This window comes from Chroococcidiopsis sp., assembly GCF_051657925.1.
In the GTDB taxonomy this organism is placed as follows: Bacteria; Cyanobacteriota; Cyanobacteriia; order Cyanobacteriales; family Chroococcidiopsidaceae; genus Chroococcidiopsis.
Map to the genome: position 1 here is coordinate 1 of NZ_JBOFLP010000251.1, position 41,748 is coordinate 41,748.

35 protein-coding genes, 1 tRNA gene and 1 pseudogene are annotated in these 41,748 nt (G+C 45.4%); 22 read left to right on the forward strand and 15 right to left on the reverse strand.

What is annotated here, in order from left to right; translation table 11 throughout:
- From ACRC32_RS20510 to ACRC32_RS20525, 4 genes are all read left to right on the forward strand, one after another.
- Window positions 1–524: YsnF/AvaK domain-containing protein (locus tag ACRC32_RS20510; RefSeq protein WP_438555707.1), on the forward strand; the 524-nt coding region annotated here is incomplete at its 5' end.
- A gap of 71 nt (window positions 525–595) precedes the next feature.
- The gene (locus ACRC32_RS20515) at window positions 596–1,609 is read left to right on the forward strand and encodes a hypothetical protein (protein ID WP_438555708.1); all 1,014 of its coding nucleotides are present in this window, start codon (window positions 596–598) and stop codon (window positions 1,607–1,609) included.
- A gap of 462 nt (window positions 1,610–2,071) precedes the next feature.
- Window positions 2,072–2,551 carry a hypothetical protein gene (locus ACRC32_RS20520; RefSeq protein WP_438555709.1) on the forward strand — a complete coding sequence of 160 codons (480 nt, stop codon included), beginning with the start codon at window positions 2,072–2,074 and terminating at the stop codon, window positions 2,549–2,551.
- A gap of 316 nt (window positions 2,552–2,867) precedes the next feature.
- Window positions 2,868–3,263, forward strand: a complete 396-nt coding sequence (locus ACRC32_RS20525) for a CAAD domain-containing protein (RefSeq protein ID WP_438555710.1) — start codon at window positions 2,868–2,870, stop codon at window positions 3,261–3,263.
- Window positions 3,264–3,940: 677 nt separating this feature from the next.
- Here the strand turns inward: ACRC32_RS20525 and ACRC32_RS20530 are convergent.
- Window positions 3,941–4,014 (reverse strand) — tRNA-Arg (locus tag ACRC32_RS20530).
- A 132-nt stretch (window positions 4,015–4,146) separates the two neighbouring features.
- Window positions 4,147–5,250, reverse strand: coding sequence for a tocopherol cyclase family protein (locus ACRC32_RS20535; RefSeq protein WP_438555711.1), 1,104 nt, complete (start codon window positions 5,248–5,250; stop codon window positions 4,147–4,149).
- Between the two features lie 76 nt (window positions 5,251–5,326).
- Here ACRC32_RS20535 and ACRC32_RS20540 point away from each other — a divergent pair, with 76 nt between their 5' ends.
- Window positions 5,327–6,694 (forward strand): DnaJ domain-containing protein, encoded by a 1,368-nt coding sequence (locus tag ACRC32_RS20540; protein WP_438555712.1) that lies wholly within the window; start codon window positions 5,327–5,329, stop codon window positions 6,692–6,694.
- On the opposite strand, the pseudogene ACRC32_RS20545 reads toward ACRC32_RS20540, so the two are convergent.
- The 4 genes and pseudogenes from ACRC32_RS20545 to ACRC32_RS20560 form a co-directional block, all read right to left on the reverse strand.
- A pseudogene (locus tag ACRC32_RS20545) lies at window positions 6,672–6,899 on the reverse strand (type II toxin-antitoxin system HicB family antitoxin). The gene ACRC32_RS20540 and the pseudogene ACRC32_RS20545 sit on opposite strands and share 23 nt — an antisense overlap.
- A gap of 9 nt (window positions 6,900–6,908) precedes the next feature.
- The gene (locus tag ACRC32_RS20550; protein ID WP_438555713.1) at window positions 6,909–7,427 is read right to left on the reverse strand and encodes a GNAT family N-acetyltransferase; all 519 of its coding nucleotides are present in this window, start codon (window positions 7,425–7,427) and stop codon (window positions 6,909–6,911) included.
- A 91-nt stretch (window positions 7,428–7,518) separates the two neighbouring features.
- The gene (locus ACRC32_RS20555; RefSeq protein ID WP_438555714.1) at window positions 7,519–7,818 is read right to left on the reverse strand and encodes a Uma2 family endonuclease; all 300 of its coding nucleotides are present in this window, start codon (window positions 7,816–7,818) and stop codon (window positions 7,519–7,521) included.
- 80 nt (window positions 7,819–7,898) lie between these two features.
- Window positions 7,899–11,885 carry a magnesium chelatase subunit H gene (locus ACRC32_RS20560; protein WP_438555715.1) on the reverse strand — a complete coding sequence of 1,329 codons (3,987 nt, stop codon included), beginning with the start codon at window positions 11,883–11,885 and terminating at the stop codon, window positions 7,899–7,901.
- A 455-nt stretch (window positions 11,886–12,340) separates the two neighbouring features.
- Between ACRC32_RS20560 and ACRC32_RS20565 the strand changes: the two genes are divergently transcribed.
- Complete coding sequence (locus ACRC32_RS20565; protein ID WP_438555716.1) at window positions 12,341–13,780, forward strand: lipid-A-disaccharide synthase; 1,440 nt, start codon at window positions 12,341–12,343, stop codon at window positions 13,778–13,780.
- 76 nt (window positions 13,781–13,856) lie between these two features.
- Here ACRC32_RS20565 and ACRC32_RS20570 read toward each other — a convergent pair whose 3' ends face one another.
- Entirely contained in the window at window positions 13,857–14,240 is a 384-nt protein-coding gene (locus tag ACRC32_RS20570; protein WP_317105853.1) for a hypothetical protein, read from the reverse strand.
- Between the two features lie 271 nt (window positions 14,241–14,511).
- Between ACRC32_RS20570 and ACRC32_RS20575 the strand changes: the two genes are divergently transcribed.
- The 3 genes from ACRC32_RS20575 to rpsF all read left to right on the forward strand — a co-directional run bounded on the left by ACRC32_RS20575 (window position 14,512) and on the right by rpsF (window position 15,794).
- A complete protein-coding gene (locus ACRC32_RS20575; protein WP_438555717.1) occupies window positions 14,512–14,688 on the forward strand; it encodes a hypothetical protein in 177 nt (58 codons plus the stop codon).
- Window positions 14,685–15,329, forward strand: coding sequence for a M23 family metallopeptidase (locus ACRC32_RS20580; protein WP_438555718.1), 645 nt, complete (start codon window positions 14,685–14,687; stop codon window positions 15,327–15,329). Before ACRC32_RS20575 ends, ACRC32_RS20580 begins: the two co-directional genes overlap by 4 nt.
- A 141-nt stretch (window positions 15,330–15,470) precedes the next feature.
- Window positions 15,471–15,794 (forward strand): 30S ribosomal protein S6, encoded by a 324-nt coding sequence (gene rpsF / locus ACRC32_RS20585; protein ID WP_015153705.1) that lies wholly within the window; start codon window positions 15,471–15,473, stop codon window positions 15,792–15,794.
- Window positions 15,795–15,873: 79 nt separating this feature from the next.
- Here rpsF and ACRC32_RS20590 read toward each other — a convergent pair whose 3' ends face one another.
- Window positions 15,874–16,221 carry an STAS domain-containing protein gene (locus ACRC32_RS20590; RefSeq protein ID WP_192156991.1) on the reverse strand — a complete coding sequence of 116 codons (348 nt, stop codon included), beginning with the start codon at window positions 16,219–16,221 and terminating at the stop codon, window positions 15,874–15,876.
- Window positions 16,222–16,909: 688 nt separating this feature from the next.
- Here ACRC32_RS20590 and ACRC32_RS20595 point away from each other — a divergent pair.
- The 12 genes from ACRC32_RS20595 to ACRC32_RS20650 all read left to right on the forward strand — a co-directional run bounded on the left by ACRC32_RS20595 (window position 16,910) and on the right by ACRC32_RS20650 (window position 31,493).
- Window positions 16,910–17,542: a DedA family protein gene (locus tag ACRC32_RS20595; protein WP_438555736.1), complete on the forward strand. Its 633-nt coding sequence runs from the start codon at window positions 16,910–16,912 to the stop codon at window positions 17,540–17,542.
- Window positions 17,543–17,685: 143 nt separating this feature from the next.
- Entirely contained in the window at window positions 17,686–18,627 is a 942-nt protein-coding gene (locus ACRC32_RS20600; RefSeq protein WP_438555737.1) for a glycosyltransferase family 2 protein, read from the forward strand.
- A 179-nt stretch (window positions 18,628–18,806) separates the two neighbouring features.
- Entirely contained in the window at window positions 18,807–19,610 is an 804-nt protein-coding gene (gene rpsB, locus ACRC32_RS20605) for a 30S ribosomal protein S2 (RefSeq protein WP_438555719.1), read from the forward strand.
- A 92-nt stretch (window positions 19,611–19,702) separates the two neighbouring features.
- Window positions 19,703–20,326 carry a translation elongation factor Ts gene (gene tsf, locus ACRC32_RS20610; protein WP_192156997.1) on the forward strand — a complete coding sequence of 208 codons (624 nt, stop codon included), beginning with the start codon at window positions 19,703–19,705 and terminating at the stop codon, window positions 20,324–20,326.
- A gap of 250 nt (window positions 20,327–20,576) precedes the next feature.
- Complete coding sequence (locus ACRC32_RS20615; protein WP_438555720.1) at window positions 20,577–21,482, forward strand: hypothetical protein; 906 nt, start codon at window positions 20,577–20,579, stop codon at window positions 21,480–21,482.
- A gap of 130 nt (window positions 21,483–21,612) precedes the next feature.
- The gene (gene recG / locus ACRC32_RS20620; protein WP_438555721.1) at window positions 21,613–24,198 is read left to right on the forward strand and encodes an ATP-dependent DNA helicase RecG; all 2,586 of its coding nucleotides are present in this window, start codon (window positions 21,613–21,615) and stop codon (window positions 24,196–24,198) included.
- Window positions 24,195–24,311: a DUF4351 domain-containing protein gene (locus ACRC32_RS20625; protein WP_438555722.1), complete on the forward strand. Its 117-nt coding sequence runs from the start codon at window positions 24,195–24,197 to the stop codon at window positions 24,309–24,311. Before recG ends, ACRC32_RS20625 begins: the two co-directional genes overlap by 4 nt.
- Window positions 24,312–24,637: 326 nt before the next feature.
- On the forward strand, window positions 24,638–27,091 hold the full coding sequence (gene ppsA / locus ACRC32_RS20630) for a phosphoenolpyruvate synthase (protein ID WP_438555723.1): 2,454 nt from the start codon (window positions 24,638–24,640) through the stop codon (window positions 27,089–27,091).
- A 536-nt stretch (window positions 27,092–27,627) separates the two neighbouring features.
- Complete coding sequence (locus tag ACRC32_RS20635) at window positions 27,628–28,794, forward strand: hypothetical protein (protein ID WP_438555724.1); 1,167 nt, start codon at window positions 27,628–27,630, stop codon at window positions 28,792–28,794.
- Between the two features lie 401 nt (window positions 28,795–29,195).
- Complete coding sequence (locus tag ACRC32_RS20640; protein WP_438555725.1) at window positions 29,196–29,651, forward strand: MarR family winged helix-turn-helix transcriptional regulator; 456 nt, start codon at window positions 29,196–29,198, stop codon at window positions 29,649–29,651.
- A gap of 174 nt (window positions 29,652–29,825) precedes the next feature.
- Window positions 29,826–31,049: an SCP2 sterol-binding domain-containing protein gene (locus ACRC32_RS20645; protein WP_438555726.1), complete on the forward strand. Its 1,224-nt coding sequence runs from the start codon at window positions 29,826–29,828 to the stop codon at window positions 31,047–31,049.
- Window positions 31,050–31,106: 57 nt separating this feature from the next.
- A complete protein-coding gene (locus tag ACRC32_RS20650) occupies window positions 31,107–31,493 on the forward strand; it encodes a hypothetical protein (RefSeq protein WP_438555727.1) in 387 nt (128 codons plus the stop codon).
- A gap of 361 nt (window positions 31,494–31,854) precedes the next feature.
- Here the strand turns inward: ACRC32_RS20650 and trxB are convergent, their stop codons facing one another.
- The 5 genes from trxB to zds all read right to left on the reverse strand — a co-directional run bounded on the left by trxB (window position 31,855) and on the right by zds (window position 37,144).
- On the reverse strand, window positions 31,855–33,222 hold the full coding sequence (gene trxB / locus ACRC32_RS20655; RefSeq protein WP_438555728.1) for a thioredoxin-disulfide reductase: 1,368 nt from the start codon (window positions 33,220–33,222) through the stop codon (window positions 31,855–31,857).
- Between the two features lie 186 nt (window positions 33,223–33,408).
- Window positions 33,409–34,326, reverse strand: a complete 918-nt coding sequence (locus ACRC32_RS20660) for an alpha/beta fold hydrolase (protein WP_438555729.1) — start codon at window positions 34,324–34,326, stop codon at window positions 33,409–33,411.
- Window positions 34,327–34,345: 19 nt separating this feature from the next.
- Window positions 34,346–34,846, reverse strand: a complete 501-nt coding sequence (locus tag ACRC32_RS20665; protein ID WP_438555730.1) for a DUF4112 domain-containing protein — start codon at window positions 34,844–34,846, stop codon at window positions 34,346–34,348.
- 300 nt (window positions 34,847–35,146) lie between these two features.
- Entirely contained in the window at window positions 35,147–35,608 is a 462-nt protein-coding gene (locus ACRC32_RS20670) for an SRPBCC family protein (protein WP_438555731.1), read from the reverse strand.
- 69 nt (window positions 35,609–35,677) lie between these two features.
- Window positions 35,678–37,144, reverse strand: a complete 1,467-nt coding sequence (gene zds, locus ACRC32_RS20675; protein WP_438555732.1) for a 9,9'-di-cis-zeta-carotene desaturase — start codon at window positions 37,142–37,144, stop codon at window positions 35,678–35,680.
- A gap of 397 nt (window positions 37,145–37,541) precedes the next feature.
- Here zds and ACRC32_RS20680 point away from each other — a divergent pair, with 397 nt between their 5' ends.
- Window positions 37,542–38,897, forward strand: a complete 1,356-nt coding sequence (locus tag ACRC32_RS20680; protein ID WP_438555733.1) for an NAD(P)/FAD-dependent oxidoreductase — start codon at window positions 37,542–37,544, stop codon at window positions 38,895–38,897.
- 61 nt (window positions 38,898–38,958) lie between these two features.
- Here the strand turns inward: ACRC32_RS20680 and ACRC32_RS20685 are convergent, their stop codons facing one another.
- Complete coding sequence (locus tag ACRC32_RS20685) at window positions 38,959–39,267, reverse strand: hypothetical protein (RefSeq protein WP_438555734.1); 309 nt, start codon at window positions 39,265–39,267, stop codon at window positions 38,959–38,961.
- A 305-nt stretch (window positions 39,268–39,572) separates the two neighbouring features.
- A partial coding sequence (locus ACRC32_RS20690; RefSeq protein WP_438555735.1) for an EAL domain-containing protein occupies window positions 39,573–41,748 on the reverse strand: 2,176 nt, incomplete at its 5' end.

The window sequence follows — 41,748 nt, forward strand, 5'->3', positions numbered from 1 at the left end:
CTTCATCTGGTGCTGCTACAACAGGTGCAGCCGTCGCGCAAAGCGCTCCAACTTACAACCGCGATAGCTATCAATATAAGCAAGAGCCGTCTTTGTACGAAATGAACGATCGCGATCGTCAAGATGTCAAACTGTACCAAGAGCGTCTAATCGCCAGCAAAAAACGTGTCAAGACAGGGGAAGTATCTGTTGGTAAGCACGTTGAGACTGAAACTAAACAAGTTTCAGTACCAATTGACAGAGAGCGAGTTGTGGTTGAGCGAGTGACTCCAGCAGATGCTGGAAAGGCAGTCGCTCCTGGTAGTGTTAACTTCGGCTCAGGCGAAGTGGCACGCATGGAAATTTACGAGGAAACTGCTGACATTCACAAAGAAGCCTTTGTGCGTGAGGAAGTCAGAGTCAATAAAGTCGTAGATCGCGAAACAGTTGAAGCACAAGAAACGATTCGTCGTGAAGAGATCGATATTAATAGTGAAGGTCGGACGATCGACGACAGAACTGGAAAATTACCTTCCGACCGTTAAGCAGTCTTCTTAAAAAAGCTATTGCCCAGATCGACGCATTAAGTCAATTTAGTACGAAGGAGATAATTTTTATGACCGAGAACGAGCAACCTTTAGATAAGCATGAAAGTACTGATTCCGAACGGGAACAACCTGATGCTCAGTCAGGAGGCTCAGGTATAGGTGCTGGGATAGCTGGAGCAGCGATTGGCGGTATACTCGGCGGACGAGCTGGAGGAATCGTTGGTGCAGTAGCGGGCGCAGTAGCAGGTGCTTTAGCTGGTAAAGGTACATCTGAAGCGGTTGACCACACTGTAGAGGGTGTAGTGGACGCAGCAAAGAGTGTAGCTGAGACTGTTAACCACACTGTAGAAGATGTAGGGGACAATGTAAAACATATAGGTGAGGAGGTTAAGCCTTCTGTAATCGGTGTAGTAGATGCAGTCAAGGATACTGTCCAAGATACTAAGCCCTCTGTAGTCGCCGCAGTAGATGCAGTCAAGGATACTGTCCAAGATACTAAGCCCTCTGTAGTCGCCGCAGTAGATGCAGTCAAAGATACTGTCCAAGATACTAAGCCCTCTGTAGTAGAAGCAATTAAGAGTGCATCTGAGGAAGCTAAGCCAGCTGTAAGAAGCGTAGCGGACTCCGTAAAAGCTACAGTTGAGGGGATCGAGCCAGCCGTACAGAGTGCAACCAACTCAGCCAAGAGTGCGGTTGAAGAGGTCAAGCAATCTACAAAAGGTGTAGCGGACTCAGTAAAAAGTACTGTTGATGATACTAAGCCAGCTGTAGTAGATGCAGCAAAAAGTACATCACAGAGCATCAAAACAACTGCAACCAATGTAAAAGATTCCGTCAAGAGTAGTGCTAAAGATGCCAAGCCATCTAGTACTCAGGGCTTTAAGCCTGACGAAAAACTCCAGGTTGGAGAAAATAAGCAGTTCAAAACACAGGGGGTCAGCACTGGAAAGCCAGTTGAAGCGAAAGACAAAGTTACTCTTTTTCCTCTTCCAACTGAAACACCCACTTCTAGGGAAAAGTTAGACTTCGACACTCAAGACCCTAACGTCATCATTCAAGATAACAGAGACAACACACTGTAGTAAGTTTGCTCACCCGCTTACTGGCTATTTAGAGTTGGCGGATCGCTACCTTTGTAGGGGGAGGTCATTGTCGATCTCTCCTTTTTGCTATATTGCTCATACCGCTCTTAGCAAGCGATCGCGGACTTCTAAGACCGCGATCGTAAGAGAAACAAAACACTAAGATTAAAATACGAGTGTTTAGATTTTAGCGATCGCATTTAAATAGTTGATTCCGGTACTCAAAGTGTTGAGTGCCGGAACAATGCAGTAATTTTTCTGTAAACGTAACACAAATGCAGGTGCATAGTATTAAAACCGAAATCTGAATCATTTTTAGGCTCGGTATTAATTTAAGAAAATTTACTAGTTGTTTATATGTCTTCCTTAAGATGTTTGGTAATCCTTCTAAAGGAACTGAAAAATAAAATACTAAACTGATGAAATTAAGGAATGTTACTCGTTTGATTGCCAGGATAATAAATGAATAATCGCTTAGAACCCGATGCTGATAGTAAGGTACATCCAGAGACTATTCCTACTGTGAATCGTACTTCCCCTGGACAAAAGAGAGTTGGAGTTGTAGAAGAAGTTCCTCTGAGAAGGGAAACAGTTACAACCACAAATTCAACATCGCACTCACCTCCAGATAAATCCAAAAAATCTAAACAAGATTATGGTCCTAGTCTGCCAATTCTTGCAGCGATCGCTTGTTGTATCCCACTAGCTGGGATTTTAGGATACCTAGTTCGTGGGGAGCGAGTTGTTACTCGCACAGTAACTCAAACAGTGCCAGTCCTTACGGTTCCTGCAAGTCCTGTAGTGACTCCATATCCTGTTTCCCCTGCTCCAAGTGCTGCATCTCCTTCCCAAGTTGGTCCTGAAGTTGTTGGTCCTGAAGTTGTTGGTCCTGAAAAGGTCGGACCTGCTCGTGTAGGACCCGATCGCGTTGGTAATAAGTAGAGGCTCAATTAATTGGGAGTCTTGACATCAATACCGATTAAAGACTGACTCCAGCCCCTCTTCCTCGCCAGATTAGCAATATTCTATTGTTAGTATCGAGTTTGTTCCTACTGGCGAGCCTGTTGTTGCCTAATTTGTTTCTGTCGATTCCTCGGGGCTAAATATAAATAGGTAGATGGAAATATTTATCGTTAGGGAAAAGCAGAAAATAGAAGGCTTCAAGCACAGAACATTTTTTTGTTAACTGCTAACTGTAAAGAGATAGTAGCCAAGAAAACAGCAGAAAACTTTTTAATTTTCACATAAGGAGATCGAAATGCAACAAACAGAATACATCAACACTAATCCAGAAGCGAGAGAAACATCAGAATCTCTAGCTCAAACAACGCAATCGACTGCCGAACAAATTGAAATGCAAGGACGACAGATCGGTAACAATATTACTGGATTTTTTGCTGAACTGCCTGAAAACATCAGCAGATTCTTTCAACAATACAAGCAACCAATTACAAATACTCTGCTCGTATTAGCCGCATTTATTGCATTGAGAGTACTTTTTGCAGTATTGGCTGCTTTCAATAGCATTCCATTATTAGCACCAACCTTTCAACTCATCGGTATTTTCTACTCAGTGTGGTTTGTTAACCGATATCTATTGAAGAAGCCAAATCGAGAGGAGTTGATCGAAAAGCTCCGATCGCTCAGTCAATAGTCAATAAGTTATTAGCTGGAAATAACTTTCAAGAGGTTAAATTTAGAACTTTTAGCTTGGCTAGTACGAGTAGATTTGCAAATATCTACCTCGAAACCGAAATAAAGTTATAGACGAGCAGATGAGCGATCGCTCTAATTTATTAGTAGCATCGCTTATTTTATTTTGGGATTCTAAAGTTAATAAAGCTAAAACATATATATAGCAGCAATTCTTTGAATAAATATCCGATCTCAAATCCGTTGAATTGAGCATAATTAAACTGCTAGCTCTGACCGCTAGAAAAAATTCGTCAATCCACGCGAAAATTGGCTGGTTGATAGCAGCTTTCTAATTCTTCCAGACTCAGGTGTGATGTCACCTCTATTTTGGTTGATGAGTGGGTTGAGCTATCTCATGAAGCGCGCGATCGCTTGGAATGGTTTTAAGTACAAAATCTCTAGTCTCATTAGCGCAGCCTAGATTGTGGGCAGGCAGCCCCGCCAGATATCTCGAGAAGACGCGATACTGAAACCTCATGGTAGAGGGGCTACACTGAGGTCGCTTGTACTCAATAAGCTTTGCCCATTAATTCAGCTAGGGATGGAGTAGCTGTTGGGATAAGAACTGGAGTAATGGTACTGAGAGCAGATTGCGGTTTGTACCTCGCCAGGGTTAGATCGAACTTGAAAACTCGACGGGACTGGCGCGTCTCGAACGCGCGACCTAGCGCTTAGGAGGCGCTCGCTCTATCCAACTGAGCTACAGCCCCAATCCTTTGCGATCATAGCAGAGGTCAAGGTTTTTTGGACAAGGGGGACAAGGAGGACAAGGGAGACAAGGAGGATAAGGAGAATTACAATCCAAAATCTAAAATTCCCCCTCACTCCTCACTCCTCACTCCTCATTTCTGCCACGTACTATCCCACGGGTTGCCACCGATTTCTAAGCCACAGACTGAACTTTTAGCCTCCAATATCAGTTTCTTGCCACCACGACAAGAATAGAGTTGTAAACTCACTTGCCCGCGCATCGTATCCTTACAGCAGAAAACTAGCCCGTTCTGGGTGGGCGCACGTAGGGGAGTGCCAGGTAAATCTGTCGTCCCCGTTAAAATAACTTCGTAGTCAGCATTTCTTGCCTGCATTTGCCAGCAACCCCAGGGCTGGATGTTCCACGTTACCTCGGAGTTCCAAGGGACGAATTCGTAAAATTTACCCCGATAATGCAAGCCTACCATTGCTACAGATTCCATCCACCACAACACTCCACGCCTACCACCGCCAGCAGTTAAGGCTAAGTCGGGTTCGTCGTCAAAACTATTGCAATTCAGCCAAAACCATCTTTGGGGAAAAGCACCGCCCCAATTCTTTTCGCTATAGGCTGGGGCGTTGGTAAACTCGTAGCGCTTGCCGTGCCAATCGATCCAACCCGTAGCTAAACCGTGCGCCATCAAGATTTGCCAGCCAGGTTCAAATATTTGTAACGAAGACAGCCAACCAGCTGTAGATTGCTGTATTCTACCGCGATCGCCCCATCCATAAATCGGTTGAATCTCGTACTGCCAGCGGCAATAACCATTATTGGCGGGATCGCGGATGATACCTTGGTTCCAGGTCGCAGTCGCTTGATAACCCTGTTGGATGTGGCGATCGAATTCGTCAGGAGAAAGCCAATTTGCTTGAGTCTCTAAGTCTGTTTGTCCCCAATGTCCTAAAGCGAGTTGAGTTGGACTCGCCCAAAAGCGCTTGACATCGGGATAAGTCCGCCATAAATATTTATCGTCGGGACCGAGAATCTGGGCTGCGCCTCCACTATGGGTTTTACCACCGATAGGGTCTTCGATGGAGTACATGAAAGCAAAAGTGTCGCCAGCAGGTAACGTGACGCGGTAATACCAGCCTTCAAAAAAACGGCGATCGCTACCATCCCAGTGATAACCACTATGAGGAGTTTGTGTTGAGGGAGTTTGTGTTGAGAAAGAAAAATTTTTGGGAATACTAACCATGACCGGATTTGTAAGTCCTATTCCAGTATGAGCGATCGCCTCATGCTATTGATGCAAGAAAGTTATCGCCATTGAGATGAGTCAAGTCGAAACCTATTACCAAATACTAGGACTAAAACCTGGTGCAACTGCTGCTGAGGTGAAGCACGCCTATCGTACCTTGGCGAAAACTTGGCATCCCGATTTATTTCCCGATCGCTCCCAATTAAAGCAGCAAGCCGAAGAAGAAATCAAAAAAATTAACGAGGCGTACCAGCAACTCAAATGGCAACAGCCACACGCGAGTAGAGTAGCTACAGCTTCAGGAACTTACTCAACCTACAAATCTTGCGCCGAGACTTATTTTAAGCGAGGAATGGAGAACGCCAGACGAGGTAGATATATCGTGGCGATCGAGGATTTTACGCAAGCGATTCGCCTCCAACCTAACTTCGCGGCTGCTTACAAATATCGCGGACTCGCTTGTTCTCGATTGGGATACAAACATCGGGCAGACTCTGATTTTAAAATTGCTCTAGAACTGGAACCAAAACCCAAAATACCTAAGCCATCGCCTCACACTCGCTGGAAATGCGTCAACACTCTCATCGGACATACGAACTGGGTATTTGCCGTGGCGATTAGTCCTGGCGGACAAACTCTAGTTAGTGCTAGTGCGGATACAACAATTAAGATTTGGGATTTAGCAACAGGAAAATTATTAAAGACTCTGATCGGACATACAGCATGGGTACGATCTATTGCTATCAGTCCCGATGGCAAATGGTTAATTAGCGGTAGCGACGATCGCACGATTAAGATTTGGCGGCTAGATACGGGAGAATTACTGCATACATTAATCGGACATTCCGATCCAGTTTGGTCGATCGCGATCGCGCCTGATGGAACAAAGCTGGCTAGTCATGGTAAAAATAAGACGATCCAGTTTTGGGATTTAACTACGGGGCAAAGGTTAGATACCCGCATCGGTCAGGCAAACTCAGCCTATTCTGTTGTTTTTAGTCCTGACGGGCAAACTTTAGCAATTGGCAGTTGTAATAAAACCATTGAAATTTGGCATTTAGGCATGGAACAACTGCTGCACGTCCTCAAAGGACATTCGAGTTGGGTTAATTCGATTTCCTACAGTCCTGACGGGCAGTTTTTAGCCAGTGCGAGTTATGACAAGACAATTAAATTATGGCGATTGGGTACGGCTAAACCTTTTTCTGCTGTGACGTGGCATCACAGCTATGTAGGATTTGTGGTATTTAGTCCCGACGGGCAGACTTTAGCTAGCAGGGGAGATAATACGATTAAGTTGTGGTATCCCAGTACGGGAAAACAGTTATGTTCGCTTCAGGGACATTCTGACTGGGTGAATGGAGTTGCTTTCAATCCACAAGGGAGCGTACTCGCTAGTTGCAGTCGGGATATGACAATTAAGATTTGGCATTTGAACTGAGTGACAATCGCGGCTCTGGTTCGGGAATAGTACGTCCTAATTCCTTCGCAGTCTCGATCCACTCTTGCATAATAATCTCTACATTCTATAATGCTGCTCGATTGCTTTTGCCATCAGCAGCACAACCTGGTAATTCTGGTACTTCAGCAATAAATGCTTTGTCTTCTTCACTCCAATAGAGAGTAATCTCATAGCGAAGTGTCATCTTGACCTCCTAACTCTTTACCCAATCTTCAACTGTTAAAGCCCAGCGTTCATGGTCACGCCATTCTCCATTAATTTTTAGGTATCGTCGAGAGAAGCCCTCTTTCGTGAAACCTAGCCGCTCTACCAAATGAATTGATGCTCTGTTTTCAGGCTGAATATTAGCTTCAACTCGATGTAAACCGAGTGTATCAAAAGCATAATCAATCGCTAAATGCACACCCTCTAACATCAATCCCTGACCTGCAAAATCTACATCAACGTAATAACCAAGACAAGCATTTTGAAACGCTCGATAGAAGATCTGACTGAAATTTGCTACTCCAATAATTTTATTATCAGTTAAATGACATATCAGCAAACCTTCAAAATTCTCATTTTGGCAACGATTGATATAGATTTTACACTCTTGCTCATTCAGTGGAGGAAAAGCCCAGGGGAAATGAAACTCCTTACTTCTTTTGTGAAGAAATAGCAATTCTTGCCAATCTTCTTTGTTTGGTTTTCTAATAAAAACACGAAGCGACACGAGGTTCCTGACTGTGTAGCTAGTAGAGTAGGAAATGCCAACCTTATTGTAGTCTCAGCAATGCAAGAGTTTATTATTTAAAAAATTAGAACTACTTTAGTGAAACGATTGATAGCTCCGCATTAGGCAACCGAACTGCACCATTAGGCAAAGTAAAACCAGTAGAAGAAGCAAAAGCAATTCCTAGAACCTCTTCATGATTCCAGTTGCCAAGTTGAGCTGTGAGATTAGCATTACGAATGCTAGTTAATCCACCTGCTAGAGACATTAGTAATAGAAACCCGTCAGCATTACGCTCAAATCTAATTAGTTCGTTGATTTGACATAGCTGAAAAAATTGCTCGTCTGTCAGTTGAACAACAGGATTGAGGTTGAGCGTGAGGGCATCCATTGGTAAAGTCTATATTTCGCGTCGTGTAGAAACGCTGCTTGCAACGTCTCTACACGGTTATAACCTAATGAACCTACGATCTATTCAATCCCTTCAATCCGGTCTTCCACCTCCTGATACAATTCCCGCAGCAGATCCAAATTGTTCTCGTCCGTATCCCAATAACCACGTCCATTTGCTTCTAACAAAGTAGAAACCATCTTGCGGAAGGAATGCGGATTTAAATTCAACAACCGCTGACGCATGGCTTCATCTTTAATGAAGGTGTCATTAGCATCTTCGTAGATCCAATTATCGACAGCCCCCGCAGTCGCACTCCAACCCATTGTATTGACTAATCGCTTGGAGAGTTCCCGCACGCCTTCATAGCCGTGAGACAACATTCCTTCATACCACTTGGGATTTAACAACTTGGTACGAGAATCTAAACGCACGGTTTCTGATAGAGTGCGGACTTGGGCGTTAGCTGTCGTTGTATCTGCCATGTAGGAAGCAGGAATCTTACCATCATTCCGCAAACTTGCCACAACTTTTGTCGGATCTGAGTCGTAGTAGTGCGATACGTCCGTCAAACTAATCTCGGAAGAATCGAGATTTTGGAATGTTACCTCAGCAGTTTTGAGGGTAGTTTCAAAAATCTGCCGCGACTGTTCCATCGTTCCAGGATTATCGGCACTGAAAGCAAAGGATTTGCGCTTGAGGTACATTTCCTGTAACTCGGCTTCGCTATCCCAGGTGCTATTTTCCACTGCCAAATTAATATTGGACGAGTAGGAACCGGAAGCATTGGAAAATACGCGGGTTGCAGCTTGACGCAAGTTAATTCCCATGTCCTCAGCTTGCTTCAAGGCGTGTTTGCGGACAAAATTCATTTCTACAGGTTCATCTGCTTCCGCCGCCATTTTCACCGCTTGATCTAGCAGGTTCATTTGGTTGATAAACAAGTCGCGGAAAACACCGGAACAGTTAATGACAACATCAATTCTGGGTCGTCCCAACTCTTCCAAGGGAATCAATTCCAACTTGTTCACCCGTCCCAAAGCATCGGGAACCGGACGCACGCCGACCATCCACATAATTTGAGCTAGGGATTCTCCGTAAGTTTTGATATTATCGGTTCCCCAGAGGACGCAGGCGATGGTTTCGGGGAATTTTCCGCCATTTTCTGCTCTGTTGCGGTCTAACAGGCGATCTACGACGATTTTTGCCGATCGCACCGCTGCCATTGTTGGGATTGCTTGCGGATCGAGGGCATGAATATTCTTGCCCGTAGGTAAAACATCGGGGTTGCGGATCGGGTCGCCACCAGGACCAGGTAAGATGTACTCTCCTTCTAATCCCCGTAATAAAGCCCCCAGTTCGTTATCAGCACAAACTTGTTGCAGGCAGAATTCCAAGTATTCAAATAAGGGTTTGAGGGCATTCGGATCGACCTTAGTGTAACCTGCTTGGTGCAAGGCTTCTACCCAAGGTTCCTTTTTACCCATATTGAAGAAATTGAGTTTGGAAACTAGGGAAACTCTACCTTCTGCGTCGGTTTGTGCTTGTACCAAGGCGCTGACTGCGGCGCGACTGGCAAGGGTGATGTCTTGTAATAATTGCACGTCTTCCAAGACACCGCGATCGCTATTGTGATAAATTTCGTCAATATCCCGCCCGACGCTAGTGGCAATAATCCGAGGTAAACTCTGGATCTCTTCTTCAGCCCGATCCAAACCAGCAATATTAACCAAAGTTGCGATCGCTTCCTCTGCTGAAGGCGGCTTCCCAATAACGTGCAACCCGCAAGGCAACAACCGCGACTCAATTTCCATCAACTTGCGATACACCAAGCCAACAATATTATCCCGCTCCTCGGCAGTCATGTCTTTGGCATCTTGCTCTGGCAAGTTAATATCTTGGTCTAAATTCACCATCCGGCACTTATCCATGATGGTGTTGACAATGGGAATACCGCGACCGGAATCTTTTAAAGTTTGATAAGAACCGATTAGTTCGCTTAATTCCTTCAAACCCTTATACAGTCCAGCATTTTCGGCTGGCGGTGTCAAGTAAGAAATCGTTTCGGCATAACTGCGGCGTTTGGCAATTGTGGCTTCACTGGGGTTATTTGCCGCGTAATAGTACAAGTTGGGAATCATGCCAATTAAATTATCTGGGTAGCAGTCACCCGACATCCCCATTTGCTTTCCTGGCATGAATTCTAAGGAACCGTGCGTCCCGAAGTGCAGCACCGCATCGGCTTGCCAAATTTGCTCTAAATAGGTGTAGTAAGCCGCAAAACCGTGGTGGGGGCTAGCAGAACGGGAGAATAACAACCGCATCGGGTCGCCTTCATAGCCGAATGTCGGCTGTACGCCAATAAAAACATTACCGAATTGCTTGCCGTATACCAAAAGGTTTTGCCCGTCACTATTGAGATGCCCTGGCGGTGGACCCCAGTTTTCCTCTAATTTTTGCGAATAGGGAGTAAGCGCTTCGTACTCCAGTACGGACATCTTGTAGGCAACGTTGAGTTCGGGGCTGCTATACTGCGCCTGGGCATCGTGGATCACCTGTTCCATCAACTCTTTGGGCGACTCTGGCAAATCCTGCACATCGTAGCCGTTATTTCGCAGGGCTTGCATCACCTCGTAAATGGAACCGAATACATCTAAGTAGGCGGCTGTCCCCACGTTACCCTTATCGGGTGGGAAGCTGAATACGGTAATGGCAACTTTTTTTGCGAGTTTTGGCTTGCGGCGCAGGTTAGCCCACTTCATCGCCCGTTGGGCGATGGCTTCAACGCGATCTTGCAGGGCGATCGCTTTACCTGTCGCACCGTCTCGACCTGATAGAATAATCGGTTCGATCGCCCCATCCAGTTCGGGAATGGCAATTTGTAGCGCCACTTGGATCGGGTGCAAGCCTAGATCGCTATCTTGCCACTCCTCCGTCGTCTGAAACACTAAAGGCAGGGCAACCATGTAAGGGCGGTTCAGCCGCTTCAGTGCTTCAATTGCTTTGGGATGATCCTGTCGTGCAGGTCCTCCTACCAAGGCAAAACCCGTGAGGGAGATCGCCGTATCTACGAGCGAATTTTTGCTAACAGGGTCGTAGAAATAAGCATCGACGGGCTTGGAAAAGTCCAAGCCGCCCGCAAATACAGGAACTACCCGCGCGCCCATCGCTTCGAGTTCCTGTACGATTGCTACGTAATGGGCATCATCCCCCGTTACTAGGTGGGTGCGTTGCAGTACGAGTCCCACGCAAGGCGCAAGCGGGTCTTTTAGGTCGCTAGAGATATCTTGGCGGCTGTTGTGCCAGTTGAGGTATTCCTTGATATCCTCAAACATAGTGGTTGACAAGGGATGCCAAATACCCATGTCGGGATAAACTACTGGTTCCTGGTATTGTAGGGGCGCACAGCTGTGCGCCCCTACAGATTTGATGACGTATTTGTCCGCCAACATCAGCAAGAAGTTTTCTAGGTTTTCTGGCGACCCCCCCAACCAATACTGAAAACTCAACATGAAGTTACGCGCATCTTGGGCTTTGTCGATGGGCAAATACTTCAGTACTTTGGGTAAGGTTTGGAGTAGCTTCAGCATTCCATCTTGGAAAGAAGCCCCAGATTTTTCTTTACGCTTGCGCATGAACTGGGCGATCGCGCTTTTGGATTGTCCCAACTGCGCCATCGAGAAGCTACCCATCTTGTTAAGGCGCATCACCTCTGGCATTGAGGGGAAGACAACAGCCACATCCAATTGCGATCGGTGCGGTTCTACTGCAGCTACCACCTTTTGCGCCAAGTCTTCAATAAAAATCAGTGAGGCGATGAAGATGTCGGCACTTTGGATATCGCGCTTAAACTCCTCGTAGTTTTCAGGGTCTCGGAGTTCTTCGATCAGATAGCCGCTAATTTCGATCGCCAAATTCGGATTTCTTTGGTTAATTTGGCGTACCGCTTGCGATAAGGCACTCTGATACTGGGACTCTAGCACGACATAGACCACCTTGATCAAAGCACGTTCTGCCAGGTTGTCGGGCGTAATGTGTCGGATGGTGGACTTGACGTGTGTGAACATTCGGTAAGGCTCCTTTGATGCGTGTTCTCTGTCTGTAGGGATCTCTGGCAATGAACGTAGGACACCAGATACACACTTTCCTAATGTCCCACTTGTACCTCTACGCAGTAAGTTCGGCGATCTCTACAGATTGTGAACTGGTCGCGTTACAGTTGAAAAACCAAACTGCGATCGGCGTAGAAAATACACGGCACATGAGTTTTTTTTATCAGAAAGTGCCTACCAAAAGTTAGATTCAGGCTGGAACTGACACAATTTGATAAAAATTTCGTAACTTTTCGTTACGTTTGTTAATTTTATCTGAAGTCGCTAATCATTAGGATTTTTACTAATATTTGCAAAAATTTAATAAATAAAATTTAAATTTCAAGGCATGAATTTAAATTTTATGATAAGCATGAAAGTCTAAAAAATTAAAAACAAGGATATGAAAAGGTACAAATGACAAATGACAAATGACAAGTAACATCGATATCTTGGTTTTGTCTAATGGTCCTGGGGAAGTCACCACCTGGGTGCGTCCCGTCGTGCAAGCTTTGCGCCAGAAACTAGGAGCCGATCGCTCTCACGTCAGAATTTCGGTCGTGCTTTCTCCTTGTCCGAATGCTAGTGGCAAAGAAGCCGCGATCGCCCAATCTTACCCAGAAGTCGATAGAGTGCAAGCAGCGGAGCATTTCTGGCAATTTTTGCTTTGGGGCAAAACCGCAGACAACTGGGATTGGAGAACTCGCGGTGTCGTCGTGTTCTTAGGAGGAGATCAATTATTTTCAGCGCTCGTCGGCAAGCGTCTCGGTTATCGTACCGTAATTTATGCCGAGTGGGAGACGCGCTGGCATAGTTGGATCGATCGCTTTGCCGTCATGAAACCAGACTTAATCGATAGCGCTCCATCAAAACATACCCACAAGTTTACGGTAGTAGGGGATTTGATGGCAGAAGCCTCGGTAGGGAGCAGGGAGCAGGGAGCAGGGAGCAGGGATGAGAGAGCTGAGGGAGTTGAGGAGGCTGAGGGAGACGTTTTCAACTGTCAACTGTCTTCACGCAGTGTAGCGCCAGCGTCTACTGTCAACCAATTACCAATTATCCATGACCAATCCAAAATTGAATTAATTGGTTTATTACCAGGCTCTAAAGCTGCGAAACTGTCACAGGGAGTACCGTTGATGCTGGCGATCGCAGAATACATTCATATACAACGACCGCAGACGCGCTTTGTCATTCCCATCGCACCTACTTTAGACGTGCAAACCTTGGCTGATTTTGCCAACCGTGAAAAAAATCCAATTATTCCTTTAGTAGAAGGTTCCACAGCCGAACTGATTCCTCACTCCTCGCCCCCCACTCCTCAACGCCAGATGCTTCAAGTCGGGGAACCGCAAGAGCGCACTGGCTCCTCCTCACCCCTACTAAAAACAGCTAGCGGCTTAATAGTAGAATTGTGGACGCGATCGCCGGCTTACGATCTGTTATCTCAATGTTGTTTGTGCTTGACAACCGTAGGCGCAAATACAGCCGAACTAGGCTCTCTAGGCGTGCCAATGATTGTTTTGTTACCGACTCAGCAACTAGACGCGATGCGGGCTTGGGATGGTATCCCAGGGGTACTCGTAAATTTACCTTTAATAGGAACGAGTGTGGCAAAAGCAATTAACTGGTTAGTATTGCAGCGATTGGGCTTGCGATCGTGGCCCAACATCTGGGCAAAATCGGAAATTGTGCCAGAACTGGTTGGTAAACTCCAACCTCAAACTGTAGCAGGACTCGTACTCGACTATCTACAGCATCCAGAAAAACTAGAAGAAATGCGCTCCAAATTACGCAGCGTGCGCGGACAAACAGGAGCCGCCGCTAAAATTGCTCAGATAGCGTGCGAAGAACTTGATGTGATGTCGTAGAGTCGTAAGTCGTAAGTTATTTTCCCCCTGCCCCTCTGCTCCTCTGCCCCCCTACTCCCTGCTCCCTGCTCCCTGTTCACTGTTCCCTACCGTCTCGTCGTCCTAACTCGTAGACTCCGCAGCTAACGCAGGCAAGTATGCCCATACTAATTGCCCAACTGCGACCTAAGCTCAGTTCGATGCCGTAATTACACAAACTGCCAAAAATCAAAAAAGGCACAATGCTGAATAACGAAGCGTAAAAAGCATTCTGAGATTCTCTCGCTATGCGGGTTTTTTCAAATTCTGCTCGATTTATATAAAGCGATCGCTCGGCAAAATTAAACCAGCGTTGGAGCTGGTGTATTATCCAGTCGCCTATGCCTGAAAAAGCTAAATATAACGCCAGCGACCACAAACTAGCTCCAGCGATCGCAGTAGCATCTAAATTGAGAGTAAACGGCAACATTTCTGTCAGCATGAGGTAAGAGCGTCTGGCGATCGAGATTTAATTCATTAATTCAAAAATTCTAACGATAAATTTACACATTCGCGAGTGGTTCTGCACAGTTCGCCGATCGCTGACTCAGGGTAGATGCGTCCTTCCGTAGATTTACCCTTGCTATGGCAAGATAAATCGTGTTAAGTTTTTGCAGGATTTTCAGCAAATTGTGAAAAATCTGATTATTCACATTGTTAGCGAACCTAAATCTATAGCGAACTTAAATATAAATTTTAGATAGAGGCAACACATGTTCGACCTCAACAGTCTACTAAAACTAATCAGTCAGTCATATCGGAATTTTTCCTTCTTTGCTAGTCAGTTGCCAGTATTTTATTTAAGTTATATGAATCAAGTTGCGATCGCTCGAATTCTGCTAATGCCCGTGGTGTCAACCCAGTACCCAGAACTAGGAGTCAAAGCATGAAGCAATTTCAACTCCTAAGGTTTCAAAGACTGGGTTTTACTGTTTCCAAAAAAAGTTTGCTGCTGGTTGCACTCAGTCTCGCCAGCTTGCCCCTACTAGCATGGCATCAAAAAAAGGTAACAGCAGAGGAAGTAGCGCAAAATAAAATTGCTACTGGTAATCTTTGGCGCAAAGCATCCTTTCCGGTCGAAAATTTCCAATACTATAGTTCGCCTTTCGGCTACCGTCGCTCTCCTACTGGCGGTTCGGGCTTAGAATTTCACAGTGGTTTAGATTTAGTAGCGCCTCAAGGTAGTTACGTCCGCAGTTGGTGGACTGGCACAATAGTCAAGGTTGCCGATCGCGATGCCTGCGGTACGCACGTTATTATTCGTTCTGGAGCTTGGGAGCACATTTACTGTCACATGCAAGGACAGGTCGGTACTCAAGGCAAAAACCGCTACATGATCGATCGCGAAGGCGGAATTGTCTTGTGGGAAGGACAAACAATACCAGCTGGAGCTAGAATCGGTCGTGTCGGTATGACTGGACGCACCACAGGACCTCACCTACATTGGGGTTTGAAATACGCTAACAATTACATCGACCCCGCTTTAGTCCTGCGGGTCATGTACGCTCAGCAAAAAGATGGGCAGTCTTAGTTGTCATTGGTCATTATTCTCTCCTCTGCTCCCTGCTCCCTGCTCCCTGCTCCCTGATAACTGATATAATATTTATTCCTTGCTGCTCGTCAAAAAACTGAGAGCAGCCTTTTTGTCCAAAAGGAGATTACTGAGCGTACTATGCCATCAGCTTACGAAACAATGTATATTTTGCGTCCCGACCTGGGAGAGGAACAGATCGAACAGGCGATCGCTAAATATGAAAACTTCCTCAAAGACCAGGGGGCTACTAACCTACAAATTCAGCTACGCGGTAAGCGCCGTCTTGCCTACGAGATTGGCAGACAGCGCGAAGGCGTTTACGTTCAAATGAACTATGAAGCGCCAGGGACAGCTATAGCTCCAATGGAAAGGGCAATGCGCTTGAGCGAAGAAGTCATTCGCTACCTGACGCTTAAGTCAGAGGAACCAACAGCCACTCCTGAAGCCGCAGCAGTGGAATAAAGCTAGTCGTAAAACTAAAACAAGTAGGGTGGGCAATGCCCACCCTTTTTCAAAACTCTCAATTTCATGCGATCGCCAACTAACGCATTAGAGCAGGTGAATTAACAGTTGTTAGCACCTCATCATAGCTATCAAAAATTTCAAATACAGAATCAAGTTGAGTTAGTTCTAATACTAGCCTTACGGAAGCTTGCACATTACATAGGACTAGACGGCAACCGATTTGTCTTGCAGATTTCAACCCACTCACCAAGGACACTAAGCCAGCACTATCCATGAAATCAACTTGGGCTAGATCGATAACCCAGAGAGCTTGCTTTTGAGGCATTAGCCTAGCCAATTGAGTTTCTAAGGCACTACCACCATTTTCGTCTAGGCGTTCTGGTGGCTGAAGCAAAATTAGTTGAAATTCTTGTGTACTCATCATTATTATTGCCGATTTATCAATGCATACAATAGGAATTTAGACAAGCCAGTTATTGTGAATTTATATATAAGCCCGAATCAACTGGCGCAAATTGTCGATTGTCTGAAGCTTCTCCATTCAAGGGATTTTGAAATTTAGTTACTCAGGGATCGGTGGAAGTTTCAATCTATAAAAATTTGTCCTTAAGTTTAATGAATTCATAAATATTTAAATAAAAAATAACTGAATCAATCGCTTTTATTTACGTGAACTTGACTCCTATTTTAGGCTAACGATTTTTACTGCATATATCCAACCGTAAAATCACTGCTGTTTCTGTTGTAGTTCATAGAGTTAATTCAATCGATCTCAGTAGATTTACGAGCGGACACTGCTGCCTCAATAGCTACATTTTAGGTTTAATACCAAAACAATTAGGAAAGTATTCGAGCGGCTGCTTCAGATGAATCGATCTAAGCATGGAAACCTTCAAGTTTCAGTAAAATCAACAGTTTTTACCGAATCTTTATTACAAATCTAGTTGTTTATAAAGATTAGGTAAAGCAAGCAATGTAATATTTATTGATTTTCAGTAGTTTTTCGTAGTATTCGACTGGTGCGAGGATAAACGGCAGCATAACTTGGATTGACACATTTTCCAGGCTCGCGCCAAGATGGAAGAAAAGTAAAACTTTGTAAAGGCGGCTGGATGTCACTAGAGTTTTTATCGTTGGAAAGAATTCAGGAAATTGCCCACCAGTACGGCTATTGGGCAGTTTTTCTGGGAATTTTATTAGAAAACCTCGGTATTCCCGTCCCAGGTGAAACCGTAACCATAGTAGGAGGGTTTCTTGCAGGTAGTAACGAGTTAAATTACTGGCTCGTTTTAGGTGATGCGATCGCGGGAGCTGCTATTGGTGGAACTTGCGGCTATTTAATCGGCAGAAAATTCGGTTGGTCGTTCATGTTGCAAGTCGGTCGAATTTTCCGCATTTCAGAAGACCGACTCCTAGAAATGAAAGAGCAGTTTAGTAACAACGCCACCAAAGCCGTATTTTTTGGCAGGTTTATTGCTTTATTACGTATTTTTGCTGGTCCACTGGCTGGTGTTGCCCAAATGCCCTACGCCAAATTCTTTATTTATAACTTAGCGGGAGCTGCTGCTTGGGCATCAGTCATGGTGACGCTGGCTTTCTTCGTCGGTAAAATTGTTTCTCTAGAAGAATTAGTTGCTCTCACAGCTAAATTTGGCATCGTAGCACTAGCGATCGCTTTCGCTATCATTTTTGTTCCTCTGTGGTTGGAAGCACGTAAAGCGGGAGTCGGAACCAGTGACCAGTGACCAGTTATCAGTTGTCAGTTATCAGTGACCAAGTACCAAGCACCAAGCACTGCATCACGCACCACTCAACTACCAACTACCAACTACCAACTACCAACTACCAACTACCAATTACCCTTATAAATGGTGTCGGGGAAAGAGTGATGTTTTTCAGTATTGTCATTCCTACATACAATCGCCTGCCAATTTTGGCGAAGTGCTTGCGATCGCTAGAACGCCAAAATCTTGACGATGTGGCTATAGAAGGTTATGAGGTAGTTTTAGTCGATGATGGCTCTACAGATGGCACTTTGGCATGGCTAGAGGCAAATGCAGCTGAATTTCCCCACGTGCGATCGCTTCTACAAGACCACCAGGGACCAGCTGCGGCTCGCAATCTGGGAGTAGAACAGGCAAAAGGCGATACGATCGTGTTCATCGATAGCGATTTGGTCGTGACTGAGAATTTCTTGCAGGCGCACGCTCAAGGGTTGCAGCAGGGACGAGAAATGTATAGGAGCGATCGCATTTTCACCTATGGCAGAGTAATTAATACGTGTAATTTTGACAATCCTACAGCCGAGCCTTATAAAATTACCGATTTTTCTGCGGCTTATTTTGCCACGGGAAATGTAGCTATTCCTCGCCATTGGCTAGAAAAAGCTGGGTTATTCGACACGCGCTTTCAACTCTACGGTTGGGAAGATTTGGAATTAGGCGTGCGGTTGAAACAGTTGGGATTAAAGTTAGTGAAATGCCCCGATGCAGTCGGCTATCACTGGCATCCAGCCTTTAATTTAGAGCAAATTCCGCTGTTAATCGACAAAGAAATTCAACGCGGTCGCATGGGAGTCTTGTTCTACCAAAAGCACCCAACATGGGAAGTGCGGATGATGATCCAAATGACCTGGATACACTGCTGGCTGTGGGGTATTCTTTCCCTCGGCGGACAACTCAACGAGCGTACCCTAGCCCCGGTTTTAAGGTGGTTGATTAACCAAGGTAAGCCTCAATTAGCCGAACAGGTCGCCCGCATCTTCCTCAATTGGTACAACGTTCAAGGCGTTTACGAAGAGTACGCTTTGATGAAACCTAGAACCGAGTAGAGACGTTCTGTTATGGGAGAGAAACCCGTATAGACTTTTCGTAAGTGCCGAAACGTTTTAGTTTGAAACCATATTATACTAGAAAAGTTGTCTACAAATCGCACATCCAGCGTTTTCGGGTGTTTCCTGGGAGACGCAGCTGGGTGGAGGATTAACCCGAATCAGGAGTTAAAGAAGATATGCCAGTCGTTTCATTGGCTCAAATGATGGAGTCTGGAGTTCACTTTGGGCATCAAACCCGTAGGTGGAATCCAAAAATGTCTCAGTACATCTACACTGCTCGTAATGGCGTTCATATCATTGACTTGGTGCAGACAGCTCAGTTAATGGATGAAGCTTACAATTACGTCAGACAATCTGCCGAGCAAGGGAAAAAGTTTCTCTTCGTTGGTACGAAGCGTCAAGCAGCGGGGATTGTAGCTCAAGAAGCCTTGCGTTGTGGCGCTAGCTATGTCAACCAGCGATGGTTAGGCGGAATGCTGACTAACTGGACGACGATTAAAACTCGCGCCGAACGATTGAAAGAGTTAGAACGTCGTGAGGAAAGCGGAGCGCTGGATTTACTACCCAAAAAAGAAGCGTCGGTACTGCGCCGAGAGCTAGCTAAACTCCAAAAATATCTGGGTGGGATCAAGAACATGCGCAAAGTTCCTGATGTGGTCATAATTGTAGACCAGCGGCGGGAATACAACGCAGTATTAGAATGCCAGAAGCTAGGCATTGAAATTGTATCTATGTTGGATACAAACTGCGATCCCGATCTCGTTGACGTTCCCATTCCTGCTAACGATGATGCTATCCGTTCGATCAAATTGATTGTAGGCAAATTAGCTGACGCAATTTACGAAGGACGACACGGACAATTGGATGCGGAAGAGGATTACGAAGATTTCGAGGGTGCAGAAGAAGATTTCGATTATGATGAAAGCGAAAGTGAATACACTGATGCGGTGATTCCTACCGAAGAAGAGGAAGAAGGATAGGTTAATGGTTAATGGTTAATGGTTGATAGTGACAAACAATTAACCATTGACTAACAAACAATTAACAAATAACAAATAGGAATTGAGGGAAGATGGCGGAAATATCTGCAAAGGCTGTTAAAGAGCTACGCGAGAGAACAAACGCTGGCATGATGGATTGCAAAAAAGCACTCCAAGAGACTGATGGCGATATGGAAAAAGCCATTGAATGGCTGCGGCAGAAAGGGCTTGCTTCTGCTGGAAAGAAAGCTGGACGTGTAGCAGCAGAAGGACTAGTAGATAGTTACATCCATACTGGCGGGCGAATTGGCGTGCTAGTGGAAGTGAACTGCGAAACTGACTTCGTAGCGCGCAACCAAGCATTTAGTGAATTAGTGCGAAATATTGCTATGCAAATCGCTGCTTGTCCTAACGTAGAGTACGTTAGAGTCAGCGATATTCCCCCTGCAGTTGTCGAAAAGGAAAAAGCAATTGAAATGGGGAAAGACGATCTAGCAGGAAAACCAGAGAATATTCGCGAAAAGATCGTTGTTGGGCGCATTGAAAAGCGATTGAAAGAGATGTCCTTAGTGGATCAAGCGTACATTAAGGATCAAAACAAATCAGTAGAAGATTTGGTTAAAGAAGCGATCGCCCAGTTAGGCGAAAATATCCAAATCCGTCGCTTCTCCCGCTACGTCTTAGGTGAAGGCATCGAAAAGTCATCCGAAGAATAGAGCCAAATCATCGAGCTATTGATTAGCTGCCTTCGATTTACCAGACGGGTTAAAATGGTGCGACGCACCCACCCGTCCTTTTTTTTAGGGAGCAGGGAGCAGGGGGAAGAGAGCAGAGGAGCTTCAGGGGTAGGGGAGAAGTCAGAAGTCAGAAGTCAGAAGTGATTCACAGCACCACACACCCTACACCCTACACCCTACACCCTACACCCTACACCCCATTCTTCACTGATAACTGATAACTGAAAAGATGGCAAGAGCAATCGAACAAATTGAGCGAGACATGCAAGCTTTGGAAAAGTCGGCAAATAAGTTATTTGCAGAACTCAACAGCGCCTACACGAGTTATTGTCAAGCTTTAGGACAAGCTACACGCCAACAGCTGATCTTAGCAAGTTATCAAGTCTGCACTCAGGCGTATCCCAAGCAATTTTTGAGTCTGTCTATGAATCAAAGACAGCAATTGCAGCGATCGCTTCGTCAGTTAGGGCAAACAGCAGCCGAACGATTGCTAGAACTGTTGAACAACCCAATGGAAATGGCACGGGAGCTAGCACATAGTATTCAGCTAGATAGAGAAAGTGCGATCGCTGAAATAGAACAGGACTTGATAGAGGAACAGGAACAGATAATTCCGAACTCCGAATTCCGTTCACGTAGTGTAGCGTCAGCGTCTATTCCGAATTCTGAGTCTCCTGCTACGCCTTCTAACCCTTTAGAACTAGTACAATGGCAGCAAATTTTAGAACGAGCGATCGCCCAAGTCCTCAAAACCTTATCCTTAGATGCGAATCAATTACTGCAAAAATCTGGCATTTTACCTCAAAAACTACCTGCTCCTTTACTAGAAGCTGCTACCGCAGTATCGGAAACTACGGGCGAAATGACAGCAGGACCACCCAATGTCATGAATTTATTAATTGAAACTGAAAATCCGCAGGATTTGCAAGAAGGTGGCGTGACGCAATTAATTGCAATTCAGTTGCGGTTGTCAGAAGTTGAGTTTGCAGATACCAATGTCAGGACTGCACGCAATCAAGTACGGCAACTAGAATCAAATTTAGTTTCTTTAGGGCGAGAATATCAGAAGAGGCAGAGGGAGCGAACGATCGCTGAAGCAGAAGCTGCATGGCGTGCGAGTTGGTTTGATGAATAGTAAGTTATCAGTTAACAGGGAGCAGTTATCAGGGAACAGGGAGCAGCGATCGGTGACCAGTGACCAGTGACCAGTGAACAGTTGTCAGTCAACAAATGACCAATGACTCTTGACCAATGACTCTTGACCAATGACTAATGACGATATAGACTGGTTGCGATTGCAAAAAGCCTTAGCTGTGGAGGCAGAAAAAGGCTTTGTAGACTTGGTAGGGAAACAATACCGCTTCAGCGAGTTTCTCTGTTTGAGTTTTGGCAAACCTCCTGTCACTTTATCTGTAGAAGAAAGACGTAGATGGCAGGAAATGGCAATGCAATTTGCCGAATACCATCAGATGACGCAGGAAGAGAGACAAAGCGTAGTTGCAGCAGCACGTAGATGCTTGCACCTATCGCAACAAGTCTCGGAACAGCAGCATTTATACGCTCTAGGAGATATAGAGGATAAGGAAACAAGGAGACAAGGAGGACAAGGAAGCAATTCTAGCCACCAGCCACTAGCCACTAGCCACTCATCTGACTCCCCACTCCCAACTCCCGACTCCCGCATCGTTCAACCCAAAACATCAACGCTCGTTTCTACTAAATCTTCAGAAATCAACCAACGCCTTGCGCCCAGCCTAGACCAACCTTTGACGAGGTTGCCGGAGATTGGTGCGAGAAGAGGTGAGATTTTAGCCAAGTTGGGACTGTATACCGTCAGAGATGTCTTACTCTACTATCCCCGCGATCACATTAACTACGCACGGCAGGTCAAGATTTGCGATTTAGAGGCGGGGGAAACAGCGACGCTAGTAGGAACGGTAAAAAAGTGCCAGTGTTTTACCAGTCCTCGTAATGCTAAATTATCCATTCTGGAAATTGTCCTGAAAGATAATACGGGTCAAATTCGCATCAACTACTTTTTCGCTGGCGGACGTTATTCTCATCGTGGATGGCAAGAACAACAAAAGCGCAAATATCCACCTGGCGCAGTCGTCGCAGCGTCGGGATTGGTGAAAGAGAGTAAATACGGTCTGACGCTGGACAAACCAGCTTTGGAGGTGCTAGCACACCCAGGAGATACAATTGATTCATTAACTGTGGGTCGAGTTGTGCCAATTTACCCCTTGACGGAAGGTGTCGGGGCAGATATGGTGCGCAAGGCTGTCACTACCGCACTTCCATCCTTAGTTCATCTCAAAGATCCGCTACCAAAAGCTTTACGCGATTATTACGGATTTGTTGAGGTAAGGGAAGCGATCGCGAATATCCATTTTCCAGCTGATACCGACGCTTTAGAACTTGCCCGTCGTCGGCTAGTATTTGACGAATTTTTCTATTTACAACTAGGTTTGCTGCAACGCCAATATAAAGCACGGCAAATTGCTAATAGTGCCGTTCTCTCGCCAAGCGGTCAATTGGTGGAAAAGTTTTATCAACTTTTACCTTTTAAACTCACTGGTGCGCAGCAAAGGGTGATTAATGACATTCTCAACGACTTAAAAAAATCCGTACCGATGAATCGTCTGGTTCAGGGAGATGTAGGTTCGGGGAAAACGGTTGTTGCAGTGGTAGCTATTCTCGCCGCGATTCAATCAGGCTACCAGGGGGCGTTGATGGCTCCCACAGAGGTATTAGCAGAACAGCATTATCGCAAGTTAGTTGGTTGGTTTAACTTATTGCATTTACCTGTAGAATTGCTGACGGGTTCGACTCCGGCGGCGAAACGAAGGCAAATTCACGCCCAATTAGAAACAGGAGAGTTACCCCTGTTAGTGGGGACTCATGCCTTAATTCAAGATAAAGTCATTTTTCAACGTTTAGGATTAGTCGTAATTGACGAACAGCACCGATTTGGTGTCGGACAACGGGCTCGTTTGCAACAAAAGGGCGAGTCTCCCCACGTTCTGACGATGACAGCTACGCCGATTCCCCGCACTCTGGCGTTGACGTTACACGGGGATTTGGATGTGAGCCAAATTGATGAATTGCCCCCAGGTAGACAAAAGATCCATACAACTGTGTTATCTAGTAAAGAGCGATCGCACGCTTATGAATTAATTCTGCGTGAAGTTGCTCAAGGCAGACAAGCTTACATTGTCTTGCCCTTGGTAGAAGAATCGGAAAAGCTGGACTTAAAAGCAGCGGTCGATGAATATCAAAAGTTGCAAGAAAGCATTTTTCCCCAGTTTCAAGTCGGATTGCTCCACGGTCGCATGTCGTCAGCCGATAAAGACGAGGCGATTAATTTATTTCGCGACAACCAAACGCAAATTCTCGTCTCTACAACTGTAATTGAAGTTGGTGTAGACGTTCCCAACGCTACGGTAATGCTAATTGAAAATGCCGAGCGATTTGGTTTATCTCAGTTGCACCAGTTGCGGGGACGTGTCGGACGTGGTGCGGCGCAATCTTTTTGTCTGTTAATGGGTAATCCTAAGAATGAAACTGCTCGTCAACGCCTAAAAGTATTAGAAGAATCTCAAGATGGATTTTTTATTGCTGAAGCAGATATGCGATTTCGCGGTCCTGGGGAAGTTTTGGGAATGCGTCAAGCTGGACTACCAGATTTTACTTTGGCAAGTTTAATTGACGACCAGGCAGTTTTAGAAATTGCGCGAGAAGCCGCTGAGAAGGTGATGGAAAAGGATCCAACTCTGCAACGCTGGAGTTTAATGCAAGCAGAATTAACCTATAGATATCAAAAATTGATGGGTGGGACAATTTTAACGTGATTGAGTGCATTCGCCAGTTATCCTTAACTCAGTTGGAGAATTTGCCTGAAGCTCTATTGGAGTTTTCTAGTTCAGAAGATTTAGTCAACTGGTTAAACAATTCAGCGACCTAAGAATTTATACATATTCTCGCCTACTGCTACACAATTGATGTTTTTTTCGATTTTCACTAGTTGCAGTAGGTTATACAACAAGTCTTCGCAAAAATTGTTAGATTAGTCAATATTAAGATTTCGCGTAATTCAATTTTATCTTTTTCACTATAAATTCTAAATAATACTCTTTGCAAAATTGCTGGTAACCCACAAATATGTAGGTTCGTTTAGATTTGATGTCAAAAGGCTTTGATCCCTAATAGATTAGAAAAGAAAAGCCTAAATTTACTTTTTGATATAAATTGACTCGATCGCAGTAGCAATCACTAGAGAGGAAAATAGCTATGGTAACGGCGGTGACAGAAACGACCTCCCCAGCAGCAAAAGAGAGATCGCTGATTCTCTGGTTTGAAGAGGTAGGAATTCACGATCTGGCTTTGGTAGGCGGGAAAAATGCCTCTTTAGGCGAAATGATCCAACAACTCACACCCCAAGGTATTAACGTTCCCAACGGCTTTGCAATTACTGCTTATGCCTATCGTTATTACATTCAGCAAACTGGTTTAGATGCCAAATTGCGATCGCTGTTTGCCGATTTGGATGTGGAAGATCTGAATAACTTACGCCAACGCGGTAAACAAGCAAGATCTATGCTGCGGTACACGCCTTTCCCGAAAGACTTAAAAGAGGCGATCGCTACTGCCTACGAAAAGTTATGCGAAAATTACGGGATTGACACTGATGTTGCCGTTCGTTCTAGCGCTACAGCCGAAGACTTACCAGATGCTAGTTTTGCCGGACAGCAAGAATCCTACCTCAACATCAACGGCGTTGAAGGCGTACTCGTTGCCTGTCATCGTTGTTTTGCTTCCCTATTTACCGATCGCGCCATCTCTTATCGTCACAGCCGAGGTTTTGACCATTTCAGCGTTGCCCTCTCGATTGGCGTACAAAAAATGGTACGTTCTGACTTGGCGGCTTCTGGGGTGATGTTCTCTATCGATACGGAGACAGGATTTAAAAATGCTGCCTTGATTACAGCCGCCTATGGTTTGGGCGAAAATATCGTCCAAGGGGCAATTAACCCCGATGAATACTACGTCTTCAAACCTACACTGAAAGCAGGATTTCGCCCGATTTTAGGCAAAAGATTGGGTTCTAAAGAATTCAAAATGGTCTACGATACAGGCGGATCGAAAGTCACCAGAAACGTTCCTGTCGTACCTAGCGATCGCGGCAAATATGCCCTCAACGATGACGAGATATTGCAATTAGCGCGTTGGGCTTGTGCGATCGAAGATCATTACTCTAAAGTGCGCGGTACTTATAGCCCGATGGATATTGAGTGGGCAAAAGACGGCGTAACAGAAGAACTATTTATCGTTCAAGCCCGCCCCGAAACCGTACAATCGCAAAAAAGTCTCAACGTTTTACGGAGTTATCACTTAGTCGGGGCTAACGGCGATGCACCTATAATTACAGGTCGCAGTGTCGGCGAGGCGATCGGTCAAGGGAAAGTTAAAGTCATTACAGACGTGCATAGACTCGACCATTTCCAAACTGGAGATGTGTTAGTTACTGATAAAACAGACCCCGACTGGGAACCTATTTTAAAAAAAGCAAGCGCGATCGTGACAAATCAAGGTGGTAGAACTTGTCACGCCGCAATTATCGCTAGAGAAATTGGGATTCCAGCAATCGTCGGTTGTGGCGATGCTACTAGCGTGTTGCATTCTGGGCAAGAAGTTACGGTTTCCTGTGCTGAAGGCGATGAAGGAAAGGTTTACCAAGGATTATTACCTTTTGAAGTTCGAGAAGTTCCCTTAGATAACCTGCCTCGCACTCGTACCAAAATTATGATGAACGTAGGCAATCCTGCGGAAGCTTTCAGCCTCTCGGCAATTCCTAATGATGGTGTGGGATTGGCACGGCTAGAGTTTATTATTGCCAACTATATCAAAATTCATCCCTTGGCACTGCTGCATTTCGACCGCTTAGAGGACGAAGCGGAAAAAGCCAAAATTGCTGAAATGACAGCATTCTTTGAGGAGAAGCCCCAGTATTTTATCGAGAAATTAGCCCAAGGTGCCGCGACGCTGGCAGCTGCTTTTTACCCTAATCCAGTTGTCGTGCGGATGAGTGACTTTAAGTCGAATGAATATGCCAATTTACTCGGTGGAAAGCAGTTTGAACCCAAGGAAGAGAACCCGATGCTAGGGTGGCGAGGGGCGGCGCGTTACTACGATCCGCGTTACCGCGATGCTTTTGCTTTGGAGTGTCATGCCATCAAGCAGGTACGACAAGAGATGGGGTTAACCAATTTAATTCCGATGATTCCTTTTTGCCGCACTCCCGAAGAAGGGCGTAAAGTCTTGGCAGAAATGGCAAAGCACGGTTTAGAACGAGGTAAAGACGGGTTAGAAATCTACGTCATGTGCGAGTTGCCCAACAACGTTTTGATGGCGGAGGAATTCAGCGAAGTCTTTGATGGGTTTTCGATTGGTTCTAACGATTTAACTCAGCTGACAATTGGATTAGACCGAGATTCAGCTTTAGTAGCGGGTTTGTTTGACGAACGCACCCCAGGAGTTAAGCGATTGGTGCAAATGGCGATCGCTACTGCTAAAGCTAAAGGTCGTAAAATTGGGATCTGCGGTCAAGCCCCCAGCGATTATCCAGAATTTGCTCAGTTTTTGGTAGAACAGGGAATAGATTCTATGAGCCTCAACCCCGATTCGGTACTAAAAACTCTGTTGATGGTAGCAGAAGTAGAAGAGAAGCTGGGTCGCGGGTGCTAAAAGTTTGTGGGGTGGGTTATCCCCGCCCTATTTTTTGAAATCTTGCACTTGGCGATTGAAATCGCTGCTACACACGCAAAACCTGCCTATTCTGCGCGAATACGGATTTCAAATATAGGTAAAATTTACGTATTTTTACGATAGATACTGTATTAATTTGCTAACTCATAAATAAAACGCATAGTAGCTGACAATCGTCCTCAATCGTAGGTATATCGCTTAGCAAACATCTCCAAACACCATATATCGATCGAGTTAATGCTTGCAGATCGGCAATTTTACTGTAATTTAACTTCAGTAGAATTGCCCTTGGTCGATCTGAAAAATACATATTAACTTGATTTTGTGATGGTTATATAAATTTAACTTAAACCAAGCGCGATCGCTCTGAGTTTCACAGTCGAAATATTTCACTCTATTTCCTTAAGTGTTTAGATCTATGCGATCGCATTTTTCAAGTTTCTTCTATCACTCAACTCAAATTCAACTAGCAGCAACCTCTGTCTTGCTCGCACCCACTAAAGATACAGTAGATCATGCGTAAGTTTCAAGCTCAGCAAATTGCACTAGCAGCTAGTGTTGTTCTTAGTATTACTATCGGTAGCTGTCATACAACGACTGCAAATAATGAAGGGAAATCTGGCAATCTCTCAGCTCAAAAGCCAAGCCAAGATTTTCTCATTAGTCAGCAAGTAACTTCTGGCATTCTAGCTCAAGACCCCAAATCGCGAGACAAATGGTTGTGGCCCTTCTCCTCTACTTCAATTTGGAATATGCCAATTGGAGCTACTGCAACATATGTACCAGCAAACCTACAAAAAGCAGGGTTTTTTGGTGCAGATCGGGAGTACTTCTACAAACTAAAAGCTGGCGATCCAATGCGACAAGTTGTATCACCTGGAAGCTTTGGTCCTGGACGCTGTACGGGTAAGCAATCAATGGGTCTTTCTCTACCAGTCCCAGACAATTTAATCGTCCCAGACGCAACCAGTCAACCATACTCTACCCCTAATAATGCCGCAGCCTTTTTGATGCCAGATGGAAGAACGATCGAGCAACTCGAACCCCTTGCGCGTTGTACCGCAGGTGGCAACATCCACGGCTGGCGTAACCCGTGGGGGGGTGTTGACATTTACGGCGACGGGATTAAAGGCACTCATTTCGGGTCTGGGATGTCGGCGATCGGTGGTTCTATTCGCCGAGGCGAACTCACAAATGACGAACCAATTCGCCACGTTATCAAAATCTTAGTTTGGGGCGAGAAATATCTCCATTATTCTAAATCTATGCCTGGTTATCGCTGGCCCGCCGACCGTGCCGACCGATATGCTGCTGACAAATACAAAGGGACTAATTCTAAGCTCGTGCAAGGTAGTTTGTTAGCAATCCCACCTCATATAAAGATAGACAGCTTAGGGTTAAAAACTCCAGCAGGGCAGAAAATTTTCAAGGCATTGCAAAACTATGGTGCATATATAGTCGATGATGCCTATTGGGACGCTCACTACCTCGCCGTAGAACAAGGAGTTCCAGAGGAGTTTCGCGATCGCTACGGCTATAGTTTTGAAGGTCGTAGCGGTGCTTTTTATGACGACATGATGAAGCTATTTTCAGCACTACACGTCGTTGACAATAACAGACCTGATAACATCGGTGGTGGCGGTAGATTGAGAGCGCCGCTCGCCCCACCGATCGAGAATTAATTTAGGAGGGCGGGCAATGCCTGCTCTACTCACTGAAAAGCCCTTACTTACGTGTAAAATCAGGTGAATATACGGAATATTTTCATTCATAATCCAAAAAAGGATAATAGCCAGAAAATTTCTAGATATCTACCCCAAATAAGGTAGTTATACCGACAAATTCGGTAGATGACGTAGATATTGGCAATAGACAGAAAAATTCTTGATATTCCGATCGAAATGCCTGTAATCCTTTCTCTAGCTGAATCGCTGAGTGTAATATACGGAAACTTTCCGTATGATAAATAGTTGGGCTGCTTAAGGTTTTCGGTTAGGCAGTGCGTCAAAATTCTCTATCAGTATTAAGTGTTAGGTAAGGTTGACCTCTTGACAAGCACGATTTATATGTATATACATATTCTATGAGCAATCAACCTCTTAAAATTGATCTGGCTGAAGTCAGTCAAGTACCTGCAACCTGCATGGGAATGCATATTCGTCGAGCGTCACGAATCATGACGCAAGTGTATGATGCTGCATTGCGCCCTGTGGGGTTAGTGTTAAATCAATTTACGCTGCTAGTTGCCATTCACCTGGTTGAGTCTACGCCTATTACTCGCTTGGCTCAAGAGTTGTTTACTGATCAAACCACCTTAACCCGAAATCTCAAGCTGCTAGAAAAACGTGGGTTGGTGGCAATCGAACCTGGAGAAGATCGACGGGTGAAGTGGGTGTCCCTAACCCCTGAGGGGCAGGCTGTTCTGGCTCAGGCACTCCCTTTATGGGAGCAAGCTCAAGCAGAAGTGATGCAGCATTTTGGACAACAACAATGGCAAGCGCTCCTATCCCTGTTGTCCGATGTTAAAGCTGTGAGATAGCCTAAAAATTTCCCTGGAACATGTATATACATATAACCGTAAATTTTGGAGGTCTCAATGGCTAAATTTGATAATCATCCTACCGTGAGATGGTAGCGTGAGCAGTCCACAACGAATCAACCGACAAAGACAACCGCTCTGAATTCAGACTCACTCCGAACGCTCTGCTTGGAGATGGGTGCTGATGATGTGGGATTTGTGGAACTTGAACGACCTGCGATCGCAGATCAACAATCAGACATCTCGGCAGCATTTCCACCCACCAAAACATTGATTAGCTTCGTTTGCTGCATGAATCGGGAAAATGTTCGGACTCCAGCTCGTTCGATCGCAAATCTGGAATTTCATGCGAACTACGACCACGCCAATGAAGTCGCACGAAACCTTGTCAAAGCGTTGGAGCAGATTGGGGTACGCGCATTAAATCCATCAGCGGCATTCCCAATGGAAATGGATCGGTTCCCTGGTAAAGTTTGGGTTGTGTCTCATAAGCCTGTGGCTGTCGCGGCAGGATTAGGTCACATGGGAATTCATCGGAATGTGATTCATCCGAAGTTTGGTAACTTCATTGCGCTTGGAACCGTTCTAATTGATACGGAAGTGACGGAGTACACCCACCCGATCGATTACAATCCCTGCATCGAATGCAAATTATGTGTTGCCGCTTGCCCGGTTGGAGCGATCGGGGCTGACGGTAGCTTTAGCTTCTCAGCGTGTTATACCCACAACTACCGAGAGTTCATGAGCGGCTTCACAGACTGGACAGAGACGATCGCTCAAAGCAAAAATGTGCAGGATTATCGCAAAAAAGTCAGTGCTTCTGAGTCAGCGTCGATGTGGCAGAGCTTGTCTTTTAAGGCAAACTACAAAGCCGCCTACTGTATTGCAGCTTGCCCTGCGGGAGAGGATGTGATTGCACCTTTTCTGAGCGATCGCAAAAGATTCATTCAGGAAGTTGTCAAGCCATTGCAGGACGAATCTGAAACAATCTATGTGGTGCCAGGATCGGATGCAGAAAGCTATGTTGCAAGACGCTTTCCTCACAAAACGGTGAAACGAGTCAGCAGTGGCATTCGTCCTCAATCCATTCAAGGCTTTCTCTTCGGATTACCATTGCTCTTTCAACGCAACCAGTCAGAGGGATTGAATGCGATTTACCACTTCACATTCACTGGCATTGAGTCCCATGATGCGACGGTGACAATTCGGAATAAAACGGTACAGGTGCAAAACGGTCATATCGGCAACGCTAATCTTTCGATCACAGCAGATAGCAAAACTTGGCTAGGTTTCCTTGCTAAAGAAAAAAACATAATTTGGGCACTGTTGCGACGAAAGATTCGGCTCCGTGGTTCTCTCAAACTCCTTCAAGCATTTGGTAAATGTTTTCCTGCCTAAACAGTTCTCATGACGCATTGGATTGAACAATTGGACAAAATTACTCAAAGAACTGCTATGGAAAGAACACGCTTAAGCCTATTTTATCTCGTGGCATACCTAATTCCGAGCGGTATCATGCTTTTAATTGCGCCACGCTTTGCCTTAAAGCTCTTGTTGTCAAATGGAGATTACGGAGATGTCTTTCCTCGCGCAGCAGGAATGCTAGCAGTAGGATTAGGGTTTATGATTGTTCAAATGCTGCGTCTACGTTTGAGTGAGCTATATTCTGCAACTCTCTTCGTGCGAAGCTTCTTCTTTGTCTGTTTACTCAGCTTGTACAATCTCAATCATGATCCATTTTTCCTAGTCTTATTGGTTATTCTCAGCATTGGAATTGTTCTGACGACAACTGGCTACATTCTAGATAAGCAGGATGCATTGAAATCGAGTCAAGAGTCATGAGCAAGTTTTCGATTAGTAAGATTACATGGTCAATTGTTTGTGCCAGCCGCCCAACATTGCGGTGGAGCGGCGATTAGAGTCTTCTCACTCCGTTTTTAGTCTTCTCTTTGCCGCTCACCTTCACCGTTATATCGCTTCGTTTAATCATGTTGGCAGTCGTTTGAAGAGCGGCTAGCGTTCGAGAATTGAATACTGTGAAGGCGATCGCCAGGTGATTAGTTTAATACAGAGGCTAGCTCTGCTCTTTTTTGTCGCAATCGAAAAGTAAATTGTATGACAATAATTGTATAAAATAATGAGTTGTAAAAACGCAATTCACGTCTCTACAACCCACTGAATTTTCTATCACCAGCGGCAAAAATTAATTCAGATAGCTCTCAATCAACTGGCGATATTGACTCTTTTGCTTCACGCCTTTGGTTTGGCTCAGCAACTCTTTATCCTTAAAGAATTGAATCGTTGGCGTTCCCGTCACTTGGGCGTTCTCGGCAATGTCGGGGTCTGCTTGAATGTCAATTTCGACAAAGTGAATTTTGCCGTCAAACTCATCGACAACTTTATCGAGAATCGGTTTGAGCGTGTGGCAAGGACCGCATCCGGGCGAGACGTATTTCACCATCAGGAGGCGATCGCTATCGTGGAATAGTTTGCGTAAAGCATAACCACCATAATGCCGTGTCTGAGAGAGATCGAACTCTTCTGGCGTGGCGGCTTGCTTGGCTTGATGCTTCAGTTCGTTATTGGGAGTCTCTGGTTTTTGGTGAAATTCTTGAATCAATCCATTCACAGATAGCCACCGTTCTGCTAGCATTGCTGCCATACAACCGCTACCAGCAGCCGTAATCGCTTGGCGATATTCGTGGTCTTGCACGTCTCCAGCCGCGAATACTCCTTCAACGCTGGTTTCTACAGAACCGTGTTTTGTGACAATGTATCCCACATCGTCTAATTCTAGTTGACCTTTAAATAGAGATGTGTTGGGATTGTGACCGATCGCGTAGAATAAACCCCGCACGTCTAGCTTGCTTTCTTCACCCGTTTTGTTGTTACGAATCAGCAAGCCTTCCATGTGCTTATCATCACCGAACACATCTACGACTTCTGTATTCCAGTAAACGGTAATTTTGGGATTACTCAAAACGCGGTCTTGCATTGCTTTACTAGCACGCATTTTGTCTCCCCGCACTAACATATGTACCTCGTCCCCATATTTGGTCAGGTAAATCGATTCTTCAGCGGCGGAGTCACCAGCACCAATTACGGCTAATTTCGCTCTGTGGAAAATTGGTGTAGCGCCATCGCAGATCGCACAAGCCGATATGCCTCGGCTCCAAAACTGATGTTCGCTAGGTAGTCCCAAACGCTTTGCTGTGGCTCCAGTCGCGATCGCAATGCTATTTGTCTTAAATTCTCGCTCCTCAGAACGGACGGTAAACGGACGCTGCGACAAGTCAACTGCAATTACGTCTTCAGTGTATAACTCTGCTCCCCAGCGTTCTGCCTGAGCTTTCATCCGATCCATTAGTTCCGGTCCTGTAATTCCTTCTGGAAAACCAGGAAAGTTTTCTACTTCTGTCGTCGTCATCAGCTGCCCACCAGGTAAGCCCCCTGCTTGGAAGCCTTCAAAGACAACAGGTTTGAGGTTTGCCCGCGCTGCATAGATAGCTGCCGTGTATCCAGCGGGTCCAGAGCCAATAATCACTAAGTTCTCAACAGCAGGATTGGTCATAGGGGTATACGTGAACTCATAACGACTACGCTTTTGTTATTATAGCAGAGCCATAGAGAAGTCAAAAGTCAAAAGTCAAAAACTAGGAGTCAGGAGTCAGGAGTCAGAAGAAGAAACATACAAATACCGCTTGCTCGACGCTCATTACTCTTGACTACTCACTGATAACTGATAACTGATAACTGCTCATTTCAGAAACTCCAACACTGCCGCATTTACCGCTTGATTCGCACCAGCTGAGGCATCATGACCGCAATTGGGAAGAATTTTTAATTGAGCGTTAGGGATGCGCGATCGCAATTTCTCACCATCGCTACACGGAAACCAGCTATCTTGTTTTCCCCATAAAATTAGGGTTGGACATTTAATTTTGTGTAAATGATTTTGAATCTTAGTAATTAAACTGGGTTTTTTTGCTTGCAAGTGTTCGATTTCTGCTGCCGCAATTTGTAAGTCTTCTGCAACTTTGGCGATCGTCCCAGGAAATTCTACAAACGGATAGGTAAGCCAATAGACATCTTCGTCCGTCAACATTGAGGGATCGAATAGCACAGATCGTCGCTCTAATCGCATCAATTCCCGCATGACGGGGGCAAAAAAATATGGAAACCGAGTTGAGTCGATCGCTTTGACTATTTCTGTGGGTAATTGCGACAGCAACCACATACCCCAATGCGGTAAGCGTTCGGGAAAAATTGGGACATTGACAACGATTAACTTTTCGATCAGTTGAGGATAAGCAAGCGCAAGCCCCAAACTCACTAATGCACCTAGTGACTCTGCAACGATGATAGCTGGTTCTTTGCACAAGCCGCTAACAATCCGTGATAGCTCGATCAATTGGTGATCGTGCCTTTCTCTGCGTATAGGCTTTTCCGAAAACCCGTAACCCTTAGCATCAAAACAAATAACGCGAAAGTATTCCGATAAGGGTTCGACGCTGTAACGCCAGTTGTAACTCCAACTACCAATTCCATGAATTAAAAATAGTGGCTTACCCGTGCCTTTCTCTCCGTAAGCAATAGAAGCTGGGTAACCATTCGCATCAAGAATTTTTAATGTTTGTCTTCCCTGGGGAAATGTTGCCTGCCACCAGTCCTTCATTCCTGTCTTAAAACCTCAATTAGCTAGTCACTGCATTTAAGAGCAGTTTAAAAACTAGCACACTAAAGGTTACTAAACCTATACCAATAATTAAGAACCCTACCACCAGTAAAAACATCAACCAGCGATTGGCAGGCTTGCTGATATTTGTTACCCCTAAATGTGTTTCTATTAGCTCCAAGTTCTTAACGTTGGCTTTCCAGGCAAAATCAAACCAGTCGCCTACAATTGGGACAGTACCAACTACGCTTTCTAAAAGAATATTACTCACCATTTTTCCCAGCGTCTCTTTGGGAAGTCCCAAGCGTACGGCTTCTAGTACTATGTATGCAGAAAGCGCCGTGCCGATAAAATCTCCCGCTCCTGGTAGCAATCCTAAAATGGGGTCTAAACCGATGCGAAACCTCGTCCCTGGGATTGCGATCGCATTATCCATTAGGTGTGTTAGTTTACGCAAGCGTTGAATAATAGCAAGTCGGGGATGATTTGTCACAACAGGAATTGGCGAAGTCCGAGACATAATGAGGAGCGAGGAGTTAGGGGCTAGGGGCTAGGGAAAATTGGTTATTTGCTGCAAATTGCACTATAGCAGACTGAACCACAGCAAATTGAACTTTGGCACAGAGGCTATTACTGTCAATCTAAACATAGCTGGATACACTATTGGTTGTACCTATAGCCATATTTACCTAGCAATAGGGTGTGAAATGTGGGTATTGCCACTTACTACTGCTGTAGGGGCAGGTTTACCTGAAATCTCGGTTACAAACAAAGTTTTTTGGTGAACCCGCCCCTACAACCATCAACTAACAACTAACAACTAACACCCAACCCCTTGCTTTTGGGCTTGGGCTTGGAGAGCATAATCGCGAAATCTTTCCATATTGGCTTGCAGCGTAGATTCGACCGCACGACCTAAAAATAGGCTATCCATGATTTTGCCTAAAATCCCTGGAAAGGCATAGGCGACGCTGAGCTTAACAATGGTACTGGTGTGGCGATCGTAAAACCGAATTGCGCCTTGATTTGGCAGACCATCCACAGATTCCCATTGAATAATTTGATTTGGTACTTTCTTCAAAATGCGCGAATGCCAGTCGAACTGCAATCCCCCCGTATTCAAATGCCAACGGGACAACTCAGGGTTATCCTCCAGCACTTTTACCGATTCAATCCACTTCATCCAACGCGGCATCTGCTCCAGATCTGACCACAATTCCCATACTTGGTCAACGGGAACTGGCACTTCAACCTGTACGCTATGCTCTAACCAATCTGGCATTGACTTTTCCTCTGCGTTGTTTAGTGTCTATGCGGTATCGCTCGAAGCTACTACCGCGCCTGCGTTTACCTATACAGCCGACAACTCACCTTGGCTGGCTAGTTTTTCACTTGCCAGAATTGCTTTCGCTGCCAATCGCCCCGAAAGTGTTGCCCCTTCCATACTATCGATGTAGTCTTGCTGGGTGTAGCTCCCCGCTAGGAAGAAATTTGCGACTGGCGTAGTTTGATAAGGACGATACGGTTCCATTCCTGGTGCTTCGCGATAGAGAGACTGCGCTAACTTGACAACGCTATACCAAGTCATATTTAACTCTCGCGACGAGGGGAATAGTTCGTGGACTTGCTTGAGGACGTGTTGAGCGATCGCCTCGTTACTTTCTTTAATAAAAGGATCGCCTGGTGTCAGTACCAGTTGCAATAAAGAACCCTGTCCCTCACGGTAATAATCTGTCGGGCTAGTTAAAGCCAAGTCTGCAAAACAAGAAAAATCGGCATCCGGCGTATACAGTAAATTATCGATGCCTGCGGCTTGCTGCAATTGCTGGCGTTTTTGAGCGTCTTGCAGTTCTGTCACCCAACCATCAAACCGCAATTGTACCGTTGCTACTGGTACTGCTTCTAACTTATAAATGTTGTCAAATTGCAACCATTGCCGCCATGCAGCAGGTAAGAGCCGTTGAATTCCTGGAACATCGCAAGCACAGACATAGGCATCGGCGGTAATTGTTTCTTCTGTCTCGCCACTAGCAACAACTATGCCCGTGACGCGGGTTTCTCCCCTGTCTTCGGCAAACTGAATTTCTCTGACTCGCCGCCGCGTGAAAATTTTGACCTGCCTATCCTCTAAATACTTCACAATTGGTTTGTGCAAAAACTCATCCGGCGAACCTTCCAACATCCGCAACACCGAAGCCTCGCTTCTAGCAGCAAACATTTGGAAAATTGTCAACATGCAACGCGCAGAAATATGCTCGCAGTCGATAAAACCCAAAGCATAGGCAATTGGGTTCCACATCCGTTTGATACTGCCATTGCTGCCACCCTGACGGCGGAACCAATCGGCAAAACTAATATTGTCGAGGCTGCGAATCGTTTTCATCGCCCCCTCGAAGTCAATTAAACCCCTTACTATAGGGCTAGTACCGAGGGCGATCGCATTTTGAACTTTATCTTGTAGTGACAGCTGCGAAGTCGTGAAAAAGGCTTTCAACCCATTAAATGGCGCACCTGTAATAAACCTAAAATCTAACGCTCCGGTGCGTCCGCCTTTATTAATAAAATTATGGACGTGTTCTTTTCGCAGTAGGTGTTCAAATGCCCCTACCTGCTTCATTAATTCAAATAGTTGGTAATAATTGCCAAAAAAGACGTGCAACCCCATCTCAACATGGTTGCCATCGGGATCTATCCAACTCCCGACTTTTCCACCTACAAAGGGGCGAGACTCATAAATCTCTACTTCCCAGCCAGCATCCGCCAACGTGACGGCAGTTGCTAGCCCAGCCAGCCCCGCACCGACAATCGCAACCCGCATGTGTTATATTTCCCGCTCAGTTTCTTTACGTATATTAACAGGGAGCAGGGAGCAGGGAGCGCACGAGCAGTGACCAGTGACCAGTGAACAGTGAACAGTTGTCAGTCAACAAATGACCAATGACTCTTGAGCAGTGACTCCTGACTAGTGACTCCTGACCAGCGATCGATTAATTCCGAATTCCGAATTCACCCCACACCCCACACCCCACACCCCACACCCTATTTACAAATGACCAATGACAACTGGTAACTGTCGCTACGCCCAAAAAGTGGCGATCGCAGTAATCTGGGATTAAAATCTGTGAAGCAAGTATTGGCAAAGGTGCAGATCTTTGCTTAATGACGCAACAAAGCTCTGTATATAGTAAAAGTAGAGAAAATTTAGCATCTAACTTATGGTAGAACCTGTGAAAACTCCTCATAAAGTTGTCATCGTTGGTGGCGGCTTTGCTGGGCTGTATGCAGCCAAAGCATTAGGTAAAAGTGGTTTCGATGTCACTTTAGTGGATAAGCGGAATTTTCATCTGTTTCAACCCCTGCTCTATCAAGTTGCTACGGGGACTCTATCCCCAGCCGATATTTCGTCGCCGTTGCGGGCGATTTTGAATCGACAAAAAAACACTAGAGTGCTGATGGGCGAAGTCATCGATCTCGATCCTCAACAGCAAAAAATTATTTTGCGTAATGGAGAATTAGCCTACGATAGCCTGATTGTCGCTACTGGGGTAAGTCACCATTATTTCGGTAACGATAACTGGGCAGAAGTTGCACCAGGACTCAAAACTGTAGAAGATGCTTTAGAAATGCGGCGGCGGATTTTTCTAGCTTTTGAAGCCGCTGAAAAGGAAACCGATCCAGAAAAACGTCGCGCTTGGTTGACTTTTGCGATCGCGGGCGGGGGACCAACGGGAGTAGAATTAGCTGGGGCGATCGCGGAGCTTGCTTACAGTACTTTAAAGCGCGATTTCCGCAATATTGACACAAAAGAAACCCAAATCTTGCTGATAGAGGGTATGGATCGCATCCTACCACCCTACGATCCAAAGTTATCGGCTCAAGCGGCGCACTCTTTAGAGCGATTGGGTGTAACGATCAAAACCAAAACTTTAGTTACGAACGTCACCGAGGATGCTGTGACGATCCGTCAAGGCGAGAATGTTGAATCCATTCCTACGCGGACGGTTTTATGGGCTGCGGGTGTTAAAGCTTCATCAATGGGAGAAGCGATCGCCCAACGCACGGGGGCGCAACTCGATCGGGCGGGACGAGTCATAGTCGAACCCGATTTGAGTCTGGCTAACTATGCAAATATTTTCATCATCGGCGACTTGGCAAGCTATTCTCACCAAGATAATAAGCCTTTACCAGGAGTCGCACCCGTAGCTATGCAAGAAGGGCAATACGTAGCAGAATTGATCCAACGCAGGCCTCAGGGACAAGCTGTTCCCCCTTTCCGCTACGTTGATATCGCTAGCCTAGCCGTGATCGGACGCAATGCCGCAGTGGTAGATTTACGATTCGTCAAGTTTTCAGGAATTTTTGCTTGGTTAATTTGGCTGTTCGTGCATATTTACTACCTAATTGAATTTGACAATAAGTTGGTAGTAATTTTCCAGTGGGGCTGGAACTATTTCACCCGCAAGCGAGGAGCGAGGTTAATTACTGGCGAAGAATCTTTACTTCAGTTAGGAATTGATGAAAACGGTAATTATTACGCGCCTTCAGGCGATCGCTCGGCTTTAAAAGTTTAAATGGTTAATGGTTAATGGTTAACGATCGACGGCTATTAACTATTAACCATTAACTATTAACTCAATTATTAGCAAGATTGCTGGCAACGCAGCCAAACATAAACTTCTTGACTTCTTTGGGAATTTTGCCAGTTGCTCTGTACTTTTTTTCTAGTTTAGAAAACTGTTCGAGATCGTATTCGTCTTGAATGCGATCGAGGACGCAAGCACAGACTTGTTTTTTACCGCTTTTTTCCGTGCATTCCTGCATAAAACTTTGTACGACTTCTACCGGATACGCATTGGTATTTGCTTCAGCCCGAACCAATGTAGGAAAGAAAAATGTGGCAGTAGAGAGAAGTGTGTATGTGATTTGCTTTCCAGTCAGCATTTTCCGTTTAAGTTCAAAAAAATTTCATGAAGCAGACAAATCAAACATAATTTATCCGCACATTTTCTGGGTCAGAAAAATTACTGAAATTAAGATATTCTTAATTGGCAGCTAGCGATCGTTAAGTATTAATAGGGAAGTGTAAACAAATAATACAAGTTAAAAACACTGATAAAAATCTCGCAATTGGCGCTCGCCTGTGTCAAGACAAAAGGTCACAGTTCAATTTAGTTATTAGGGAGCAGGGAGTAGGGAGCAGGGGGAGAGGAGATTAAACAATTTCCGACTTACGACTTACAACTTTCTTACCACTGAAGATTTTGACTCAGTAAGGCTGTTGCTGCTTCCCCATCTACAGCAGGAGAGAAAAAGTAGCCTTGCGCGTATTCGGACTGTAAAGCCCGCAGTCGGGTAAGTTGTGTTGCGGTTTCTACTCCTTCGGCTGTCACCTCTAGTTCGAGTTGGCGAGCGAGAGTGAGGATAGTTTCCACAAGGGGGGCGTTGTCAGCGCTTTCAATTTGTGCCACAAAGGAGCGATCGACCTTTAAACCGTGAATCGGAAAGTGGTAGAGCCGCCCTAGAGATGAGTATCCCGTGCCAAAGTCATCGATCCATAATTGCACGCCTAAATTTCGTAACTGCCAGAGGAGATCGGGTGCGGCTCCGGCTCCATCCATAATTGCGCCTTCAGTAATCTCTAGGTGCAAGCATTCGGCACTTAATTCTGTATCCTGTAAAGCTTGCTGTACTTGCTGGCTGAGCTGGGGTTGACTGAACTGCTTGCCAGAAATATTTACACTCATCGTTAAAGGTGCGATCGCGGGAAATTGCCTTTGCCACTGAGCTAATTGAGCGCAAGCCGTGTAGAGTACCCACTGACACATGCGGTTAATCAGTCCCGCTTCCTCTGCGGCGTGGATAAATTGGCTGGGGTTTTGCAAACCGTATTGGGGATGTTGCCAGCGAATCAAAGCCTCAAAACCGACAATTCTACCTGTAGCTAGCGAGATAATTGGTTGATAGTACAGGCGAAACTCTTGTCGTTCCACAGCATTTCTCAGATCTGTTTCCAATTGCAACAGTGCTACTGCCCTAGCGTGCATGTCAGGGTTAAATATTTGATAGCCTGACGTTCCCTGACTTTTGGCGCGATACATGGCAAGATCGGCATCTCGCAGTACGTCTTCGGAGTTGTCATAACCAGTGGTACTCAAGGCAATACCAATACTGGCAGCGGTGAAAACTTCCTGTCCGTCTAAATGAAACGGCACAGCAAGCGCAGTATTAACTCGTTCGGCAACGCGAATTGCGTCGCTAACATCGGTAATATCCTCGATCAGAATTGTAAATTCGTCTCCCCCGAGCCGCGCTACCGTATCTACAGGACGCAGACATTCTTTAAGGCGATCGCCGATCGCCATGAGTAAGCGATCGCCCAGTAAATGCCCTAAACTATCGTTAATGACTTTAAAGCGGTCTAAATCTAGAAACAAAACGGCGAAACAATCTTCTGGATGCCTTTTGTGGTGCTCGATCGCTAATTGCAAGCGATCCATAAACAGCACGCGATTGGGTAAACCCGTGAGTGGATCGTGAAACGCATTCTGCCGCAATTGTTCTTCTACTTGTTTCAATTGGGTAATGTCGCGGCAAATCGTATTCAGTCCTACAGGTGTCCCCATTGCGTCTAAAATTAATTTGCTGCGTTCGCGAATCCAAAACACCGAGCCATCTTTACGCACTTTTCGCAGTTCGATTTCGCTCGTCGTCACTCTGTCGCGAAACATGCTCTCCATCCACTGCTGCGCCCAAGGAAGATCGGCTTCGTAAACTGTCATCCAAGCCGAACTACCGATTAGTTCTTCTTGGCTATAGCCTAAATATTCAGCACTAAACTGATTTGCCGATTGGATTGTACCATCAGGTGTCAGGGAAAAATAGGCATCGGGAGCCAACTCGAATAATTCTTGATATCGCTTTTCACTTTCTCGTATTGCTTCAATTCTGGCGATTTCTGCTCTGAGTTGTTGACCAAAAAAAGAAGCCAAGCCACCTAACAATAAAATAGCCAAAGTTGCAACACCAATCGTAATTGCCAGCACGTAGTTATCAATGCCAGCAGATATCTTGCTTAATTTTTGGACACTGGGATAGAAATTGACTCCCGCCATTGCCAGATAGTGCATCCCATCAATCGCAGTTCCCGCTAAAATGGCACTTCCCAGCTTGCGCCAACTCTCCGCCGGAACCAGATGTTTAGCAGTCGGATGGAATGTCAGCCACAAGCCACAGAAGGATAGACCAACCGCACACAAATTGGAAAAAGCAACGAACCGCAGATTGTAGGTTGGTTCTGCTGCTACCAACATCGCGTGCATGGCAGTGTAATGCATCCCGATCGTCGCAAGCCCGACAAAAAAACTGCCAGACGACAGCAACAGCCAATTCAACGGTAGGCGACTGACGAGAAATAGCCCCAAA

Bases quoted from the DNA above. Each gene is read 5' to 3' on its own strand.
- ACRC32_RS20515 (WP_438555708.1), top strand. From the start codon at position 596: ATGACCGAGAACGAGCAACCTTTAGATAAGCATGAAAGTACTGATTCC.
- rpsB (WP_438555719.1), top strand. From the start codon at position 18,807: ATGCCAGTCGTTTCATTGGCTCAAATGATGGAGTCTGGAGTTCACTTT.
- ACRC32_RS20685 (WP_438555734.1), bottom strand. From the start codon at position 39,267: ATGCTGACTGGAAAGCAAATCACATACACACTTCTCTCTACTGCCACA.
- zds (WP_438555732.1), bottom strand. From the start codon at position 37,144: ATGCGGGTTGCGATTGTCGGTGCGGGGCTGGCTGGGCTAGCAACTGCC.
- ACRC32_RS20535 (WP_438555711.1), bottom strand. From the start codon at position 5,250: ATGGTTAGTATTCCCAAAAATTTTTCTTTCTCAACACAAACTCCCTCA.
- ACRC32_RS20525 (WP_438555710.1), top strand. From the start codon at position 2,868: ATGCAACAAACAGAATACATCAACACTAATCCAGAAGCGAGAGAAACA.
- trxB (WP_438555728.1), bottom strand. From the start codon at position 33,222: ATGACCAATCCTGCTGTTGAGAACTTAGTGATTATTGGCTCTGGACCC.
- ACRC32_RS20665 (WP_438555730.1), bottom strand. From the start codon at position 34,846: ATGTCTCGGACTTCGCCAATTCCTGTTGTGACAAATCATCCCCGACTT.
- ACRC32_RS20570 (WP_317105853.1), bottom strand. From the start codon at position 14,240: ATGCTGACAGAAATGTTGCCGTTTACTCTCAATTTAGATGCTACTGCG.
- tsf (WP_192156997.1), top strand. From the start codon at position 19,703: ATGGCGGAAATATCTGCAAAGGCTGTTAAAGAGCTACGCGAGAGAACA.
- ACRC32_RS20680 (WP_438555733.1), top strand. From the start codon at position 37,542: ATGGTAGAACCTGTGAAAACTCCTCATAAAGTTGTCATCGTTGGTGGC.
- ACRC32_RS20520 (WP_438555709.1), top strand. From the start codon at position 2,072: ATGAATAATCGCTTAGAACCCGATGCTGATAGTAAGGTACATCCAGAG.
- ACRC32_RS20560 (WP_438555715.1), bottom strand. From the start codon at position 11,885: ATGTTCACACACGTCAAGTCCACCATCCGACACATTACGCCCGACAAC.
- ACRC32_RS20645 (WP_438555726.1), top strand. From the start codon at position 29,826: ATGGGTGCTGATGATGTGGGATTTGTGGAACTTGAACGACCTGCGATC.
- ACRC32_RS20590 (WP_192156991.1), bottom strand. From the start codon at position 16,221: ATGATGAGTACACAAGAATTTCAACTAATTTTGCTTCAGCCACCAGAA.
- ACRC32_RS20660 (WP_438555729.1), bottom strand. From the start codon at position 34,326: ATGAAGGACTGGTGGCAGGCAACATTTCCCCAGGGAAGACAAACATTA.
- ACRC32_RS20575 (WP_438555717.1), top strand. From the start codon at position 14,512: ATGTTCGACCTCAACAGTCTACTAAAACTAATCAGTCAGTCATATCGG.
- ppsA (WP_438555723.1), top strand. From the start codon at position 24,638: ATGGTAACGGCGGTGACAGAAACGACCTCCCCAGCAGCAAAAGAGAGA.
- recG (WP_438555721.1), top strand. From the start codon at position 21,613: ATGACTAATGACGATATAGACTGGTTGCGATTGCAAAAAGCCTTAGCT.
- ACRC32_RS20595 (WP_438555736.1), top strand. From the start codon at position 16,910: ATGTCACTAGAGTTTTTATCGTTGGAAAGAATTCAGGAAATTGCCCAC.
- ACRC32_RS20650 (WP_438555727.1), top strand. From the start codon at position 31,107: ATGGAAAGAACACGCTTAAGCCTATTTTATCTCGTGGCATACCTAATT.
- ACRC32_RS20555 (WP_438555714.1), bottom strand. From the start codon at position 7,818: ATGGATGCCCTCACGCTCAACCTCAATCCTGTTGTTCAACTGACAGAC.
- ACRC32_RS20640 (WP_438555725.1), top strand. From the start codon at position 29,196: ATGAGCAATCAACCTCTTAAAATTGATCTGGCTGAAGTCAGTCAAGTA.
- ACRC32_RS20615 (WP_438555720.1), top strand. From the start codon at position 20,577: ATGGCAAGAGCAATCGAACAAATTGAGCGAGACATGCAAGCTTTGGAA.
- rpsF (WP_015153705.1), top strand. From the start codon at position 15,471: ATGCCATCAGCTTACGAAACAATGTATATTTTGCGTCCCGACCTGGGA.
- ACRC32_RS20580 (WP_438555718.1), top strand. From the start codon at position 14,685: ATGAAGCAATTTCAACTCCTAAGGTTTCAAAGACTGGGTTTTACTGTT.
- ACRC32_RS20565 (WP_438555716.1), top strand. From the start codon at position 12,341: ATGACAAGTAACATCGATATCTTGGTTTTGTCTAATGGTCCTGGGGAA.
- ACRC32_RS20670 (WP_438555731.1), bottom strand. From the start codon at position 35,608: ATGCCAGATTGGTTAGAGCATAGCGTACAGGTTGAAGTGCCAGTTCCC.
- ACRC32_RS20600 (WP_438555737.1), top strand. From the start codon at position 17,686: ATGTTTTTCAGTATTGTCATTCCTACATACAATCGCCTGCCAATTTTG.
- ACRC32_RS20635 (WP_438555724.1), top strand. From the start codon at position 27,628: ATGCGTAAGTTTCAAGCTCAGCAAATTGCACTAGCAGCTAGTGTTGTT.
- ACRC32_RS20540 (WP_438555712.1), top strand. From the start codon at position 5,327: ATGAGTCAAGTCGAAACCTATTACCAAATACTAGGACTAAAACCTGGT.